53 protein-coding genes (2 of these 53 only partly in view) are annotated in these 55,595 nt (G+C 67.2%); 26 read left to right on the top strand and 27 right to left on the bottom strand.

Features of this window, described 5'->3' with window-relative positions; translation table 11 throughout:
* The 4 genes from RT97_RS29710 to RT97_RS29695 all read right to left on the bottom strand — a co-directional run.
* A protein-coding gene (locus RT97_RS29710; protein WP_013540151.1) for an ABC transporter permease crosses the window boundary here: on the bottom strand, positions 1-812 show its 5' portion. Its footprint begins 124 nt before the window's first position; only the first 812 of its 936 coding nucleotides appear in the window; it begins with the start codon at positions 810-812; its stop codon lies beyond the left edge, outside the window.
* Positions 813-836: 24 nt separating this feature from the next.
* Positions 837-2,417, bottom strand: coding sequence for an ABC transporter substrate-binding protein (locus RT97_RS29705; RefSeq protein ID WP_042582456.1), 1,581 nt, complete (start codon positions 2,415-2,417; stop codon positions 837-839).
* 61 nt (positions 2,418-2,478) lie between these two features.
* On the bottom strand, positions 2,479-3,930 hold the full coding sequence (locus RT97_RS29700) for a M81 family metallopeptidase (RefSeq protein WP_042582455.1): 1,452 nt from the start codon (positions 3,928-3,930) through the stop codon (positions 2,479-2,481).
* Positions 3,931-3,968: 38 nt separating this feature from the next.
* The gene (locus RT97_RS29695; protein WP_042582454.1) at positions 3,969-5,129 is read right to left on the bottom strand and encodes an NAD(P)/FAD-dependent oxidoreductase; all 1,161 of its coding nucleotides are present in this window, start codon (positions 5,127-5,129) and stop codon (positions 3,969-3,971) included.
* Positions 5,130-5,333: 204 nt separating this feature from the next.
* Here RT97_RS29695 and RT97_RS29690 point away from each other — a divergent pair, with 204 nt between their 5' ends.
* Positions 5,334-6,041 carry a helix-turn-helix domain-containing protein gene (locus RT97_RS29690; RefSeq protein WP_042582453.1) on the top strand — a complete coding sequence of 236 codons (708 nt, stop codon included), beginning with the start codon at positions 5,334-5,336 and terminating at the stop codon, positions 6,039-6,041.
* 22 nt (positions 6,042-6,063) lie between these two features.
* Here the strand turns inward: RT97_RS29690 and RT97_RS29685 are convergent, their stop codons facing one another.
* Positions 6,064-7,029, bottom strand: coding sequence for a GlxA family transcriptional regulator (locus RT97_RS29685; RefSeq protein ID WP_042582452.1), 966 nt, complete (start codon positions 7,027-7,029; stop codon positions 6,064-6,066).
* Between the two features lie 190 nt (positions 7,030-7,219).
* On the opposite strand from RT97_RS29685, the gene RT97_RS29680 reads away from it, so the two are divergent.
* From RT97_RS29680 to RT97_RS29670, 3 genes are all read left to right on the top strand, one after another.
* A complete protein-coding gene (locus tag RT97_RS29680) occupies positions 7,220-7,513 on the top strand; it encodes a hypothetical protein (protein WP_042582451.1) in 294 nt (97 codons plus the stop codon).
* Positions 7,514-7,615: 102 nt separating this feature from the next.
* Positions 7,616-8,023, top strand: coding sequence for a hypothetical protein (locus RT97_RS29675; RefSeq protein WP_080898479.1), 408 nt, complete (start codon positions 7,616-7,618; stop codon positions 8,021-8,023).
* 298 nt (positions 8,024-8,321) lie between these two features.
* Positions 8,322-9,521 carry an MFS transporter gene (locus RT97_RS29670; protein ID WP_042582450.1) on the top strand — a complete coding sequence of 400 codons (1,200 nt, stop codon included), beginning with the start codon at positions 8,322-8,324 and terminating at the stop codon, positions 9,519-9,521.
* Positions 9,522-9,594: 73 nt separating this feature from the next.
* Here RT97_RS29670 and RT97_RS29665 read toward each other — a convergent pair whose 3' ends face one another.
* The 3 genes from RT97_RS29665 to RT97_RS29655 form a co-directional block, all read right to left on the bottom strand.
* Positions 9,595-10,722, bottom strand: coding sequence for a sensor histidine kinase (locus RT97_RS29665; protein WP_042582449.1), 1,128 nt, complete (start codon positions 10,720-10,722; stop codon positions 9,595-9,597).
* A 143-nt stretch (positions 10,723-10,865) separates the two neighbouring features.
* Positions 10,866-11,276 (bottom strand): immunity 70 family protein, encoded by a 411-nt coding sequence (locus RT97_RS29660; protein WP_042582448.1) that lies wholly within the window; start codon positions 11,274-11,276, stop codon positions 10,866-10,868.
* Between the two features lie 100 nt (positions 11,277-11,376).
* Positions 11,377-11,727 (bottom strand): hypothetical protein, encoded by a 351-nt coding sequence (locus RT97_RS29655; protein ID WP_042582447.1) that lies wholly within the window; start codon positions 11,725-11,727, stop codon positions 11,377-11,379.
* Positions 11,728-12,092: 365 nt separating this feature from the next.
* On the opposite strand from RT97_RS29655, the gene RT97_RS29650 reads away from it, so the two are divergent.
* Positions 12,093-13,361 carry a glutamate carboxypeptidase gene (locus tag RT97_RS29650; protein ID WP_042582446.1) on the top strand — a complete coding sequence of 423 codons (1,269 nt, stop codon included), beginning with the start codon at positions 12,093-12,095 and terminating at the stop codon, positions 13,359-13,361.
* Between the two features lie 21 nt (positions 13,362-13,382).
* On the opposite strand, the gene RT97_RS29645 is transcribed toward RT97_RS29650, so the two are convergent.
* The 9 genes from RT97_RS29645 to RT97_RS29605 form a co-directional block, all read right to left on the bottom strand.
* On the bottom strand, positions 13,383-15,413 hold the full coding sequence (locus RT97_RS29645) for a DUF3300 domain-containing protein (protein ID WP_042582445.1): 2,031 nt from the start codon (positions 15,411-15,413) through the stop codon (positions 13,383-13,385).
* Between the two features lie 157 nt (positions 15,414-15,570).
* On the bottom strand, positions 15,571-16,092 hold the full coding sequence (locus RT97_RS29640) for a CHAP domain-containing protein (protein WP_042582444.1): 522 nt from the start codon (positions 16,090-16,092) through the stop codon (positions 15,571-15,573).
* A 212-nt stretch (positions 16,093-16,304) separates the two neighbouring features.
* On the bottom strand, positions 16,305-16,943 hold the full coding sequence (locus RT97_RS29635; RefSeq protein ID WP_042582443.1) for a DUF3299 domain-containing protein: 639 nt from the start codon (positions 16,941-16,943) through the stop codon (positions 16,305-16,307).
* Between the two features lie 3 nt (positions 16,944-16,946).
* The gene (locus RT97_RS29630; RefSeq protein WP_042582442.1) at positions 16,947-18,209 is read right to left on the bottom strand and encodes an ABC transporter permease; all 1,263 of its coding nucleotides are present in this window, start codon (positions 18,207-18,209) and stop codon (positions 16,947-16,949) included.
* A complete protein-coding gene (locus tag RT97_RS29625) occupies positions 18,206-18,952 on the bottom strand; it encodes an ABC transporter ATP-binding protein (protein ID WP_042582441.1) in 747 nt (248 codons plus the stop codon). Before RT97_RS29625 ends, RT97_RS29630 begins: the two co-directional genes overlap by 4 nt.
* 4 nt (positions 18,953-18,956) lie before the next feature.
* Positions 18,957-19,535 (bottom strand): DUF2796 domain-containing protein, encoded by a 579-nt coding sequence (locus RT97_RS29620; RefSeq protein WP_042582440.1) that lies wholly within the window; start codon positions 19,533-19,535, stop codon positions 18,957-18,959.
* The gene (locus tag RT97_RS29615) at positions 19,532-20,440 is read right to left on the bottom strand and encodes a sulfurtransferase (RefSeq protein ID WP_042582439.1); all 909 of its coding nucleotides are present in this window, start codon (positions 20,438-20,440) and stop codon (positions 19,532-19,534) included. Before RT97_RS29615 ends, RT97_RS29620 begins: the two co-directional genes overlap by 4 nt.
* A gap of 29 nt (positions 20,441-20,469) precedes the next feature.
* Positions 20,470-21,387 (bottom strand): DMT family transporter, encoded by a 918-nt coding sequence (locus RT97_RS29610; RefSeq protein WP_042582567.1) that lies wholly within the window; start codon positions 21,385-21,387, stop codon positions 20,470-20,472.
* A 147-nt stretch (positions 21,388-21,534) separates the two neighbouring features.
* Positions 21,535-22,674, bottom strand: a complete 1,140-nt coding sequence (locus RT97_RS29605) for an aromatic ring-hydroxylating oxygenase subunit alpha (RefSeq protein WP_042582438.1) — start codon at positions 22,672-22,674, stop codon at positions 21,535-21,537.
* 180 nt (positions 22,675-22,854) lie between these two features.
* Here RT97_RS29605 and xseB point away from each other — a divergent pair, with 180 nt between their 5' ends.
* The 4 genes from xseB to RT97_RS29585 all read left to right on the top strand — a co-directional run bounded on the left by xseB (position 22,855) and on the right by RT97_RS29585 (position 27,261).
* Entirely contained in the window at positions 22,855-23,121 is a 267-nt protein-coding gene (gene xseB, locus RT97_RS29600) for an exodeoxyribonuclease VII small subunit (protein ID WP_042582437.1), read from the top strand.
* Positions 23,118-24,032: a polyprenyl synthetase family protein gene (locus RT97_RS29595; RefSeq protein WP_042582436.1), complete on the top strand. Its 915-nt coding sequence runs from the start codon at positions 23,118-23,120 to the stop codon at positions 24,030-24,032. The genes xseB and RT97_RS29595 overlap by 4 nt, the downstream gene beginning before the upstream one ends.
* 179 nt (positions 24,033-24,211) lie before the next feature.
* Positions 24,212-26,068 (top strand): 1-deoxy-D-xylulose-5-phosphate synthase, encoded by a 1,857-nt coding sequence (gene dxs / locus RT97_RS29590; protein WP_042582435.1) that lies wholly within the window; start codon positions 24,212-24,214, stop codon positions 26,066-26,068.
* Positions 26,069-26,181: 113 nt separating this feature from the next.
* Positions 26,182-27,261 carry a TRAP transporter substrate-binding protein gene (locus tag RT97_RS29585; protein WP_042582434.1) on the top strand — a complete coding sequence of 360 codons (1,080 nt, stop codon included), beginning with the start codon at positions 26,182-26,184 and terminating at the stop codon, positions 27,259-27,261.
* Between the two features lie 63 nt (positions 27,262-27,324).
* On the opposite strand, the gene RT97_RS29580 is transcribed toward RT97_RS29585, so the two are convergent.
* The 4 genes from RT97_RS29580 to RT97_RS29565 all read right to left on the bottom strand — a co-directional run bounded on the left by RT97_RS29580 (position 27,325) and on the right by RT97_RS29565 (position 31,095).
* Positions 27,325-28,392, bottom strand: a complete 1,068-nt coding sequence (locus RT97_RS29580) for a hypothetical protein (RefSeq protein ID WP_042582566.1) — start codon at positions 28,390-28,392, stop codon at positions 27,325-27,327.
* A gap of 56 nt (positions 28,393-28,448) precedes the next feature.
* On the bottom strand, positions 28,449-28,937 hold the full coding sequence (locus RT97_RS29575; RefSeq protein ID WP_042582433.1) for a hypothetical protein: 489 nt from the start codon (positions 28,935-28,937) through the stop codon (positions 28,449-28,451).
* Entirely contained in the window at positions 28,934-30,490 is a 1,557-nt protein-coding gene (locus RT97_RS29570; protein ID WP_042582432.1) for a TRAP transporter large permease, read from the bottom strand. Before RT97_RS29570 ends, RT97_RS29575 begins: the two co-directional genes overlap by 4 nt.
* 65 nt (positions 30,491-30,555) lie before the next feature.
* Complete coding sequence (locus RT97_RS29565) at positions 30,556-31,095, bottom strand: TRAP transporter small permease subunit (RefSeq protein ID WP_042582565.1); 540 nt, start codon at positions 31,093-31,095, stop codon at positions 30,556-30,558.
* Positions 31,096-31,270: 175 nt separating this feature from the next.
* Between RT97_RS29565 and RT97_RS29560 the strand changes: the two genes are divergently transcribed.
* The gene (locus RT97_RS29560) at positions 31,271-32,572 is read left to right on the top strand and encodes an SUMF1/EgtB/PvdO family nonheme iron enzyme (protein WP_042582431.1); all 1,302 of its coding nucleotides are present in this window, start codon (positions 31,271-31,273) and stop codon (positions 32,570-32,572) included.
* Between the two features lie 19 nt (positions 32,573-32,591).
* Here the strand turns inward: RT97_RS29560 and RT97_RS29555 are convergent, their stop codons facing one another.
* From RT97_RS29555 to RT97_RS29540, 4 genes are all read right to left on the bottom strand, one after another.
* Positions 32,592-33,722 (bottom strand): 2-aminoethylphosphonate--pyruvate transaminase, encoded by a 1,131-nt coding sequence (locus tag RT97_RS29555; protein WP_042582430.1) that lies wholly within the window; start codon positions 33,720-33,722, stop codon positions 32,592-32,594.
* Positions 33,723-33,783: 61 nt separating this feature from the next.
* Positions 33,784-35,517 (bottom strand): putative 2-aminoethylphosphonate ABC transporter permease subunit, encoded by a 1,734-nt coding sequence (locus tag RT97_RS29550; RefSeq protein WP_042582429.1) that lies wholly within the window; start codon positions 35,515-35,517, stop codon positions 33,784-33,786.
* The gene (locus RT97_RS29545; protein ID WP_042582428.1) at positions 35,514-36,653 is read right to left on the bottom strand and encodes a putative 2-aminoethylphosphonate ABC transporter ATP-binding protein; all 1,140 of its coding nucleotides are present in this window, start codon (positions 36,651-36,653) and stop codon (positions 35,514-35,516) included. The genes RT97_RS29550 and RT97_RS29545 overlap by 4 nt, the downstream gene beginning before the upstream one ends.
* A 75-nt stretch (positions 36,654-36,728) precedes the next feature.
* Positions 36,729-37,766, bottom strand: a complete 1,038-nt coding sequence (locus tag RT97_RS29540) for a putative 2-aminoethylphosphonate ABC transporter substrate-binding protein (protein ID WP_042582427.1) — start codon at positions 37,764-37,766, stop codon at positions 36,729-36,731.
* A gap of 155 nt (positions 37,767-37,921) precedes the next feature.
* Between RT97_RS29540 and RT97_RS29535 the strand changes: the two genes are divergently transcribed.
* From RT97_RS29535 to RT97_RS29510, 6 genes are read left to right on the top strand one after another with little or no spacing between them, the layout of a single operon-like run.
* Complete coding sequence (locus tag RT97_RS29535) at positions 37,922-38,650, top strand: phosphonate utilization associated transcriptional regulator (protein ID WP_042582426.1); 729 nt, start codon at positions 37,922-37,924, stop codon at positions 38,648-38,650.
* Position 38,651: 1 nt separating this feature from the next.
* Positions 38,652-39,878: a phosphonoacetate hydrolase gene (gene phnA / locus RT97_RS29530; RefSeq protein WP_042582425.1), complete on the top strand. Its 1,227-nt coding sequence runs from the start codon at positions 38,652-38,654 to the stop codon at positions 39,876-39,878.
* Between the two features lie 34 nt (positions 39,879-39,912).
* On the top strand, positions 39,913-41,370 hold the full coding sequence (gene phnY / locus RT97_RS29525; protein WP_042582424.1) for a phosphonoacetaldehyde dehydrogenase: 1,458 nt from the start codon (positions 39,913-39,915) through the stop codon (positions 41,368-41,370).
* Positions 41,371-41,381: 11 nt separating this feature from the next.
* The gene (locus tag RT97_RS29520; protein ID WP_042582423.1) at positions 41,382-41,948 is read left to right on the top strand and encodes a phosphonate degradation HD-domain oxygenase; all 567 of its coding nucleotides are present in this window, start codon (positions 41,382-41,384) and stop codon (positions 41,946-41,948) included.
* Entirely contained in the window at positions 41,945-42,394 is a 450-nt protein-coding gene (locus RT97_RS29515; protein ID WP_253278340.1) for a GNAT family N-acetyltransferase, read from the top strand. Before RT97_RS29520 ends, RT97_RS29515 begins: the two co-directional genes overlap by 4 nt.
* 17 nt (positions 42,395-42,411) lie before the next feature.
* Positions 42,412-43,800 carry an FAD-dependent oxidoreductase gene (locus tag RT97_RS29510; RefSeq protein ID WP_042582421.1) on the top strand — a complete coding sequence of 463 codons (1,389 nt, stop codon included), beginning with the start codon at positions 42,412-42,414 and terminating at the stop codon, positions 43,798-43,800.
* Positions 43,801-43,822: 22 nt separating this feature from the next.
* Here the strand turns inward: RT97_RS29510 and RT97_RS29505 are convergent, their stop codons facing one another.
* The gene (locus RT97_RS29505; RefSeq protein ID WP_042582420.1) at positions 43,823-45,178 is read right to left on the bottom strand and encodes an aspartate aminotransferase family protein; all 1,356 of its coding nucleotides are present in this window, start codon (positions 45,176-45,178) and stop codon (positions 43,823-43,825) included.
* A gap of 107 nt (positions 45,179-45,285) precedes the next feature.
* On the opposite strand from RT97_RS29505, the gene RT97_RS29500 reads away from it, so the two are divergent.
* On the top strand, positions 45,286-46,245 hold the full coding sequence (locus RT97_RS29500; RefSeq protein WP_042582419.1) for a LysR family transcriptional regulator: 960 nt from the start codon (positions 45,286-45,288) through the stop codon (positions 46,243-46,245).
* Between the two features lie 9 nt (positions 46,246-46,254).
* Here RT97_RS29500 and RT97_RS29495 read toward each other — a convergent pair whose 3' ends face one another.
* Positions 46,255-47,019: a FadR/GntR family transcriptional regulator gene (locus tag RT97_RS29495; RefSeq protein WP_042582418.1), complete on the bottom strand. Its 765-nt coding sequence runs from the start codon at positions 47,017-47,019 to the stop codon at positions 46,255-46,257.
* A gap of 259 nt (positions 47,020-47,278) precedes the next feature.
* On the opposite strand from RT97_RS29495, the gene RT97_RS29490 reads away from it, so the two are divergent.
* The 9 genes from RT97_RS29490 to RT97_RS29450 form a co-directional block, all read left to right on the top strand.
* Positions 47,279-48,484, top strand: a complete 1,206-nt coding sequence (locus RT97_RS29490) for an ABC transporter substrate-binding protein (protein WP_042582417.1) — start codon at positions 47,279-47,281, stop codon at positions 48,482-48,484.
* 169 nt (positions 48,485-48,653) lie between these two features.
* A complete protein-coding gene (locus RT97_RS29485) occupies positions 48,654-49,514 on the top strand; it encodes a branched-chain amino acid ABC transporter permease (protein WP_042582416.1) in 861 nt (286 codons plus the stop codon).
* Between the two features lie 5 nt (positions 49,515-49,519).
* A complete protein-coding gene (locus RT97_RS29480) occupies positions 49,520-50,479 on the top strand; it encodes a branched-chain amino acid ABC transporter permease (protein ID WP_042582564.1) in 960 nt (319 codons plus the stop codon).
* Positions 50,476-51,246: an ABC transporter ATP-binding protein gene (locus RT97_RS29475; RefSeq protein WP_042582415.1), complete on the top strand. Its 771-nt coding sequence runs from the start codon at positions 50,476-50,478 to the stop codon at positions 51,244-51,246. Before RT97_RS29480 ends, RT97_RS29475 begins: the two co-directional genes overlap by 4 nt.
* Positions 51,247-51,307: 61 nt before the next feature.
* Positions 51,308-52,021 (top strand): ABC transporter ATP-binding protein, encoded by a 714-nt coding sequence (locus tag RT97_RS29470; protein ID WP_042582414.1) that lies wholly within the window; start codon positions 51,308-51,310, stop codon positions 52,019-52,021.
* 36 nt (positions 52,022-52,057) lie between these two features.
* Complete coding sequence (locus tag RT97_RS29465; RefSeq protein ID WP_042582413.1) at positions 52,058-53,338, top strand: Zn-dependent hydrolase; 1,281 nt, start codon at positions 52,058-52,060, stop codon at positions 53,336-53,338.
* Entirely contained in the window at positions 53,335-54,807 is a 1,473-nt protein-coding gene (locus RT97_RS29460) for a M81 family metallopeptidase (protein ID WP_042582412.1), read from the top strand. Before RT97_RS29465 ends, RT97_RS29460 begins: the two co-directional genes overlap by 4 nt.
* A 57-nt stretch (positions 54,808-54,864) precedes the next feature.
* Complete coding sequence (locus RT97_RS29455; protein ID WP_042582411.1) at positions 54,865-55,236, top strand: DUF2845 domain-containing protein; 372 nt, start codon at positions 54,865-54,867, stop codon at positions 55,234-55,236.
* 92 nt (positions 55,237-55,328) lie between these two features.
* Positions 55,329-55,595 carry the 5' portion of a nuclear transport factor 2 family protein gene (locus tag RT97_RS29450; protein ID WP_042582410.1) on the top strand. It continues 111 nt past the right edge of the window, so the window shows 267 of its 378 coding nt (coding positions 1-267); the start codon lies at positions 55,329-55,331; its stop codon lies off the right edge, out of view.

The raw sequence follows: 55,595 nt of genomic DNA, 5'->3' as shown, positions 1-55,595 counted from the left end.
GAATCGATCACCAGCCGGCCCACGCCCGGAATGGCGAACACAGTCTCGGTGACCACCACGCCGCCGATCAGGAGCGCAATGCCCACGCCGATGGTCGTTGCGATCGGAATGGCCGCATTGCGCAGCGCATGCCCCAGCACCGGCAGCACGCCCAGGCCCTTGGCGCGCGCGGTGCGGATGTAGTCTTCATGCAGCACTTCGAGCACGGTGGCGCGCGTCATGCGCGTGACGAGCGCGATGTACACCAGCGCGAGGTTCACGCACGGCAGCACCAGCGAGCGCAGCCATTCGCCCGGCCCTTCTGCAAATCGCACATAGCCCTGCACCGGAAACCACGGCAACTGGATCGCGAACGCGTAGATCAGCAGGTAACCCACGAGGAACACGGGCACCGAGAACGCGAGCACCGCGAACACCATCACCAGCCGGTCGACCCAGCTGCCCGCGCGGTAGGCCGCGAGCGTGCCCAGCGGCACCGCCACCACCAGCGTGATCAGCATGGTGAGCGCCGCGATCGACACCGTGGGCTCCAGCCGCTGGCCGAGCAGCTGCGACACCGGCACCTGCGTGAAGATCGAGGTGCCCAGGTCGCCGGTGAAGAGCTTGCCCAGCCACACCGCGAACTGCTGCCACAGCGGCAGGTTCAGCCCGAGCGCGGCGCGCAGCTTCTCGATGTCTTCCACGCTCGCGAGGTCGCCCGCGATGAGCGCGGCCGGATCGCCCGGCGACAGGTGGATCAGGAGGAACACCACCACGGCCACCACCGCCATGACGGGAAGCGTCGAGAGAAAGCGTCGAACGATGTAGCCCATGGCAGTGCGCGTGTCGCGAAGCGGTCAGCGGTCCAGCGCCCAGACCATCGGCATGCCGGCCCAGAGCTTGTCCAGCCCCTTGAGGTTGGCGCGCGCGGCGAAGGCGGCCGAGTACTGGCCCGCGTTGATGTACGGCACGGCTTCATAAGCACGGGCCTGGAAGGCGTCGAGCAGCTCCTTGCGCTTGGCGGGCACGGTCTCCTTCAGCCATGCGGTGCGCAGGTCGTCCAACTGCTTGTCGCAAGGCCAGCCCGGCAGGGTGTTGCCGCAGGCTGCGCCCAGGTAGGCGTTACTGATCGGTGAGTTCGCGTCGAATTCCCCAGCCACCGTCACGTACATGTTCCAGCCGCCGGCCTCGGGCGCATCGCGCTTGGCGCGGCGCGCGCCGATGGAGGCCCAGTCCAGGTTCTGCGCATCGACGTTGATGCCGATGCTCTTCATGGTCTGCGCGGCCATCAGCGCCTCGGCATTGAGGTAGGGCACGTCGCTGGGCACCAGCAGCACCACCTTCTCGCCCTTGTAGCCCGCGTCGGCCAGCATCTTCTTGGCCTTGGCCACGTCGGCCTTGCGGTAAGGCTCGGCGCCGGCCGAGGTTTCGTTGGGGCTGCCGCAGATGAAGAACGTGGGGCAGTAGGCCATGCGCATGTCCAGCGGATAGCCCATGGCCGCGACGAAGCGCTCCTGGTTCACCGCCTGCAGGAGGGCCTGGCGCACCTTCGGGTTGTTGAATGGCGGATGCAGCTGATTCATGACCAGGAATCCCTGGTAGGCGCCGCCCGAGCCGATCTTCACGCTCGTGTCGGCGCGCAGCGGCGCGATGTAGTCGGGCTGAAGCTGCTCGACGATGTCGACCTCGCCGCGCTTGAGGGCCGCGATGGCGCTGTTCGAATCGGGCAGGTAGAGCCACTCGACGCGCTCGAAGTTGCTCTTCTTGCTGCCAGCCAAGCCGTTCGGCGGCTCGCTGCGCGCCACATAGTTGGGGTTGCGCACGAACACCGCCTTGTTGCCCGGCACCCATTCGTCGCGCTTGAAGATGAAGGGCCCCGAGCCCAGCACCTCGGTGAGCGGCGCGGTGGCCGGCAGCTTGGCAATGCGCTCGGGCAGCACCACCGGCGGAAAGCCCGAGGGCTTGGCGAGCGCATCGAGCACCATGCCGAAGGGCTCGGTGAGCGTGAGGGTGAACGTGCGCGCATCGACCTGCTTCCACTCCGCGCCGCTTGCAGTCATGGCGCGGCCCAGGCTGTCGCGCGCAGCCCAGCGCTGCAGCGAGGCGACCGCGTCGGCCGAGGTGACGGCGCTGCCGTCCGAGAACTTCAGGCCCGGGCGCAGCGTGAAGCTCCACTGCTTGCCGTCTTTCGATGCGGTGTATTTCTCGACCATCTGCGGCTGCGGCTTGCCCGTCGAGTCCTGCGCGAACAGGGTGTCGTAGACCATGTAGCCGAAGTTGCGCGAGATGTAGGCGGTGGTGAAGGTGGGGTCGAGGATCTTCAGGTCCGCATGCGCCACCACCTTGAGCGTCTTGGGCGCGGGTGTCTGGGCGAGCGCCGGGAGGCACGCGGCGGAAAGCGCCAGGGCGGCAAGAGCTGCAAGCGTTCGTCGTTTCATCGTTGGTACTCCGGTGGGGCGAAAGAAGGAATAAAGAAGGAAGAGGGAGCAGAAAAGGAAATCAGGCGGCAACGCCGATCGGCCACTTGGGAAGGCGCGCCTTCTTGTAGGGCAGGGTGTTGAGGTCGAGCGTCACGGCGCCCGGTGCGCCGGCGTAGATCACGTGCCTGGCCACCTTCGAGTACGACGCATAGAAGTGCTGCGACGACTTGACGACGATGATCTTCTTGGCGGCCAGGTCGCAGCCCAGTTGCGTGAACAGGTCAGTGCCCATCGCCTGGTTGCGCAGCGTGATCAGCACGATTTCGATGCCGTTGGTTTCGATGAGCGCGCAGTCGCCCATCGGGGTGGGCGTGCCCGCAAGACCGGTCATCACCAAGTCGTGCTTGAGCGCCTTCACGGTGCATTCCACATCGAGCGGATCGCCCGAGAGCGGGCTGATCTTGCCGCCGATGCGCATCGCGAGCTTGGCGCCCACGCCGGCATCGAAGGCGATGCGCACGGCAATCGGGTCCCACAGCGGGCCGAGCGCCGCGTTGGCGATGTCGCGCTCGACCATGCGGCGCAGGATGAAGGTGGAGTCGCTCGCCGCGCCGCCGCCGGGGTTGTCGGCGCCATCGGAGATCACCACGGGTCCGCCGTCGAAGGCCAGCGCCTCGTCGAGCGATGCGTCGATGCTCGGGTAGTTCACGGTGAGGCCGTCGCGCATCGCGATCACTTCGTCGGCGAGCTGGCGGGCCAGCGCGTCGGCCTTGGCCTGGTCGCCATCGGTGTAGACCAGCACCTTGGTGCCCATCTCGGGCACGTCGCCCCACGAGAAGCCGTGCGTGAGCGAGACCGAGAGCACGCCGTCCTTGCCCTCGAGCGACTGCATGCGCTTGACGAAGCCGAGCGCAGGTTCGCGCGAGGTGTGCACCGTGACGATCATGTCGCAGTCGACCACCGCGGCCACGGGCTTGACCTTGCCCTCGACCGTCGCGGCGCAGATGTCCACCAGTTCGAGCCCGCGCTCCAGCACGTCGGTGTGCGGGTACTCCTTGAACGAGATCATCACGTCGGCGTTGGCGACCATCTCGGGCGTGAGGTGGTTGTGCGGATCGAGCTCCGCGCCGATCACCACCTTCGGCCCCACGATCTGCCGCACGCGCGCCAGCAGGTCGCCCTCGCAGTCGTCGTAGCCGTCGGCCACCATCGCGCCATGCAGGCCGAGCAGCACCATGTCCACCGGCAGCACCGCGCGCAGGTCGTCGAGCAGCTCGTCGCGCAGCGTTTCATACGCGTGGCGCGTGGTCGTGCCGCTGGGCTGCGCGCCGGCCACCATGCCTTCGAAGAGCTGCCATCCCGTGTCCGCGCCGCGCATGCGTGCCGCCCACAGCGGGCCCGAGAACAGCGTCATCGCATCGGGGTGCTTGCCGGCGGGGAAGTGGCCGCGGTCCTTGAAGGAGGCCAGGCCCGTGGGCATCGGGCCGAAGGTGTTGGTTTCGGTGGCGAGGGAGGCACTGAAGACACGCATGGGGATGGTCTCTCGGGTTGTTGTGGGGAGTGCTCTTGTCAGGCGGCCGCGGTCACGCGCAGCCGTTGCGGCCCGAGCATTTCTGCCGTGAGTCCGAAGCCTGCGATGCGCTCGGGCAGCGGCAGGCCGCGTGCCAGCGCGGCGCAGGCTTCGCCCATCGCCGCCGAGGTCTGGATGCCGTAGCCGCCCTGCGCCGCGACCCAGAAGAAGCCGGGCGCATCGGGCTCGAAGCCGCCGACCAAGTCGCCATCGGCCACGAAGGAGCGCAGGCCCGCCCAGGTGCGCGTGGGGCGGCGGATGGCGAGCGTGGTCGCCTCCTCGATGCGGTGGATGGCGATGGCGATGTCCAGCTCTTCGGGCTGCACGTCCTGCGGATCGACCGGATCGGCATTGGCCGGCGAGCCGAGCAGCATGCCGGCGTCGGGCTTGATGTACCAGCCTTCGTCGGCGCCGAAGACCATCGGCCAGTGCGCGACGCTCTGGCCTTCCGGCGGCGCGAAGATGAAGGCCGAGCGGCGGCGCGGCTCGATGCCCAGGGGCTGCACGCCCGCGAGCTTCGCGATGGCATCGACCCATGCGCCCGCCGCGTTGAGCACCACCGGCGCTTCGTAGACATTGCCGCCGGCCGTCACGCGCCAGCGCTCGCCGATGCGCTCCATGGCCGTCACGCCCGCATCGCACACCAACTGGCCGCCCGCACGGCGCATGCCGCGCAGGTAGCCCTGGTGGATGGCGTGCACGTCCATGTCGGCCGCGTCGGGCTCGTACACCCCGCCGGCCACCTGTTCGGGCCGCAGGGCGGGCACCATCGCGAGCGCTTCTTCGCTGCTCAGGCGCCTGGCGCCCGTGTCCATGGCGCGCAGCACATCCCAGTGGGCATCGAGCTCCCCGAGTTGCGCCGTGCCGCCGACCATCAGCGCGCCGCGCGGCGTGAGCAGCGGGTGCTCCGAAAAGCCTTCGGGCGGGTGTTGAAGAAACGCGCGGCTCGCCATGGTGAGGGCGCGCACCTGCGGCGTGCCGTAGCTTTCCATGAAGAGTGCGGCCGAGCGGCCGGTGGAGTGATAGCCCGGCTGGGCTTCGCGTTCGAGCAGGATCACGCGGGCATGCGGCGCGAGCCAGTGGGCCACCGAAGCCCCGGCAATGCCGCCGCCGATCACGAGGTAGTCGGCCACTGTGGGCGCTTTAGTACTGGATGTCATCGCCGAAAAGTGTAGGAAGAAATTTGCGGATACGCAAATTATTTGAAGCGCACCAAGGGGAAACCATGGTGCACCTCATCGGTGAAATTTGCGTCAATGCAATTTGCGTATACGCAACTTCCGCGCCTGCGTCATCCGGGTTGCCATGGATGGCGTGCTGCCCCGCTGGCAGAATCGCCATGCACCACAAAGAGAAAGCCAAGCGTGAATCCACACACAGGGACCAAGCCCGGGACGAAGCCGAAGGACGAGGCGCCCACGCTGGACCGCACCACTTTCGGTCATCGCCTGCGCACCGCGCGCAAGCGCTTCGGCTGGACGCTGGCGCAGCTGGCCGAGCGTTCGGGCGTGTCGATCACCACCATCTCGCGCGCCGAGCGCGGCCAGCTTGCGCTGGGCTACGAAAACTTCGCCGCGCTGGGCCGTGCGCTCGAGATGGACATGAACGCGATGTTCGCGGGCGCCGGCGTCAAGCCCGCGCAGTTCGACGGGCCCGTGGTCACGCGCTCGGGCAAGGGCGTGGTCTACCGAGGCCTGTCGTTCGCCTACGAGTTCCTCGGCACCACGGCCGCCGGAAAGCAGATGAGCCCCGTCGTCGGCACGGTGCATGCGCGCCGCATCAACGGCCCGGAAGACTTCGCGCGGCATCCGGGCGAAGAGTTCGCCTATGTGCTCTCGGGCGAGATCGAGGTGCATTTCGACACCGGCGAAGTGGTGCACCTGGCGCGCGGCGATTCGCTCTACTACGACAGCAGCATCGGCCATGCGTATGTGAGCGTGAGCCGGCAACTCGCGAAGATCGTCGGGGTGACCTCGGGGGAGAGCGGGCACATGAAGTCGGCGCGCGAGGCGCCTGTGTTCAAGCCGGCGCGCAAGGCGGCGGCGAAGAAAACGGGGCACAGCAAGGGCTGAAGGCGCGCTGCCGAGCCATTCCTCAGCGCAGGTCTGCGCGCAGCTCGCGAACGCCGCGCCCCAGGCGGTCGCGCAACAGGGTTCCCAATGTGGACCCGTCGACGTAGCCGACCTCGGCGGCGATCGCATCGAGGTCCATGTCGCTGCCGTGGACAAGCGATCTCGCGCGTTCGACGCGCAAATCCTGGAAGTAGGCGAGCGGCGATTTGCCCAGCACCGCCTGGCAACGGCGTTGCAACGTGCGCGGGCTCGTCGCCAGCGCGCTCGCCGCTTCATCGAGCGAGAAGCCTTCCTTCAGGTGGTCTCGCGCCCATCGCTCGAAGCGTTGGATGGCGGGGTCCGCCTGTGCGAGGTGGCTCGGAACGATGTACGGCGCCTGCGAAGACCGCAGGTCCGCCAGCAAGTAGCGCGAAACCATGGCCGCCAGCTCCGGGCTCGCCTTGTGGATCAGCCAGAGCGCCAGATCGAGGTGCCCCATGGCCGCGCCCGCCGTGACGATCCGGCCCGAGGGCACGAGCATGCGCGACTCGTCGAGCGCCACCTTCGGATAGCGCTGGCGGAACAGCGGGCCGAGCCACCACGTGGTGGTCGCTTCCCCGCCATCGAGCAGCCCGGTCTCGGCCAGCAGGAAGGTGCCGATGCACGACGCGGCGATGTGCGCGCCTTGCGCATGCCAGATGCGAAGCTGCTGCTTGGCCTCGTTCACGTCGCGCCGGCCGAGCGCCGGGACGAGCAGCTCCGGCGTGGAGGTGTTCAGCGCCGGAACAACGACCCAGTCGGGCTTCACGTTCGATGCGATCGCCTGCACGGGAATTGCCAGCCCTTGCCCGGAGCGGACCTTCTTTCGCATGCCCACGATCGACACGTCGAAAGTGAGCGCGCCGCCCGTCTGCATGGCCGCGAATCTGTTGGCGAGCTTGAGCGCATCGAGCATTACGGTGAGGCCCGTGTCGAACACGCTGTCGAGGGCAAGGACAAGGATTTTCATGGCACTGCGCTGGGAGCAAACGACCACCGACTATGCCAGTTCGGGATTGAAATCGGGTACGAATTCCCCGTTTTCCGGTTTGGCGGGAATGACGGCAAAGTTGTCGTTTGCGACCGTTCCTGTTTTCGGACGGCGCGCCTAATCTCGGGGCCTCTCAACAACGCAACGACATTGCACAAGGGGTTCAGTCATGAAAGTTCTCGCCATCGGTTCCATCGTCAAGCAGCTCTCGCCGGAAGAGCGCCAGCAGGTCATGTCCAGGGAAGTTCCCGACACGCTTCAGCTCTATCTGGACGGCAGGATCGAACAGTTCTGGTACCGCAAGGACAAGCCCGGCGTGATCTTTCTGATGAACGTCGATTCCGTGGAGCAAGCCCAGGCAACTGTGGATGCGCTGCCGCTCACCAGCGGCGGCTTCGCGCAGTACGAGCTGATGTCTGTCGGCCCGCTTGCGCCGCTGGGGCTCCTTCTTCAGGGAAAGTAGCCGGACGAGCAAGCATGAGAGGCCGCCCATGATGAAGCTCACGCCCGACCTGCACGTCCTGCGTATCGTCGCCACGGCGTTGCCCGATCGAGGAGGCCTGAAATGAAAGCTGCGCTCGCCGCACTCCTTCATGTGCTCGCTCTCTTTTTCGGCCTGGGCTTCGTGGCCGACGGGCATGCGCAGCCCGCCTATCCACCGGTGCCCACCACACGCATCCTCGCGATCGGGACCGTGCAGGCCGGTTCAGACCCGACGGTGCTTCGCGCGATCCTTCCGTCCGAGGTTCGCGAGACGGTCGCGCTTTACCTGGACGGCAGGATCGATCAGTGGTTCTCGCTGCAAGACCGCACCGGCGTCGCGTTCATCCTGAACATGACGTCCATTGACGCCGCGCGCGAGATGCTCGAGAACCTGCCGCTCGGCCGGGCCCGTCTCATGCGCTTCGAGTTGATTCCGCTCGGGCCTCTGAATCCGCTTCGTCAGTTGCAGGGCATGCAGCAGGGGCAGTGAACCTGCTCGCCATTGGCAGGCGGAATCGAGCGGGCACATCGATGCCGAGGTCTTCGAAGCACGCGCTGCTGAAAGCCAAGCAACGACAACCGCCCATGCATCGTTGCCTGCAAAGGTGAAGCCACACGGACAGACGCCCGGCATTGCAAAAGGGTATTGACCGCCTCGAATCGACGAAGTTATAGTCGCCGCCGCAGCGCCCCCGCGGCTCTGTCGTAGGCGTTACCGTCATCCAACGCGTCCTTTGTCGAGAGGATCCCAGCAGGGAATATCTCGATCCATAAAGACGCGTATTGGCATGACATCACTCTTCTCATCTGCTTCCGTTCGCCCGCTCGAAACCGCATCCGTTTTCACGGGGCTCGCCCCGGTGGTGCTGGCGGTCTTCCTCGGATTCCTTGCAATCAGCGCGCCCCTGGCGGCGCTCGCCCTCGAGGTGCGCGACCACCTGGGGTTCGGCGCGGCCGCCGTGGGCTGGACCATCGGCCTGCAGTCGCTGGCCACCTTGCTCACCCGCCATCGGGCGGGCACGCTCTGCGACCAGCGCGGGCCCCGCGCCGCCGTGCTGCTCGGGCTTCCGCTCACCGCCTGCTCGGGGCTGGCCTATGGCCTGTCGAGCGTGCTGCCCATTGATCCCGCCGCAAAGCTCGCCGTGCTGGTGCTCGGCCGGCTGGTGGCGGGCCTTGGCGAGAGCCTGTTCCTCACCGGCCTCATGAGCTGGGGCATCGCCCGCGTGGGCCCCGCGCGCACCGGCAAGGTCATGTCGTGGACGGGCATTGCGATCTACGCGGCGCTCGGGCTCGGTGCATCGCTCGGGCTGGCCGTGCAGGCGGCGCATGGCTTCGTCGGCGTCGGCGCGGTGACGGTGCTCACGCCGATGCTCGCCTGGGCCATCGCGCTGCGCCTGCCGGGCGTTCCCGGTGCCAATGGGCAGCGCGTGGCGTTCCACCGCGTGCTCGGGCTGATCTGGCGGCCAGGCCTCGTGCTCGCGCTGGCGACCGTGCCCTATGCTGCGATGGCCGCATTCCTCACGCTCGACTACGCCGCGCACGGCTGGCCGCATGCCGGCACGGCGCTGATCGGCTTCGGCACCGCCTACGTGCTCGTGCGCCTGGTCGGCTCGGGCCTGCCGGACCGCTTCGGCGCCACGCGCGTTGCCATCGGCTCATTGGTCTTCGAGGCCATCGGGCAACTGCTCATCTGGTGCGCTCCCGCGCCGGGCATGGCCATGCTGGGCGCGACGCTCACCGGCCTGGGCTTCTCGCTGGTGTTCCCTGCGATGGGCGTGCTCGCGACCCGCTCCGTTCCGCCGGAGCAGCGCGGCCGCGCGGTGGGCAACTTCATCGCCTTCGCCGATATCGCGATGGGCGTGACCGGGCCTGTGGTCGGCTTCGCGATCCAGTGGTTCGGCATCACTGCGGCCTTTCTGGTGGGGGCCGGTGCGACCTGCGCGGCCCTGTGCCTGCTGCCTTCCTTGCGGCTCGGTCGCAGCGAATAGCGGCACGGCCTGTCTGCGTCGGAGGAGCGCATCCGCGCTTCTTCCACTGCCCGGCGCCTCGTGGCCGTAGAGGCTAATCGGGCGCCGATTGCGGCAGCACCAGCGTGAAGACGGTGGTGCCGCTCGAAGAAGTCACCGTGATCTCGCCGGCGTGCGCCCTGGCGATCTCCTTCACGATGAACAGCCCGAGGCCGAGGTTGGCCGTCTCTGCAAGTTCGTCCGACGGGCGTCCTCTTCGCAACGGCTCGAACAGCGCCTGCATGTTCTCCGTGGGGATGGACTCCCCGGCGTTCGACACCGACAGCCGCACCTGGCGATCGTCGCCGACGAGCGCCACGTCGATCGCCGTTTGCTTCGTCCCGTAGCGCGCGGCGTTGCTGACCAGGTTGCCCAGCGCCTCGCGCACGCGAGACCCGTCGAAGCTGCCGGTGGTTTCTCCCTCCGAGCGGAAACCGATCTCGGCGTCGGGCAGGGCGGTGCGAAGCAGCTCGACCTCTTCGATGCAGACGCTCGTAAGGTCGATCGTGGTGCGGTGGATGCCCAGGCCCAGGCCGAGCGAAGCGCGGCTGAAGTCGAGCAGATCGTCCAGCAGCGTCTTCATTCGCTTTCCGCTCTGGATCAGGCGCACGGTGTGCCGCTCCAGTGGCGCTTCGGTCGTCATCTTCGAGAGCAGTTCGGCGGTGAGAAGGATGGAGTTGAGCGGGCCGCGCAGGTCGTGTCCGAGCACGCCAAGGAAGACGTGACGCCACCGGTCCATCTCGGCAGTGAAGTAGGCCACCGACTCCGCGACGGCCTGGTCGATGGCCTCGTTGAAGCGGATCAGGTCTTCCTGCGTGTCCGCATCGCCCGCCTTGCCGCCCTCGAACCACAGGCTGAGGACGGACGCCCGCAGCGCCCGGTATTCGGCCACGAGCTGCGAAATGTCGAACCCTGCCTTGGCCCTCAGCAGCGCGTGGATCTGCGCGGCAGTTTCCGGCGCGCCGTGGATGCGCGGCTGCTGGCCGAGCGATTTCGCCAGTCGCTCACTGCGTGTCTGTGCGGAGCGCAGGTCCTTCGCCACCGCCGTGAGGATCATGGGCATGTGATCGCGCAGCGCGACCGCATCCAGGTGCGATGCAGCGGGCAGCATGGTCGCGGCAAATGCCTCGGCGGCCGAAAGAATGGGTTCGACGTTCGCGTCGATGAAGTCCGCCAGGCGCATGGAAATGGTCCTTGCATGTCCGGGGTGGACCGCAACCCATCGTACGCCAGGGCCATCGCGACGCCCTTTAACTGGTCCGAGATCGGCGAAATTCAGGGGGCTCGATGTCGGGGCGGGCAAGCGTCATGCGGAGATGACGGCTGTCACTGCAGGACGGCATCTCGCCGCTCTTCGGCAGAAGCTGCAAGCGCCCGTTCCAGAACATCGAACACGTCGCGCCCGCTGCTCGTCACGAAGTAGTTGCCCAGGCTCGTGATGTGCGATGCGATGTTGTTGCCCCACGGAGGCCTGACCTCGCGGTTCTCGATGTCCCACACCACGGCCGAAGGAGGCAGTTTGCTCAGCGTGGCTTTGGCCAGCCGCAGTTCGCCCAGCGCGAGCAGGGCGTTTCCATGAGGCAGGCGTCCCTGGTAGAGCTCGTTCATCAGGTGCGGGAATTGGCTGCCCCAACCGTCGGGCTCGCAGTGCGCGCTGATGGTCGAGAAGAACGAGTGAACGAACGACGGCGCACCGAGTTCGTTCGTGATCGAACCTACCGTCAATCCCACTGCCATCGGCGCTCCTGGTGAATGGGCGCCGCCCGGTGCGTCGCCTTGCATGACTGCTGTTGCAGCGGATTCTGCCTTGGAGCCGGATGGCCAATAGACAGCCGAACTACGGCGTCAATGCATCGCACTGCGCTTCTATCTGCGCGTGCAGCAGGCCCAGCGATACCGCAAGAAGCCGCTGCAATGCCTCGCGCTGGCAGGCGTCCAGGAGCGGGGGCGGGCCCGCGTCGCTGGAAGTGGCATCGCGCCGGTCTTCATCCCAACTGAGCAACTGGGCCAGCGTCTGCGTGCCTTGCACCACGTCGCGTGCGTCGTTCAGGAACGAGGCGTGGCGTTGCCGCGAAACGTCGAGTCCTTCGCGCTGAACCCATTCGAAGGGCTTGAACTGGACCGTGGGAAGAGAAGAAGACGCGCAAGAGCAACGGGTGTCGGTGCTCGCATTTGAAGATTTGGCCATGGGCCTCCAAGGGTGTCGATTTGCGATGACTGACGCCCACGCTGCTAAACGAAGGCGGCGGCCCGAACGGGTTAGCAGACCGGGACACCCTTGCGGACACCGGCAGGGCTCGCGCCCTCCCATTCGAGCCGCCTAAAAAGGAGCACGAACGAAAAAGCCGCAGACCCTGTGCGGTGTAACTGCGGCTTTCGTCGCAGGGTGTCGGCGGGCTGCTAAACCCGGCCTCGCTCTTCACGAGGCGAGGGCAATGTACGCGTTCCGGACAACGCCCGTCAAGTCATCGCGCTGTCGCCGATTTGCGCTGCGCAATTCCATCCCCTCGCTATGCTGTCGCCCGCCATTCACTTCGAGAAAAGAGAACCATCATGACCAAGCGCTCCTCGTCCTTCTTCGCCCTGCGCTCTGTCGCACTGGCCTGCGGCCTCGCACTTGGCGCCGCCGCCGCGCAGGCCGCGCCCGACGCGAAGCTGCTCGCTGCCGCAGAGAAGGCGCAGCCCGCCGTGATCGACAACCTGAAGGAGATGGTGCAGATCGAATCGGGCAGCCTCAACGTCGAGGGCCTCCTCAAGATGGCCGATGTGATCGAGCGTCGCCTGAAGGCCGCGGGCTTCAAGACGGAGCGCCGCAAGGCCACGGCCGGCGCGGGCGCCGACATCGTGATCGGCACGCTCAAGGGCACGGGCAAGCGCAAGATCATGCTGCAGGGCCACATGGACACGGTGTATGCGGCCGGCATCCTCGGCAGCCAGCCCTACAAGGTGGACGGCAACCGCATCTACGGCCCCGGCATCGCCGACGACAAGGGCGGCATCGCGGTGATGCTGGCGTCGCTCAAGATCCTGGCCGATGCGGGCTGGCGCGACTACGACACGCTCACCGTGCTCGTGAACCCCGACGAAGAAGTGGGCTCGGTGGGCTCGGGCGAACTCATCGCCACCACCGCCGACCTGCACGACACGGTGCTGTCGTTCGAACCGACGGCGGCCAAGTCGGTGGCCAAGGGCGAGTCGCTGCTGCTGGGTGCGGCAGGCATCGCGCAGGCCACGATGGAGGTAAAGGGCCGCGCGGCCCACGCGGGTGCCGCACCCGAGCTGGGCCGCAACGCGCTGTACGAGTTGTCGTACCAGATGCTGCAGACCAAGGACCTCGCCAAGGACATCCCGGGCGTAACGCTCAACTGGACCGTGGCGCGGGCCACCGGCCCGATTAACCAGATCACCGAGAAGGCGCAGGCGCTGGGCGACATTCGCATCACGCAGCCGGGCGCCGAGAAGAAGCTCAACGAAGTGCTGCAGGCGAAGATCGCGAGCGGCAAGCTGATTCCCGACACGGAGACGACGGTGAAGGTCGAGGTTGGCCGCCCGGCGTTCGTGGCGGGCGCGAAGGGCCGTGCATTGGCCGAGCAGGCGCAAGCGATCTACAAGGAAATCGACCGCGAGCTCGCGCTCACGCCGATGACCGGCGGCGGCACCGACGCGGGCTTTGCGGGCCGCTCGGGCAAGGCAACAGTGGTCGAGAGCTTCGGCCTCGCGGGCTTCGGCTACCACGCACGCGACGAGTACATAGAGGTCGACTCGATCGTGCCGCGCATCTACCTCGTCACGCGCCTGCTGACCGAGATCGGCAAGCAGTAAACGGCGCCAGCGCCGCCGGCCTCAGGGCTGCTGGCGTGGATCGCCGGGTCGACCGCCCGGCCGGCCACCCGGCTGTTGGCGGGCTGCGGCCGCAGCAGCTTGCTGCTGCGCCTGTTGTTGCTGTTGCTGCTGGCGCATCTGGGCTTGCTGCGCCTGGTGGGCTTGCTGCTGTTGCTGCATCTGCTGCTGGCGTTGCTGCTGCTGTTGTTGCATCGCCTGTTGCTGTTGCGCGCGGGCGGCCTGGGCCTGCTGCTGCATCTGCTGTTGTTGCTGGCGGCGCGCCTGCTCCTGCTGTTGCCGGGCCTCGTTCTGGGCCTGCTGCTGGCGTTGCTGCTGCTGCGCCTGCTGCCGCTGTATCTGCTGTTGCTGGGCCTGTTGCTGCTGGGCCGCGCGGGCTTGCTGCTGCGCCTGTTGTTGCTGTTGCTGCTGCATCTGCTGGCGCCGTGACTGGTCCTGCTGGGCTTGTTGAGCCTGTTGCGATTGCTGCTGCTGGCGCTGCCGGTCCTGCAGCGCGCGCTGCTGCTGTTGCTGGGCCTGCTGGCTCGCGGTGCGTGCCTGCTGTTGCTGTTCCATCTGCTGGCGCCGCAGCTGCTCCTGCTGTTGTTGCTGCTGGAGCCGGGCCTGCTGCTGCTGCTGCGGTTGCGGTTGCTGGTTGGCGGCGCGCGCCTGCTGCTGGGCCTGTTGCTGTGCCTGCTGTGCTTGCTGTGCCTGCTGTGCTTGCTGTGCTTGCTGTGCTTGCTGTGCTTGCTGGCGCCGGGCCTGGTCCTGCTGGCGCTGCTGCAACTGCTCCTGCCGTGCCTGTTGCTGCTGCTGGGCTTGCTGGGCCTGCAACTGCTGCGCTTGTTGTTGCTGTTGCTGCTGTTGAGCCTGCTGCTGCGCACGTTGCTGTTGCGCGAACTGCGCTTGCTGCTGCGCAAAGTTGGGCGGCGGCGCGCCGGGCGGCAAGCCACGCGGCCCGCCGTTGCGGTCGCCACGATCGTTGTTGTAGACGTTCCGCACGTTGTTGTTGACCACCGTGGTCGAGCGCGAGATGTACGTGCTGTTGTTGTAGATCACCGCGGGCCGCGCGAAGGCCGGCTGCGCGACGCGGTCGCGATCCCGATCGCGGGCATTCCTGCGGTCGCGCGGCGCGCCCCAGTTCATGTTCCACGAGTTCCAGCCCCAGCCGTGGCGCTCCAGCGCTGCACCGACGATCACGCCCGTGCCGAACGCCAGCGCGCCGGCTGCGGCGACCTGCCCGCGGCTGTAGCCGGGCGCGACTTCCACGGGTGGTGGCGCATAGGCATAGCCGGGATACACGGCCACGGGCTCGCCGTAGATCGCCTGCGGGTCGTAGCTGGGCACGTACACCACGTCGGGCTGCACGGGCTCGATGGTGATCAGCTGCTGCGGCGGCTCGATGATGGCGGGGCCGCCGTACACCGGCTGCATGTCCGGCGCGGGCACGTAGTCGCGCGGCGCGGCGGCGCTCGCGACCCGCAGCCGGTTGTTGTTCTTCAAGCGGCCCGCGGCCGATGCGCGCTGCCGCATGACCTGGATCGCGTTCATCACGTCGGCCGGGTCGTTGTAGTAGGCCTTGCCGAGCGATTCGGTCCACGCGATGTTGCGCGCGAGCTGGTCGAGCACGGGGCGGAATGCGGTGAGCGACTTCACGCTCGGGTCCCACGGCTGCTGGTTGGCTGCATCGGCGAGCGGGCCGGCCTTGAGCGACCTGTTCTGGCCGAGCCAGTCGTGCGCGGCGGTGATCTGCTCGGGGTAGGTCGCGCCCGCGAGGATCTGCGCGACCAGCTTGTCGGGGTAGAGCGCAATGGGAGCGACCAGCTGGTAGAGCTGCTCGGCCGAGGGCGGCGTGTACGCGACCGGCACCGGTGCTGCGGGCGCAGCCGCAGGTGCTTGCGGCACCGTGGGCGGCGGGATCGAGATGGCCGGGTCGGCGGCCGCAGCGGGGCTCGGCGGCGCGGCCTTGTCGCAACCGGCGAGCGCGAGGGCGCCGACGCACAGCGACACTGCGAGCAATCGGGGCAGGGTGCGGGGGGGACGTTGGGTATTCATCTGGGAGTTCCATCAAGGCGCCGACGTCACGCCCGACTCTCTCAACGGTCCCTGACGGTCTGCGATGACCTACCCTGCGCCGGTGATGCAACCGTCTGTGTCGTCCGCGCGCTGCTGCCCGTGTCGGGCATGGCCCACAACAGGCGAGGGAGCCCGGTCAGTTGAAGATGCGGATGTAGCTCTTGGCCAGGGTCGGCACGCGTTCTTTCACCCACACGCCATCGCCCGTCACGCTGTCGCGTTCGCCCTTGCCGTTGGTGTTGCCCTCGATGGTGGCGAGCTTGCGGCTTGCGAGCGGCTGGTCGTCGGTGACGATGCCGATGTGCGAGAAGTCGAACACCACGAAGTCGCCCGCGCGGGCCTTCTGTGTTTCGTCGAGCACCTGCAGGTTGCGCTGGCGCGCCCATTTCTCCCAGCCGAATGCGCTGGCATCGCGGCAGCGCCACTTGTCGGCGAGCGAGAACGAATCCAGGTGCAGCGCCTCGCGCACGGCCTCGTTCTCCAGCCACTCGCGCATGACCCATGCGGTGAAGGCCGCGCACCATGGCCACGCGCCGGGCGCGAGCCAGGTGGCGCCCTGGTATTCGACGATGCGCGCGCCCGTGTTGTTGACGGCCGCTTCGCGCGTGCCGATTTCGGTGCGCGCGATTTCCAGCATCTGGTCGATGAGTTCCTTCATGGCTGTTCCTCCGGCAGTGATTGCGGTGCCTGTGGAGGTGGCGGCGCCATCTCCATCCAGGACGACGCTTGCCAATCTAGGCGCGGAGGGCGCGCCGCGCATCCATCGAACGCGGGATGCGGCGCCGCCGTGCGTTGTAGGCACGGCCGGCGGCTAAGCCATCCGGCCTGTGCCGGTGGCGGGGGCGAGGTCTTGCGACCTGCAGAAAAGGGCTACTTGGCGCCGCCCGAGTACTTGGTGACGCTGCTGGCGCTCACGTGGTAGCCGCTCACGCCCATCATCGAATCGTTGCGCTGGGTCTGCAGCTTGCCGGTGACCCACACGGTGTCCATTGCGCGGAACTTGGCGCCCTTCTGCGGAATGACGTGAAGGATCTGGTTGGCCGGCGGCGGCGGCGTGTGGATGCAGGCGCCGAAGTAGGGCACGAGCAGGAACTCGGTGACCTCGCCCTTGGCCTCTTCGAGCGGCACGATGAAGCCGGGGATCTTGATCTCGGCGCCGTTCATCGCGGGGTTGGTGGGGGCGTTGTTGGACACCTCCTGCATCTTCATGAGCATCTCGTTGGCGCGCGGGTCGCCGTCGTCCAGCGCGCTCAGGTCCATGCCCTTGAAGTCCTTGGCCGGGTCCCAGTCCTTGGGCACCAGCTCTTCCCAGGTGATCTGGCGCGGCTGGCCCGGCGTGCCCTTGGCAACGGCGGGCGCAGCGGCCTTGCCGCCGAGCGGGTTCGATGCCGTGGTGTCCTTGGGCGCGGGCTCTGCAGCCCATGCCATGGCTGCGAGGCCGGCGCCGGCCAGCAGCAACGAAAGGCGGTGGAAAGCGTTGATCGTGAAAGTCTTCTTTGCGATGCGCATGGTTCAAATCCTCGGTGAGAGGCCGTCTGCGAGGGACAGTCTGTAGGCACGGATGCCCGGCAAGAGGCTTGCCAGCCAACCTGCCACCAGCAGGCTCGCCATCAGCAGCCATTCGTTGAGTGTAGGTTCCGAGAGGCTCAGTGTCAGCCCGAACTGCGACTGCAGCCACGGCGACAGGAGGGCGATGCCCAGCACCGCCATCACCACGCCGAAGGCCACGCCCAGCACGGTGACCATCGCGCCTTCGAGCGCGAGCAGCGCCAGCACGTGGCGCAGGCCCGCGCCCACGGCGCGCAGCACGGCCAGTTCGCGGCGCCGTTCGTTCAGGCCCGCCATCACCACCGAGACCAGGCCCGCGAGGCTCACCAGCGCAACCAGCGCCGACATCAGCAAGAGCGCGTTCTCGCCGATGCCGATCACGCTCCACAGTTCGTCGAGCGCCACGCCGGGGAGGATGGCCATCAGCGGCTCGCCGTTGTAGGTGGAAATCCAGCGCTGCACGCCGAACACTGCGGCGCGGTTCTTCAGGCCCACGAGCGCGGCCGTCACGTTCTTGGGCGTGAGGTCGAACTTGCGCACCTGCTCGGCGGGAATCTTCACACCCGGCATCGGCGCCCCGCCCACCCATTCGAGGTGGATGGCCTCCATTGCCGCAAGGCCGATGTGCACCGTGCGGTCCACCGGCGTGCCGGTGCGCGCGAGCACGCCGACCACGGTGAAGGGCTTGTCGGCATGCTCGGCCACGTTTAGCTCGCCGCTGCCGTGCGCGAGCGTGATCTTCTGGCCCACGTGGTAGCCGAGCTTGTCGGCCACCTCGGCGCCCACCACCGCATCGAAGAGTTCGCTGAAGGGCTTGCCCTCGCGCAGCTTCAGCGACTGGCGGTCGCCGTAGTGGAAGTGGGTGAAGTACTCGGGCGAGGTGGCCAGCACCGCGAAGCCGCGGTGCGAATCGCCCAGCGACAGCGGCACGACCCAGTCGACGCCCTGGTGCGCGGCCAGCGCCTGAACGCTCTTCCACGAGATGTTGTTGGTGGCCGCGCCGATGCGGAACACCGAGTACAGCAGGAGCTGCGTGGACCCGGTGCGCGCGCCGACGATGAGGTCGGTGCCCGAGACCGACGAAGCGAAGTTCTCGCGCAGTTCGGTGCGGATGCGTTCGACGCCGAGCAAAAGGAAGGTCGAGAGCGCGATCGAGAACACCGTGAGCGCGAGCGTGAAGCGGCGGTTCCACGCGCTGCGCCATGCGATCGAAAAGAGCGCCTTCATGCGTCCACCGCCATGGCCGTCAATGCGGCGCGGTTGATCTCGGGCAAGAGCACATGCCGCGCAAAGCGCTGCGCGATGCGTTGGTCGTGGCTCACGAACACGAGCGCGCTGCGGTTCACGGCGCAGGCCGTCAGCAGCACGTCGAGAAAGGCTTCGCGCCGGTCTTCGTCGAGCGCCGAGGTGGGCTCGTCGGCGATCACCACCTCCGGCTGGCCGATGAGCGCGCGCGCGGCGGCCACGCGCTGCTGCTGGCCCACCGAGAGCTGCAGCGCTTGGCGCTTCCAGAGGTTGCGGTCCAGGCCCATCTGGTCGAGCAGGTGCTCGGCTTCCTCACGCGAGCTGCCATTGCGCGCGGCCTGCGCCTCGCGCCGGGCCGAGAAGCGGCAGGGCAGCAGCACGTTGTCGAGCACGCTCAGGTAGGGCAGCAGGTTGAACTGCTGGAAGATGTAGCCCACGTGGGCCACGCGGCAGCGGTCGCGCGCCGCGGCCGAGAGCTGCGACCAGTCGTGCCCCAGCAGCATGACGCGGCCTTCGTCGGCCACCAGCACGCCGGCCAGCAGCGACAGCAGCGTGCTCTTGCCGCAGCCGCTCGGGCCGTGCAGGAACACCGATTCGCCGGCGGTGATGCGGAAGGCCTCGATGTCGATGCAGGGCGTCTTCACGCCGGGCCATGCGAAGCGGAGTGACTCGGCTGCGAGCACGACGCGCAGCGGCGTCGGGTCGGCCTGCGAAGCGGCGCTCACAGTGCTACTTGCCCCAGCCAAGGCGTGCGGGCTGGGCCGCCTGTGCGCCGGCGGGACGCTTGATCTGCCGCTTGAACTGGCCTTGCGCCGAGGCGATCTGCGAATCGATCTGCCGCAGGCCCTTGAACACACTGAAAAGGTTCAGGTCGATGAACTTCGCGGCCGCCGCGTTGGTGCAGTTGAAGGAGAAGGTGGCGTCCAGGTCCGCATGGCCCACGGGTTCGCTCGGGTCGGGGTTGCCCAGACCGAGGGCACCGGAGCGCAGGTCGACCGGGCCGAGCTTGCAGTTGGCCGCGGGGTCGATGGCGAAGAGCTTGTCGGCCGCGCGCAGCTGCGCGACGGCGGCTTCGACGGTGGCCTTCTCGGCATCGGTCTTCGGGGCGCGTTCGAAGCCGACGATGTTGTCGAGCGGCGATTCCATGTCGATCACCACGGTGGGGCCGTCGATGGCCACGTCCAGCTTCATCTGGCCGTGCACGTGGGCGTGCTGCTGCTGGGCTTGCGCGGAGAGGAAAGGGGCTGCAGCGAACAGCGCTGCAGCGATGGCGAGACCGGAGATGCGTCGGAGTCGGATGTGTTTCATGGTTCTGCGCCTTGCCGGGTCGGCAGCCCCGGCGTGTTGCTCCACTCGCTCCAGCTGCCGGCATAGAGCGCGGTCGTCCCGAGCCCGGCGATCTGCATCGCAAGCAGGTTGGGCACCGCGCTCACGCCGCTGCCGCATTGGTGGACGACCGTCGCCGCATCGCGGCCCCCGAGCAGCGCTTCGAACTCGGCACGCAATTGCGATGCCGGCTTGAACTTGCCGTCGGGGCCGAGGTTGTCGGCGAAGGGCCGGTTCAGGGCCCCGGGGATGTGACCGGCAATCGGGTCCAGAGGTTCCACCTCGCCGCGATATCGTGCACCGGCGCGTGCGTCGATCAGCTGCTGGTCAGGTTGGCCGAGCCGATGCAACACGGTGTCGGTAGTCACAAGCTTTGCAAGCGGCTCGCCCTGTACGAAATTCGACTGAAATCGCGCGGGCTCCTCGCGGTCGGTCACCTCGCCGCCAGCCGCTTGCCAGGCCTGCAGGCCGCCGTCGAGCACGGCGACCGCGTCGTGGCCCATCCACTTGAGCATCCACCAGAGGCGCCCGCAATAGTTGGCGCCGTTGCGGTCGTACACCACCGCCTGCATGTCGTTGGAGAAACCGATGCCCGAGAGCCACGCCGCGAACTTCTCGCGGCTGGGCAGCGGGTGGCGCCCACCGGAGGCGGGAACGCCGTCTTCCTGCGCGACCACCACGTCGCCATGGGCGCCGGGCACGCCATGCCTGGCGCTCAGGTCGGTGTCGAGGTTGGCATACAGCGCGCCTGGAATGTGCGCGGCGGCATAGAGCTGCGGGCCGGCCTCGGGTTTCATGAGGTCGAAGCTGCAGTCGAACACCATGTGGGGCGTCTCGCTGTTCTGCAGTTGCTGGAGTTGTTCGACGCTGATGAGGGTGGTGTACATGGCGTGTTCTCCTTCGGTGAGATGCTTGTTCAGTGTTCTTCGGCCGGCGCCTTGGGCACCGCCCGCTGGCGCAGCACGGTGGCCGCGATGCCGCTCACCACGATGAGCGCCATGCCGCCCCAGCCCGCGGCGTCGATGCGGTCGTCGAACAGCACCACGCTGTAGAACGCCGCAAAGATGATGCCCGAGTACTGCAGGTTGGCCACCACGAGCGTACCGGCCTCGGTCTTGGCGGTGGCGTAGGCGCGGGTCATGCAGAGCTGTCCGAGGGCGGCCAGGAGGCCGATGGGCAGCAGCCACAGCGCATGCTGCCAGGTCCACGCGCTGCCGCCGGAGAACCCCGTGGCGGCAGTCGCGAAGGCGCCGGCCACGGCCGAGCCGACCGCGAAATAGAACACCGTGCGCAGCTCGGGTTCGCCGATGCGCGAGAGCGCGACCACCTGCATGTAGGCGAAGGCGGCCGTCAGGCCCGACAACAGGCCCAGCATGCCCGCGAAACCTTCGTTGCCGCTGACCGTGGGCTTGAGCATCAGCACCACGCCGATGAACCCCGCGAGCACCGTCATCGCCAGTGCGCCCTGCAGCGGCGGGCGTGCCACGCGGCCGTCGCGCCCGGGCACCGGCACCCACGCGAGCAGCGCGCCGCCGATGAGGAAGGCCGCGACCCACACGCTGCTCATGTAGTTGAGCGTGACGGCGGTGGCCAGCGGCATGTGCGCGATGGCGTAGAACCATGCGCCCAGCGAGATCACGCCGATGGTGCTGCGCCAGGCGTGCATGCCGGGGTATTTGGTGGCGAGCGAGACGCCGCGGTTGCGTGCGAGCAGCCAGAGAAAAACGATGCCGATGAGGCCGCGGCCCAGCACCATCTCACCGCTGTTGAACCATTGCGAGGCCACCTTCACCACGACGCTCATCGTGGCGAACAAAAAGGCGCCGAGCACCATCCAGAGCGCTTGCACTATTGACTCTCCCCCATGCTTCGCGCACTTCGTGTCGCTACTCCAACCCCCTCACCGGGGGCAACACCAGCGCCCCGGCAAAGCCGGTTCCGCGGTGTTCCCAGAACACACGTCGATGCAGCAGTCATCGACTCAGGTGCTATGCATCGCGGCCTTGTACCACTCGTGGAACTGCTGCATGCCGTCTTCCATCGGGCTCTGGTACGGGCCGGTCTCGTTGTCGCCGCGCAGCATCAACGCGCGGCGGCCAGCGTCCATGCGCTCGGCGATCTCGTCGTCTTCCACGCATGTTTCCATGTAGGCGGCCTGCTGGGCCTCGACGAACTCGCGCTCGAAGGCGACGATTTCCTCGGGGTAGAAGAACTCGACCATGTTCAGCGTCTTGGTCGGGCTCACCGGGTGCAGCGTCGAGACGGTCAGCACGTGCGGATACCACTCGACCATCACGTGCGGGTAGTAGGTCAGCCAGATGGCGCCGTACTTGGGCGGCTTGCCGTCGCGGTACTTGAGCAACTGCTCCTGCCACTTCTGGTAGACCGGGCTGCCCGCGCGGCCGAGGCGGTTGGCCACGCCGACGGTCTGCACCGAATAGTTGGGGTTGAACTCCCAGCGCAGGTCGTCGCAGGTGACGAAGCTCCCGAGGCCCGGGTGGAACGGGCCGACGTGGTAGTCCTCCAGATAGACCTCGATGAAGGTCTTCCAGTTGTAGTTGCACTCGTGCAGCTCGACGCGGTCGAGCGCGTAGCCCGAGAAGTCGAGGTCGGCCTGCGGACCCAGGCCCCGCATGTCGGCGGCCACGTCGCGGCCCGTGCCGTCGGCGTTCTTTTCGAACAGGAGCCCGTTCCACTCGGTGAGCGGGTAGTTGTGCAGGTTCAGGCACGGGTCCTGGTCGAAATGCGGGGCGCCGATCAGCGTGCCGGTGGTGCGTGGGTCGCTCGCGGCGTAGGTCCAGCGGTGCAGCGGGCAGACGATGTTGCCGCCGGCCTGGTTGTCCAGCTGGCCGCGGCCCTGCAGGATCAGCGCCTGGCGGTGGCGGCACACGTTGGAGATCAGCTCCACGCCCTTGGGCGTGTGGACCAGCGCGCGGCCCTGGTGCTCCTGCGGCAGGGTGTGGAAGTTGCCCATTTCGGGCACGGCGAGGCGATGGCCGACATAGCGGGGCCCTCGCGAGAAAAGGTTCTGCATTTCGCGGGCGTACAGGGCCTCGTCGAAATACGCGGAAACTGGAAGTTGGCTCGCGGCCTGCTGCAGTTGAAGACTTAAATCAGACATGGAGGACCTGACCAAGCTCCCCACAGGGAGAAAAAAAGGAAATAACGGAAGGCGCCGTCTGGAAGGTTCGACGGCCCGAGAAGTGTGTTGGTTTGCCAACAAGAAGAGTTCGCATTGTACCCATGGGGCCCCGTTTCGCCCCCCGTCCTAAAATGCCCTGTTTCACCCACGTTCCGTTGCATGCCCAAGGTGCCTTCCCCTTCTTCTCCCAGCCCGGCGGCCGCGCCCGATACGGGGCCGTTGCCCGTCAGTTACGAAGCCGGGCTCCAGGAGCTGGAGCAACTGGTTGCAGAACTCGAATCGGGCCAGTTGCCGCTCGACCAGCTGCTCGGCAGCTACCAGCGCGGCGCCGCATTGCTCGCCTTTTGCCGCGACAAGCTGCAGGCGGTCGAAGACCAGATCAAGGTGCTCGACGCGGGCAGCCTCAAGGTCTGGACGGCCGAATGAGCGCGGCCACGATGACCGATTGGACGATGGCCCGGCTCGCCGATTGGAGCGGGCCTCACCTGGCGAATGTCGAAGCGGCGCTGTCGCGCTGGGTCGGCGTCGATGCGCCGGTGCTGCTGGGCGATGCGATGCGCTATGCGGTGCTCGACGGCGGCAAGCGGCTGCGGCCGCTCCTGGTGCTCGCGGCCAGCGAGGCGGTCGGCGGCAATGAAGCCGCTGCGCTGCGCGCGGCCTGCGCCACCGAACTGATCCACGCCTATTCCCTAGTGCACGATGACCTGCCCTGCATGGACAACGACGTGCTGCGCCGCGGCAAGCCCACGGTGCATGTGAAGTTCGGCGAGGCCGATGCGCTGCTCGCGGGCGATGCGCTCCAGGCGCTGGCCTTCGAGCTGCTGACGCCCGAGGGCGACGAGATTCCCGCGGCCACGCAGGCCACGCTGTGCCGCCTGCTCGCGCGCGCCGCCGGCAGCCAGGGCATGGCGGGCGGCCAGGCGATCGATCTCGCCAGCGTCGGCATCGCATTGAACGAAACCCAGCTGCGCGAAATGCATCGCCTGAAGACGGGCGCGCTGCTGCAGGGCAGCGTCGAGATGGGTGCCGCCTGCGGCAACGTGTCCGCCGCCGCGCTGAAGGCGCTGTGCGACTACGGCGCGGCCATCGGCCTCGCATTCCAGGTGGTGGACGACATCCTCGACGTCACCGCCGATTCGCAAACCCTGGGCAAGACCGCCGGCAAGGATGCTGCGGCCGACAAGCCCACCTACGTGTCGCTGCTCGGCCTGGATGGCGCGCGTGCGCAGGCCCGGCAACTGCTGGCCGATGCACTCGCCGCCCTGGCGCGCAGTGGCCTGGCCGACACCGCCGCTTTGCGCGCTCTCGCCCACATGGTGGTCGACCGCGACCGCTAGGATGACTTACCCCCAGTCTTCGCGCACTTCGTGTCGCTTCGCCAACCCCCTTTCAGGGGGCGACACCGGCGGCCCGGCAAAGCCGGTTCCGCGGTGTCTCCCGACTGAATCGCGGCAGTTTCATGCGTCGCGCGTCACGCGAAACGTGATGGAAAACTGAGAAAAGAAAATACCTCCCCATGGCTCCGCTGCTTCCTACTCTCCACGACCCCTCGCCGATCCGCCAGTACGACCGCGCACAGCTGCGGCAGCTGTCCGACGAGGTGCGCGCCTGCGTGCTCGACAACGTCTCGCGCACTGGCGGCCACCTGAGCTCCAACCTCGGCACGGTCGAGTTGACGGTCGCGCTGCACCACGTGTTCAACACGCCGCACGACCGGCTGGTGTGGGACGTGGGCCACCAGACCTATCCGCACAAGATCCTCACCGGCCGGCGCGAGCGCATGCCCACGCTCAGGCAGATCGGCGGCATCTCGGGCTTTCCGCAGCGCAGCGAGAGCGAGTACGACACCTTCGGCACCGCGCACTCGTCCACCAGCATCTCGGCCGCACTCGGCATGGCGATGGCTGCAAAGCAGAAAGGCGAAGACCGCTACACCGTGGCCATCATCGGCGACGGCGCATTGACGGCGGGCATGGCCTTCGAGGCGCTCAACAACGCGGGCGTGTGCGACTGCAAGCTGCTGGTGATCCTGAACGACAACGACATGTCGATCAGCCCGCCTGTGGGCGCACTCAACCGCTACCTCGCGCAGCTGATGAGCGGCAATTTCTACGCCGCCGCCAAGAACGTGGGCAAGAGCGTGCTGCGCGCCGCACCGCCCCTGTTCGAGCTGGCCAAGCGTTTCGAGCAGCACGCCAAGGGCATGGTGGTGCCTGCCACGCTTTTCGAGCAGTTCGGCTTCAACTACGTCGGCCCGATCGACGGCCACGACCTCGATTCGCTGGTGCCCACGCTGGAGAACCTCAAGCACCTCGACGGTCCGCAGTTCCTGCATGTGGTCACGAAAAAAGGACAGGGCTACAAGCTGGCCGAAGCGGACCCCGTGGCCTATCACGGTCCCGGCAAGTTCGACCCGCAAGTGGGGCTCGTCAAATCGACCGCGGTGGCCAAGCAGACCTTTACGCAGGTCTTCGGCCAGTGGCTGTGCGACACGGCGGCGCACGACGGCCGGCTCGTGGGCATCACGCCCGCGATGCGCGAAGGCTCGGGGCTCGTCGAATTCGAGCAGCGCTTTCCCGATCGCTACTACGACGTCGGCATCGCCGAGCAGCACGCCGTGACCTTCGCGGCAGGCCTCGCATGCGAAGGCCTCAAGCCGGTGGTCGCGATCTACTCGACCTTCCTGCAGCGCGCGTACGACCAGCTGATCCACGACGTGGCGATCCAGAACCTGCCGGTGGTGTTCGCGCTCGATCGCGCGGGCCTCGTGGGTGCCGATGGCGCCACGCACGCGGGCGCCTACGACATCCCGTTCCTGCGCTGCATTCCCAACATGAGCATCGCCTGCCCGGCCGACGAGCGCGAGCTGCGCCAGCTGCTCACGAGCGCCTACGAGCAGAACCATCCGGTGGCTGTGCGCTATCCGCGCGGTGCAGGTGCAGGCGTTGCGCCGCACCTCACGCTCGACGCGCTGCCGTTCGGCAAGGGTGAAGTGCGCCGCGAAGGCAAGCGCATCGCGATCCTCGCGTTCGGCTCGCTGCTGTATCCCGCGCTCACCGCGGCCGAGTCGCTCGATGCGACGGTGGTCAACATGCGCTGGGCCAAGCCGCTGGACGTCGAACTGCTGCTGAAGGTGGCGGGCACGCACGATGCCATCGTCACGCTCGAAGAGGGCGCCACCATGGGCGGCGCAGGCAGTGCGGTGCTCGAGGCATTGCAGGCGGGCGGCGTGCAGAAGCCGGTGCTGCAACTGGGCCTGCCCGATCGCTTCATCGAGCACGGCGATCCGGTCAAGCTGCTTGCATCGATCGGACTCGATGCCGCAGGCATTACTGCGTCGATCACGCAACGCTTCGGCGCTGTCGCAGGGTAAACCCCCGCCGGACGCCTGTAAGCCGGTTTTTACAATCAAGAAGACTTATACAAAAGTCCCCAACGCGGTCACAAGCCGCGTTTCGTTTTTTTCAAAGAACCCGGAGTGAATCAATGGATCGTCGTTCCCTCATCAAAAACGCTGGCATCGCCGGCGTTCTGGCCGCCGGCATTGCGCCCGCGGTCCACGCGCAGGCCACCGTTCGCTGGCGCCTGGCGTCGAGCTTCCCCAAGTCGCTGGACACCATCTTCGGCACCGCCGAGGTGTTCGCCAAGAGCGTCAGTGACATGACCGGCGGCAAGTTCCAGATTTCCGTGCATGCAGGCGGCGAGCTGATGCCCGCCTTCGGCGTGGTCGACGGCGTGCAGAACGCGTCGGTCGAAATGGCCCACACGGCCCCCTACTATTTCTACGGCAAGGACCCCACCTTCTGCCTGGGTTGCGCAGTGCCCTTCGGCATGAACACCCGCCAGCAGAACGCATGGATGTACGAAGGCAACGGCCTGAAGCTGATGCGCGCGTTCTACGCCAAGTACAACATCATCAACCTGCCGGGCGGCAACACGGGCGCGCAGATGGGCGGCTGGTTCCGCAAGGAAATCAAGTCGGTCGCCGACCTGAAGGGCCTGAAGTTCCGCACCAACCCGTTCGCGGGCAAGGTGCTCGAACCCTTCGGCGTGATCCCGCAATCGATCCCCGGTGCCGACCTGTACCCGGCGCTCGAAAAGGGCACGCTGGACGGCCTGGAGTGGGTCGGCCCGTACGACGACCAGAAGCTGGGCTTCAACAAGATCGCCCCGTTCTACTACTACCCCGGCTGGTGGGAAGGTGGCCCCGAGCTGGACTTCTACATCAACACCAAGGCGTGGGAAGGCCTGTCGGCCGACTACAAGGCCATCGTCGAAGCGGCTGCCGCGCACGCCAACATCACGATGACCGCCAAGTACGACGCCAAGAACCCGATCGCGCTCAAGCAACTCGTGGGCTCGGGCACCAAGCTGCGCCCGTTCTCGCAGGACGTGATGAACGCGGCCTTCAAGTCGGCCCAGCAGATCTACTCGGACCTGAACAACAGCAACCCCGAGTGGAAGAAGATCTACGGCGACTGGTCCAAGTTCCTGGCCGACCAGAACGCCTGGTTCCGCTACACCGAAGGCACGTTCGACCGCTTCATGCAACAGCAGAAGCTGTAAGCGCTGCGGCGACGAACGCTTCGCCACAGACAAGAAGCCCCGCCCGAAACGGCGGGGCTTTTTTCATTTGCGTGGCGCGCCCAGCAACGCGGCGCGCGCGGCCTCGGAAGGAAACACGCAGGCAACGTCGTGCGCGCAGCCGGGGACCACGGTGACTTCGCGGCGCTTGTCCGGCGCGAGCATCGTGCGGTCGTACTGCGCGTAGGCCAGGCCGCGCTGCAGCCGGTAGGGGCCTTGCGCGGCGGCTGCGCACGACTTGTCGAGCACCTTGTAGGCGGTGCCTTTTCCCTCGCCGGTATCGAGCTCGCCCTGGAGGTAGTGGATGTCGGCGGCGGCATAGCGCTGGCGGGCCTCGCCGGCGCTGCGGCCAAGGTGTGCGGGCAAGCCCTCGGTGCCGTACTTCCAACGATTCACCGTGGGGCAGGTGCCGCCATCGGAGCCGATGGCTTGCTGCGGCCGAAACGCATCGAAGTAGAGCCAGGTGCCCGGGTCCGAGACCACGTAGCGCAGCGAGACCGATGCGGCAGGTGCATCGGCCGCGAAGCCGATGTAGTGCTGCACCATCTGCGCGCCGGCCGAGAAGCCCGCGACGGTGACCGTGCGCAGGCTCGGCCAGCGCCGCACCAGCTCCGCGACAACCGAATCCATGGCGGCGAACGACGACATGCCGCTGCCGTTGGAAGCGCGGCCGCCTTCGAGCCAGGAGCCGCAGGTCCACAGCAGGTCGCCGTCTTGCGGCGCCGGCACGCCGCTGGTGCTGCATTTGCCGGCCTTGTCGGCCGCGACCTGGAAGAGGGGCGCGACGACCAGGGTGCGGTCGAGCGCGCCGGCCTTGCGCACGGCCAGCAGCGCCGCATCGAAGGTCTTGTTCGCGTCGCGCGGATGGCCGTGCATGGCGATGAGCGCCTGCGTGGGGCCGGTGGCCGATGGCGCTGCGTCAGGAGCGAGCGATGCGTAGTAGTGCAGGGCGCCGCCGGCTTGCGGCGGCTCGAAGGTGCGGTAGCACTCGGGGGCGGCCGACGTCGTGCAGTCGGCAGGCGCGGCAATGGCGCATGTGGCCATCGCTGCCAGGCACAGCGCGGCCGCGATGGCGTGCGCGCGTTGGAAGGAGGAAAGGGACGTGCGGCTCATGCGGCATATCTTCGCCGCCTCGAACACCGCCAACCTGACTCAGCGGACGTTGCGGATTACCGCGCGTTTGCTTCGGGCGCCGGTGGCGGCGGTGCCGCCGGCATGGCGCGCTGCGCCACCTGCTGCCCGAACGCGACGAGCACCTGCGGGTCGTACGCATGGAACCAGGTGATGCCGCCGAAGCGCCGGCGCACCAGCAGCCGCGGTGCGATCACGCGTTCGAGCATGCGGATGTGCACCAGCTTGAGCTGCGCCACGTCTTCCGCGCGCACGCGCTTGTTCCAGAGCCAGGTCTGCGTGAGCACGTCGCCTTCCAGGCGCGTGCGGCTGTAGACGATCCAGTAGCCGACCCATGCCACGCACAGGCCCGCCACGCCGAACACGAAGAGGCTCGTGGCCGACCAGCTGGTGGTGCGCAGCGAAGGCAGGCTCCAGAGCGCGAACGCGAAGAGGTCCACCACGATCACGACCGCCAGCGTGCGCAAGAGCGGCGGGAAGGCGGCGCTCTCGAGCGGGTCGGCGTTGCCTTCGCTCTCGCCGGTCACTGCTTGGGGGCGTCGCCGGAGGCCGGCGGCGTTTCCTGCGACGGTGCGGGCGCAGGCGTTTCTTCAGACTTCTTCTCGTTGCCGAACGGGTCTTCCATGTTCACGCCGTTGCTGTCGGGCGCGGGCGGCGGCTCGGCATCGGCGGGCATGTCGAGATTGACCTTCTCGATGTCCACGACCTTTTCCTTGTCCAGGAACACGGTGACGGTCTGCGGGAAGAAGATCACGATGGCCACCAGCAGGAGCTGCATCGCCACCCACGGCACGGCGCCCAGGTAGATGTCGCGCGACTCCACCTTTCGGGGTAACGCCCCGTTCTTGAAGAGGGTGTCGGCAATGCCCCGTAAATAGAACAGCGCGAAGCCGAACGGCGGATGCATGAACGAGGTCTGCATGTTCACGCAGAGCAGCACGCCGAACCACACCATGTCGATGCCGAGCTTGTGCGCCACGGGGCCCAGGAGCGGCAGGATGATGAACGCGATCTCGAAGAAGTCGAGGAAGAACGCCAGGAAGAACACGAAGATGTTCACCGCGATCAGGAAGCCGACCTGGCCGCCCGGCAGGCCCGAGAGCATGTGCTCGATCCACTTGGCGCCATCGACGCCCTGGAACACCAGCGAGAACACGCGCGAGCCGATCAGGATGAACACCACCATGGCCGTCAGGCGCATCGTGCCTTCCATGGCGTCCTTCATGAGCTGCCAGTTCAGGCGGCGATGGATGAGCGCGAGGATCAAGGCACCGACCGCGCCCATGGCGCCGGCTTCCGTCGGCGTGGCGATGGCGCGGTCCATGAAGGGCAGGCCGCCCATCGAGCCGAGCACCGCGAAGATCAGGATGGCCGAGGGGATGATGCCGCGCAGGCATTTGCCCCACAGCGCCCAGCCGTGCAGCGTGCGTGCGCTCACAGGCAGGCCCGGCACGTAGTGCGGGCGGATGCGCGAGACCAGGAAGGTGTAGATCGCGAAGATCACCACCTGCAGGATCGACGGGCCCCAGGCGCCCTTGTACATCTGGCCCACGTCGGTGCCCAGCTGGTCGGCCATGACGATGAGCACCAGCGAAGGCGGCACCAGCTGCGTGATGGTTCCCGAGGCGGCGAGCACGCCGGTCGAGTAGCGCATGTTGTAGCCGTAGCGCATCATGATCGGCAGCGAGATCATCGCCATCGCGATGACCTGGCCAGCCACCGTGCCGGTGATGGCGCCCAGGATGAAGCCCACGATGATCACCGAGTAGCCCAGGCCCCCGCGGATCGGGCCGAAGAGCTGGCCCATGGAGTCGAGCATGTCCTCGGCCAGGCCGCACTTCTCCAGCACGGCGCCCATGAGCGTGAAGAACGGAATGGCCAGCAGCGTCTCGTTCGACAGGATGCCGAACACGTTCAGCGGCAGGTTAGCCATGAAGCCGGCGGGGAACCAGCCCATCTCGATGGCGACGAAGCCCGACAGGAGGCCGAGGGCGGAGAGCGAGAACGCGACCGGAAAACCGATCAGCATGATCACCACGAGCCCCGCGAACATGATCGGGGCGAAATTTTCCATGTGCATTGCGACTTACCTGCGGTGCGTGCGGGAGGGGGCGGGGTGGGGTGAAGGAGCGCGACGGGCGCCCATCACTGCACCGGCTTCTCGTAGTGCGTGTCCATCTGGATCAGGCCGCGCAGGTAGGCGATGCGCTTGATGATTTCCGAGACGCCCTGCAGGAACATCGCGCCGAAGCCCACGGGCATCAGGAGCGCCGCGGGCCAGCGGACCAGGCCGCCGATGTTGCCGGACATCTCGCCGGTGACCCAGGTGTTCCAGAAATACGGCCAGGTGAGGTAGGTGAAGAGCGCCATCACCGGCAGCAGGAAGAAGACAAGGCCGAAGAGGTCGACATATACCGGCCCGTAGCCCTTCAGCTTGCCGTAGATGATGTCCACGCGCACATGCTCGTTGAAGCGAAGCACCACGGGGGCGCCCAGCATCACCGTGGCGGCGAACAGGTACCACTGGATCTCGAGGAAGGCGTTGTTGCTGAAGTCCAGGCCGTACCGGACGATGGCATTGGCCGCGGAAATGAGCGAGGCGGCCAGCACGGCATAGCCGGCGAACTTGCCGAGTTTTTCGCTGATCCAGTCCATGCCGGTCGCGAATTTGAGGAATGCAGACAAGGGGGTGTCTCCCACGAAGCCCAGGTGAAACGCCGGCCCCTGGTGGGGGCTGCGCAAAGCCCGCAATGGTATCCCGGCGAACCTTCGTATTGCTTTGCCTGGAACCCGGGTTTACCCCAAAGCCGCGCTGTGCAGGCGGACTGCGGGGTGGGCCGGCCGGTCGCCATAATTGCCCATGTCTTCGAGTCCGTCGCCCTCGGCGCCCTTCGGCGCGGCGAACCTGCCGCATTCCATCGATTCGCCCGACATGTGCCGCGCTGGCCGCGACCTGCTCTCGCTGGCCCTGATCGACGCGCGCAACCACACGCTCCATCTGCTGACCCTGTACGAGGAGGCGCTGGGCTCCGAGGCCCTCGCGGTGCCGCCGGTCCCCGAGGACGAGGGCGTGGTGCCCCCGGTGTGGCTGGCCGGGCACATCGGCTGGTTCGCCGAGTGGTGGATCGGCCGCAACACGCAGCGCGCCTTCGGTGCCGATTGCCCGGTGCGCCCGACGCGCCTTGCGGCCATCGAGCCGAGTGCCGACGACTGGTGGAACCCGGCGCAGAGCTCGCCCGGGCGCCGCTGGTCGACCGATTTGCCATATCTCGGCCAGACCAAGGCCTACCTCCTCGAAACGCTGGAGAGCACGCTCGAGCTGCTCGAGCACGCCGCCGAGACCGACGCGGGCCTCTACTTCTACCGCCTCGCGCTGTTCCACGAAGACCTGCGCGGCGAGCAGTTCGTGGTGATGGCGCAGACGCTCGGGCTGCCCCTGGGCATCGAGCAGGCGCCCATCGCCGTCACGCGCGAGCCGCTGCTGGTGCCCGCCACGCGCTGGGAACTGGGCCTGCCCGAGAGCGGATTCGCCTTCGCGCAGGAGCGCGCCGCGCACCGGGTCGACGTGCCCGAGTTCGAGATCGATGCGCAGCCCGTCACCTGGAACCAGTACATCGAATTCGTCGACGACGGCGGCTACGACCGCGAGGAGCTGTGGCACGCCGACGGCTGGCGCTGGCTGGCCGCGCAGGTCGAGGGGCGGCGCGGGCCGCGCCATGTGGAGCAGATCGGCGCCGCGCGCAACGGCACCGGCGGCTCGGTGCTGCAGCACCGCTTCGGCGTCACCGTGCGTGCGGCGGGCCACCACAGCGCCGTGCACCTGAACTGGTGGGAGGCCGACGCCTGGGCGCGCTGGGCGGGGCGCCGCATCGCCACCGAGGTCGAGTGGGAGATCGCGGCGCACACGGCATCGCGGCGCGGGTTCCGTTGGGCCGACGTGCACGAGTGGACCGCGGGCACGCTGCAGCCATGGCCCGGATTCCGGGCCGACCCGTGGAGCGCGGGCGGCGAGTTCGATCCGGTGGCCGCCTTCGGCCGTGCGCGCGTGCTGCGCGGTGCGTCGTTCGCCACGCGTGCGCGGCTGCGTTCCCCGCGCCGCCGCAGCTTCGCGCTGCCCGGGCGCGACGACGGCTTCTTCGGCTTCAGGACCTGCGCGCTGTAGCGCAGTCTGCGTCCGCCGCTCAGGCTGCGGCGGTTGCCGATACCTGCCGGATGTCCATGGCCTTGAGCGTGTCCGCAATCGCCGCGACCGCGCCCGGAATCCCCGCATCGCCGAAATGCCCCATGCAGCCGACGCGGAAGGTTTCCACCTGCGTGAGCTTGCCGGGATAGAGGATGTAGCCGCGCTTCTTCACCTCCTGGTAGAAGGTCTTGAAGTCGTAGTTCGCATCGTCGGGCGCGTGGAAGGTGACGATGATCGGCGCCTGGATCTCCGGGTCGAGAAAGCTCCTGAAGCCGAGCGTGGCCAGCCCGTCGATGAGTGCCTTGCAGTTGCGCGCATAGCGCCCGCCGCGCGCGGCCAGGCCGCCTTCCTCGATGTATTGCGCGATGGCCGTGTCGAGCGCGGCGACCACGTGCGTGGGCGGCGTGAAGCGCCACTGCGTGGTTTTCTCCATGTAGACCCACTGGTCGTACAGGTCCATACTCAGCGAGTGGCAGTTGCCTTCGCACTTCTCGAGCGTGCTGCGCTTGATGACGACGAAGCCCATGCCCGGCACGCCTTCGAGGCACTTGCCCGAGGCGGCGACCACCGCGTCGAAGGGCGTCTTGCGCGCGTCGATCTCCAGCGCGCCGAAGGAGCTCATGGCATCGATGATCAGCCCGCGTCCGTGCTTCGCGACGACCACGGCGATCTCGTGCAGCGGGTTGAGCACGCCGGCGCCGGTTTCGCAATGCACCAGCGCCACGTGCGTGATGCCGGGGTCGGCGGCCAGCGCGCGGTCGACGTCGGCGGGCGAGACCTGTTTTTCTTCCGTGTAGTCGATGGTGGTGAGCTTGCGGCCCAGCACCTTGCAGATCTTGGCCAGGCGCTGGCAGTACGCGCCGTTGCTCGGCACCAGCACGTGGCCGTTGCGCGGCACGACGGTGCCGATGGCCGCCTCCACCGAGAAGGTGCCGCTGCCCTGCAGCGGAACGCATTCGTGCGTGCCGGTGCCGTGCACGATGTCCAGCACGTTCTTGCGGATGCGCGCGGTGATCTGGTTGAAGTCGGCGTCCCACGATCCCCAGTCGCGCAGCATCGCCTGGCGTGTGCGGTCCGAGGTGGTGAGGGGGCCGGGGGTGAGCAGGATGGGGTGGGGGGCTTGACTCATGGTGTCTCCAGGCGGGGAAGGGGATGAGGGCGAGGGAAGGGATGTATGGGGCCGGCCTGCGTCAGCCGCGGCCGAGGTTGCGCCAGGCTTGGGTGCGTGCGAGCAGCACCCGCGTGAGCAGCGAATAGGCGATGCACACGAGCGTCGAGGTGACCACGATCAGGCTCGCGAGCGCCGCGGCGGGGCCGATGTCGCCGGCGTCGTCCAGGTGCATGATCGCCACCGAGGCGAGGATGGTCTCTGGCGTGTAGAGGAAGATGGCGCACGACAGGCTCGCCATCGACACCACGAAGAAATAGCGCCCGATGTCCAGGATGGCGGGCAGGCACACCGGCACCGTCACGCGCAGGAAGGTCTTGAAGAATGGCACCTTGAGCGAAGCCGAGACGGCCTCGAACTCGTTGTCGATCTGCTTGAGCGCCGTCACCGCCGTGAGGTGGCTGGAGGTGTAGTAGTGCACCACCATCGAGATGACGAGGATCGCCATCGTCTGGTACAGGAAGTTCAGCGGGTTGGCCGGATGGTTGAAAAACATCACGTAGCCCAGCCCGAGCACCAGGCCAGGCACCGCCATCGAGAGCACTGCCATCAGGTGCATGCCCTTGCGCATGAGGCCCAGGTTGCGCGTCTTCTCGATCAGGTAGGCGCCGACGAAGACGATCAGCGAACCGGCCACCGCGGTGACCATCGCCACGATCAGGCTGTTGCCGTAGGCCGCGGCCATGTCGCTCTCCACCAGCACGAAGTGGTAGTGCTTGAGCGTGAGCGAGAGGTCGTAGGGCCAGAGCGAAATGAGCGAGGTGTAGATCGCCATGCCGATGGTGGCCAGCAGCAGGCCGCACACCACCGTGCAGAACAGCGTGAGCAGCGTGTCGGCCACCTTGCGGCGCTTGGGGCTGTAGGGCACCGAGCGTGCGGTGAGCTGCGCCTTCAGCTTGCGCCGCACCACGTAGTCGATCACGAACGAGACGATCGATGGCAGCAGCAGGAGCATGCCGACCACCGCGCCGATCGAGAAATTGTGCTGCCCGACCACTTGCTTGAACACGTCGACCGACAGCACGTTGAAGTTGCCGCCGATCACCTTGGGCGCGCCGAAGTCGCTCACCACGTATGTGAAGACCACCGTGGCCGCGCTGATGAGGCCGTACTTGCACGAGGGCAGCGTGATGGTCATGAACTGGCGAAACGGCCGCGTGCGCAGCGCGGTGGCCGCCTCGTACAGCCGGCCGTCGGCCAGCGACAGCGAGGTGACCAGGATCATGAGCGCATGCGGAAAGGTGTTGTAGACCTCGGCCAGGATGATCCCCGGCGCGCCGTAGATCGACATGCCGCCCAGGAGGAACTTGAGCGCCCCCTGGTTGCCGAACCACTGCACGAACGAGATGGCCGACAGCAGCGAAGGCGCGAGCAGCGGGATCAGCGCGATGAGCCGGAACACCGCCTTCAGCGCGACCGGCATGCGGCTGCGCGTGAGCGCGTAGGCGAAGACGAAGGCCGTGGGCACCGAGATCATCACCACCGCTGCCGAGACCCAGACCGAGTTCCACGCCGCGCGCAGCAGGCTCGGCGTCTGGAAGTAGGTGATGAAGTGCGCGAGGCCCACGAAGCGGCCGTCCTTGTCCTGCACCGCGTGCGCGAGGATGGTGACGAGCGGCGCGATGAGGAACACGAACAGCATCGCCATCACCACGAACAGGATGGCGCGCGCGATGGTTTCGTCGCGGCTCCAGCGCATCGCCGGTTGCGCGGCGAATGAGGCCTTGACGGCGGAAGGATGGGCCAGCGTGTTCATGGCTTGGGCGTGCGTGCGGCGGAAAAAGCGCGGATGCGGTTGGCGCGCAGCGCGATGTCGATGGTGTTGCCCTCGCGGATGTCCAGGTCGTGCAGCTGGTTGAGCGAGAAGTGCAGGCCCAGCACCTGCCCGTGCAGCGCATCGGCGGTCACCTCGGCGATGCACAGGCCCCCGAGGAATTCGACCTTCGTCACCTTGGCCTGCAAGCGGTTGGGCGTGTCGTCATGCAGGTGCTCGACCGCGCGGTCTTCAGGGCGCAGGTACAGGTTGACGGCTTCGCCGGGCTCGAACGCGCCGTCGCAGGCGTCGCATTCGAGTTCCATGTCGCCGACCTGGAAGCGGTGGTCGCCCAGCGCCACTGAGCGCAGCACGTTGACCTTGCCCACGAAGTCCGCGACGAAAGGGGTGGCCGGCTGTTCGTACACCTCCATGGGCGTGCCGACCTGCTCGATCACGCCGTGGTTCATGACCACGATGCGGTCGGCCATCGACAGCGCCTCTTCCTGGTCGTGCGTGACCATGATGGTCGTGATGCCGACCTGCTTCTGCAGCCGGCGGATCTCGCCGCGCAGGCGGATGCGTTCCAGCGCGTCGAGCGCCGAGAGCGGCTCGTCGAGCAGCAGCAAGCCGGGGCGGGTGGCCAGCGCGCGGGCGAGGGCCACGCGCTGCTGCTGGCCGCCGGAAAGCTGGCTCGGGTATTTGTTGCCCGAGGTCGGCAGGCCGACGAGCTTCAGGAGTTCTTCGACCCGCGCCTTGATCTCGCCGCGTCGGGCGCGGCTGTTGACCAGGCCATAGCCGATGTTCTCGGCGATCGAAAGGTTGGGAAAGAGCGCATACGACTGGAACACGATGCCGTAGTCGCGCTTGTCCGGCGAGAGCCAGGAGACGTCCTTGCCGTTCTGCAGGATCTGCCCGGCGGTCTGCGTTTCGAGCCCCGCGATGATCCGCAGGAGCGTGGTCTTGCCGCAGCCCGAGGGGCCGAGAAAGCACAGCATCTCGCCCGGGTTCACGCGCAGATGCACGTCGCGCAGTGCGCTGAAGGTCTCGAAGTCCTTGCGCACGCCGATGATCTCCAGCGCTGCGGGAGCGCTCGTGGGCAGCGGGCTGGCAATGAACTTGGTGTCGGTCATATCCATTTTTCGCACTCGTCGTTGGCGGGCATCACCATCGAGGCGGCACCCGCGGATTGAAAGTCGGGAATGCCGCGAGGCCTACTTGGGTTCGGCCTTGCCTTCGTAGCGCTTGCTCCACTCGGCCAGGATGCGTTCGCGATTTTTCGCCGCCCAGTTGATGTCGTTCTTGGCGAGCAGCTTCTCGTAGTTGTCGGGAATGCCCTCGAGCTTCGATGCCACGCCGGGATAGGCCACCACCGCCCACCAGGTGGAGGTGATCTGGTTGGCCTCCTTGCTGGCCATCCAGTCGGCGAAGCGCTTGGCCTGCTCCGTCTTCTTGCTCGTCTTCATGATGCTGGTGGCTTCGATGTCCCAGCCCAGGCCCTCCTTCGGAAAGATCAGGTCGACCGGCGCGCCCGACTTCTTGACCTGGTGCGCGCGGAACTCGAACGAGATGCCGATCGGGAACTCGCCCGCGCCCGCCTGCTTGCAGGGCTTGGAGCCCGAGTGCACGTACTGGGCGATGTTCTGGTGCAGCGCGTCCATGTACTTCCAGCCTTCGGCGTCGCCCATGTTTTGCAGCCACGACGACACGTCCAGGTAGCCCGTGCCGCTGGAGGCCGGGTGGGGCATCGAGATGGCGCCCTTGTAGACCGGCTTGGCCAGGTCCTTCCAGGTCTCGGGCTTCGGAAGGCCGAGCTTCTGGGCTTCGACGCGGTTGAAGCAGATGGTCGCGGCCCAGACGTCCATGCCGACCCACGCGGGTGGGCGGGCGCTGTCGGAATAGGCGGGGTTGAGCTCCTTGAAGCCCTTGGGCTCATAGGGAAGGAGCATGCCTTCCTGCTGCAGGAGCGCGAGGCTGCTGGCGGCCAGGCCGGCCACCACGTCGGCCTGCGGGTTGGCTTTTTCGGCGAGCAGCTTGGCGGTGACGATGCCGGTGGAGTCGCGCACCCACTTCACTTCGATGTCGGGGTTGGCCTTCTCGAAGGCGTCCTTGTAGAGCTTCATGGCATCGGTCTCGAGCGCCGTGTAGACCAGCAGCGGGGTCTTCTGCGCCCATGCACTACCGGAAATGAGGCCGAAGGCCGCGACACACAGGGCGGCCGTGAGACGGCGCGTGCTTTGTTTCATCGTCATCTGTTTCTCCTGAGAGGGCTTGCTGTCACTGAAGGGGTGAGTGGCGGGCGCCGGCAATGGGCGTGCCAAGGTCGGTGAACGCAATGTAGATTGATGATTGATGACTGTCAATAAAAGATTGTTGACAGTTTTCAATTATTCGGGAAAATACGCCCATGGTCACCAGCAATCACTCCGCCGCCCTCGCGTTTCTCCAATCCAGCTCACTGCCGATGCTGATGCAGGAAGAAATCGAGCGTTTGATCATGACCGGCGAGCTCCCCGTGGGCAGCCGCATCAACGAGAGCGAGCTCTCGCAGCGCTTCAACACCAGCCGGGGCCCGATCCGCGAGGCACTGCGCGCACTCGAGGAGGCCGGCCTCGTGCGCAACGAAAAGAACCGGGGCGTCTTCGTGCGGGAAATCGCCTTCGAGGAAGCCGACGAAATCTATGAGCTGCGCGAGGCACTCGAAGAAATCATCGGCCGCCGGGTGGCGGTGGCCATCGCGCCCGACGCGATCGAGCGGCTGCGCGCCATGGTCGATGCCATGCGTTCCGCGGCCCAGGCACAAGACGTGGAGCAATACGCGCAGCTCAACCTGCAGTTCCACGAAGTCCTGCTCGACACGGCCGGCAGCAAGAAGCTCACCGAGACCTACAAGCGCCTCGTGAAGGAACTGCACCTCTTCAGAATGCGCGCGCTCGACAGCGGCGGCGGTCTCCGGGTCTCGGCTGACGAGCACAGCCACATCGTCGAAGCCATCGCCAGCGGCAATCCCGAGACGGCCGGTCACGCACTGCGCGAGCACGTCGCCGGCAGCCGCGCACGCATGCACAAGGCCTTCGGCCGCGCCGATTCGGACGCGGCCGCCGCATCGAACAACCCACCCCAAAAGGAAGTCTGAAATGACAACGGAGACACTCGAAGTCAATGCCAGGAGCTATCGCTGGATGGCACGCCCCGTCGTGGTCGTGTGCGTGGACGGCAGCGAGCCGGCCTACCTGGATGCGGCCATCGCGGCCGGCGTCGCCCCGTATTTCGATCGGATGATCAAGTCGGGCGCCAACCTGCTGGGCGATTGCGTGGTGCCCTCGTTCACCAACCCGAACAACCTGTCGATCGTGACCGGCGTGCCGCCCGCGGTACACGGCATCTGCGGCAACTACTTCTTCGACCGCGAGCTGGGTCAGGAAGTGATGATGAACGACCCCAAGTACCTGCGCGCCGGCACCGTGCTGGCCGCGTTCGCCGATGCGGGTGCCAAGGTGGCGGTGGTCACGGCCAAGGACAAGCTGCGCAAGCTCCTGGGCCACCGCATGAAGGGCATCTGCTTCTCGTCGGAGAAGTCGGACCAGGTGACGATGGAAGAAAACGGCATCGACGACGTGCTCGGCATGGTCGGCATGCCGGTGCCTTCGGTCTACAGCGCGGAGCTCTCGGAGTTCGTGTTCGCGTCGGGCGTGAAGCTGATGGAGCGGCAGCGGCCCGACCTGATGTATCTCTCGACCACCGACTACGTGCAGCACAAGGCCGCGCCGGGCAGCCCCGCGGCCAACGCCTTCTACGCAATGATGGACGGCTACCTCGCGCAGCTCGATGCGCTGGGCGCCACCATCGTGGTCACCGCCGACCACGGCATGAACGACAAGCACGGCGCCGACGGCTCGCCCAACGTCATCTACCTGCAGGACGTGCTCGACGGCTGGTACGGCGCCGGCACGGCCCGCGTGATCCTGCCGATCACCGACCCCTACGTGGTGCACCACGGCGCGCTCGGCTCGTTCGCCACCGTCTATGCGCCCGACGAGGCGAGTGCGCCCGGCTGGATCGAGCGCATCAGGCAGGTGCCGGGCATGGAACTCGTGCTCTCGCGCAAGGACGCCGCCCAGCGCTTCGAGCTGCCGCCCGACCGCATCGGCGACATCGTGGTGGTGAGCGAGCGCAACACGGTGATCGGCACCGCGGCGAGCCGCCACGACCTCTCGGCGCTCGAAGTGCCGCTGCGCTCGCACGGCGGTGTGTCCGAGCAGCGCGTGCCGCTGATCTGCAATCGCCCGGTGACGGGCATCGCCCCCGGGCGGCGCCTGCGCAACTTCGATGCGCTGGACATCGCGCTGAACCACGCCCAATAACGGCACCCACGACAAAGCCTTCCGGAGCATCCCCATGAGCCAAGCGAGCCAAGCCACCCTGAAGCCAGGCACCGTCCACCGCGAGGCCCTGCGCATCGCCGGCGAACGCGTCCACCGCGACCGCACGATCGAGGTCACCTATCCCTACACCGGCGAAGTGATCGCCACCGTGCCCAAGGCCACGCTGGACGACGTGCGCAATGCCCTGCGCATCGCACGCGACTACAAGCCCACGCTCACCCGCTACGAGCGCTACAAGATCCTGATGCGCGCGGGCGAGATCATCGCCTCGCGCCTGGACGAGATATCGCGCACCATCACGCTGGAGTCGGGGCTCTCCCGAAAGGATTCGCTGTACGAAGTGGGCCGCGCCTCCGACGTGCTGCTGTTCGCGGCCAACCAGGCGCTGGTGGACGACGGCCAGGTGTTCTCGTGCGACCTCACGCACCACGGCAAGAGCCGCAAGGTCTACACGATGCGCGAGCCCCTGCTGGGCGCCATCACCGCCATCACGCCGTTCAACCATCCGCTGAACCAGGTGATCCACAAGGTGGCGCCGGCCATTGCGACCAACAACCGCATCGTGCTCAAGCCCAGCGAGAAGACGCCGCTCACCGCGTTCCTCTTGGCCGACATCCTGTACGAAGCGGGCCTGCCGCCGCAGATGCTGTCGGTGCTCACCGGCGACCCGAAAGAGATCGCCGACGAGCTGCTCACCAACGCCGACGTCGACCTCGTCACCTTCACCGGCGGTGTGCCCATCGGCAAGTACATCGCGGGCAAGGCTGTCTACAAGCGCCAGATCCTGGAGCTCGGGGGCAACGACCCGATCATCGTGATGGAAGACGCCGACGTCGAGGAGGCCGCCACGCTCGCCGCCAACGGCTCGTACAAGAACTCGGGCCAGCGCTGCACGGCAGTCAAGCGCATGCTGGTGCACGAGTCGGTGGCCGACCAGTTCGTCGAGCTGCTGGTTGCCAAGACACGCGCGCTCAAATACGGCGACCCGATGGACCCCGACACCGACATGGGCACAGTGATCGACGAGGCGGCAGCGAAGCAATTCGAGGCCGTGGTCAACGAAGCCATTGCCGCCGGCGCGAAGCTGCGCTACGGCAACGAGCGCCGCGGTGCGCTCTATTCGCCGACGGTGCTCGACCACGTCGACCCGGAAATGACGGTCGCCAAGCACGAGACCTTCGGGCCCGTGTCGCCGGTGATCCGCTTCAAGAACATCGACGAGGCGATCCGCATCTCCAACGGCACGGCCTACGGCCTCTCGTCGGCGGTGTGCACCAATCGCCTCGACTACATCACGCGCTTCATCCGCGAGCTGAACGTGGGCAGCGTCAACGTGCGCGAAGTGCCGGGCTACCGGCTGGAACTCACGCCCTTCGGCGGCATCAAGGACTCGGGCCTGGGCTACAAGGAAGGCGTGCTCGAGGCGATGAAGAGCTTCACCAACACCAAGACCTATTCGCTGCCCTGGTAATCGCAAGCATCATGAGCCTGAGCCTTGACGACATCGTCGGCCTCTTCGAGACGAAGGGCCATGCGCAATACGACGGCGAGCCCGTCACGCAACTCGAGCACGCCCTGCAGTCGGCGCACCTGGCCGAGCAGGAGGGCGCCGGCAGCGCGTTGATCGCGGCCTCGCTGCTGCACGACCTGGGGCACCTGCTGCACGACTTCGGCGGCACGCCGACGCAGCAGGGCCTGGACGACCTGCACCAGTACCGCTGCCTGCCGTTTCTTCGCGCGCTGTTCGGGCCGGCCACGCTGGAGCCGATCCGCCTCCATGTGGATGCCAAGCGATTCCTGTGCGCGCGCGAGCCGGGCTATCTGGAGGCGCTGTCGGCAGACTCCAAGCGCAGCCTGCAGCTGCAGGGCGGCGTGTTCGACTCCGCGCAGGCCAGCGCTTTCGAGGCGCTGCCGTACGCCATGGATGCGGTGCGCCTGCGGCGTTGGGACGACACCGCCAAGCTGGCCGATGCGAAGACGCCCGACCTCGCGCACTACGCGCGACACCTGGCGCTCGCCGCGAAGCCCTTGGCCACGGCACAGCCGTGAGCGCAGGGCAAGCATCGGCCATGCAGCGCCGCCAGGCGACGCCGGAAGACATCCCCTTCCTGCTCGACCTGCGTCAGCGAACGATGAACGTCCACGTGCTGGCCTCCGGTGGCCAGGTCAGCGACGCGCATCACATGGCGCGGCTGATGCATCGCTTCGAGTGCGCCGAGATCCTGCTGCACGAAGGCGCGCCGGTGGGCCTGCTCAAGGTGTCGCGCGATCCGCACGAGTGGGTGGTCATCCAGATCCAGCTGGTCCCCGGCCACCAGGGCGGCGGCATCGGCACCGGCCTGTTGGCCGAAGTCATCGACGAGGCCGCGCGCGCCGGCGTCGACCTCACGCTCAGCGTGCTGAAGGCGAATCCGGCCAAGGCGCTGTATGAGCGCTTCGGGTTCGTCGTGGAGCGCGAGTCCGAGTTTTCCTTCGACATGCGGCGCAAGCCCTGAAAACCTGCGAGCCCGACATGCGTCCTTTCTGGATCGAACAGGCCCTCTTCAACGACGGCGACCTCGCGCCCGCTCTGCAGGGCGAACACAGCGCCGATGTCTGCATCGTCGGCGGCGGTTTCACCGGCTTGTGGACGGCCATTCAAGCCAAGCTGCAAGCGCCTGCGCTCGATATCGTCATTCTCGAAAGCGATCTTTGCGGCGCCGGTGCGAGCGGCCGCAACGGTGGTTGCCTGCTGACGTGGTCGGCCAAGTTCCTCACGCTGCGCCGGCTGTTCGGCGAAGACGAGGCGGTGCGCCTCGTCAAGGCCTCGGAGGCCGCGGTGCAGCACATCGCCGACTTCTGCGCGGCGCACGGCATCGATGCCGAACTGCGGCTGGACGGCACGCTCTACACCGCGACTTCGCAGGCGCAGATCGGCACGCTCGATCCGATGATGCAGGCGCTGGAGGCGCGCGGCATCCATTCGTACCGCACGCTGCCACCCGACGAAGTAGCTCGGCGCTCAGGCTCCGCGCGCAACCTGGCGGGCGTGTATTCGCCCATTGCTGCGACCGTGCACCCGGGCAAGCTGGTGCGGGGCCTGCGGCGCGTGGCGCTGGCCATGGGCATCCGCATCCACGAGCGCACGCCGATGCTCGACTTCGGCACCGGCCACCCGGTCGTCTTGCGAACGCCGGCCGGCAGCGTGCGCGCGAAGAAGCTGGTGCTCGCGATGAATGCATGGATGGCCAGCACCTTCCCGCAGTTCGAGCGGACCATCGCCATCGTGTCGAGCGACATGATCATCACCGAGCGATGCCCGCAGTTGCTGCAGCAGATCGGCCTGACCGACGGCGTCTCGGTGCTCGATTCGCGCACCTTCGTCTATTACTACCGCAGCACGGTCGACGGCCGCATCATGCTCGGCAAGGGCGGCAACACCTTCGCCTGGGGTGGGCGCATGGCCAAGGTGTTCGACGAGCGCTCGCCCTACGAAGCCGAGCTCACGCAGGCCCTGCATTCCTTCTTTCCGGCACTGATCAATACGCCGATCACCGCGAGCTGGAACGGTCCGTCGGACCGGTCGGTCACGGGCTTTCCGTTCTTCGGCAAGCTCGATGGCGCGCCGCACATCTACTACGGCTTCGGCTATTCGGGCAACGGCGTCGGCCCGACCTACATGGGCGGGCAGATCCTGTCGTCGCTGGTGCTCGACCAGGACAATGCGTGGACGCGCAGCCCCATCACGAACGGCCCGCTCGGCCAGTTTCCGCCGGAGCCGATGCGCTACGTGGGCTCGATCGTCGTGCGCAACGCGATCCGCCGCAAGGAGCTTGCCGAGGACCAGGACCGCCAGCCGTGGCTGGTGGACCGCATGCTGAGCAAGCTTGCGAACGCCGCGGGCAAGGCCGACAAGGCCTGACCCGCGGCGACCAGGGGATCGATCAGGCGGTTTCCGCGAGCGCGTCGGCCAGCGCGTTGACCATGCGGTCGATCTCGGCCTTCTCGGCGATGAAGGGCGGCGCGAGCTGGATCGTGTCGCCGCCGTAGCGCACGTAGAAGCCCTTCTTCCAGCAGTTCATCGCGATCTCGTACGGACGGCGTGCGGGCTCGCCCGGCAGCGCGGCGATCGTGAGGCCGGCGGCGAGGCCGAAGTTGCGGATGTCGGTGACGTGCTTGCTGCCCTTCAAGCTGTGCACCGCGTTCTCGAAGTGCGGGGCGAGCGTCTGCACGCGGCCGATCATGTCTTCCTTCTGCAGCACGTCGAGCGCGGCGATGCCCGCGGCGCAGGCCACCGGGTGCGCGCCGTAGGTGTAGCCGTGCGGGAATTCGAGCATGTAGTCGGGGCCGCCGGCTGCCATGAACGTGTCGTAGATCTCCTTGCTGGCGACCACGGCGCCCATCGGCTGCGCGCCGTTGGTGACCTGCTTGGCGATGTTCATGATGTCGGGCGTCACGCCGAAGGCTTCCGCGCCGGTGAGCGCGCCGCAGCGGCCGAAGCCGGTGATGACTTCGTCGAAGATCAGGAGGATGTTGTTGGCGGTGCAGATGTCGCGCAGGCGTTTGAGGTAGCCCTTGGGCGGGATCACCACGCCGGCCGAACCCGCGAACGGCTCCACGATCACGGCCGCGATGTTCGAGGCATCGTGCAGCGCGATCAGGTCGAGCAGGCGATCGGCCAGTTCGGCGCCGTTCTCGGCCATGCCGCGCGTGAAGGCGTTGCTCGCGAGCTGCGTGTGCGGCAGGTGGTCGGCCTCGACGCCCTGGCCGAAGAGCTTGCGGTTGGCCGCGATGCCGCCGACCGAGATGCCGCCGTAGTTGACGCCGTGATAGCCCTTTTCGCGGCCGATCAGGCGCGTCTTGCTCGCCTGGCCCTTGGTGCGCCAGTAGGCGCGCGCCATCTTGAGCGACGTGTCGGCGGCCTCGGAGCCCGAGCCGGTGAAGAACACGTAGTCCAGCCCCGCGGGCGTCAGTTCCTTGATCTTGTTGGCCAGCTCGAACGAGAGCGGGTGGCCGAACTGGAAGGCGGGCGAGTAGTCGAGCTTGGCGATCTGGCGGCTCACCGCCTCGGTGATCTCGGGGCGGCCATGGCCCAGGCCCGAGCACCACAGGCCCGAGAGGCCGTCGAAGATCTTGCGGCCGTCGTTGTCGGTGAAGTAGGCGCCCTTGCCCTCCACGATGATCCGCGGATCGGCCTTGAAGTTGCGGTTGCCGGTGTAGGGCATCCAGTGCGCTTCGAGCCAGGCGGCGTCGGTGCGCGCCGTGGGCTTCGGTTCGATGGCGGGCGTGGCGAGTGTCATGGCGCTTCCCGCATGCAAGCGGGCTCCGGGGGTGAAGGAATGCCCCGATTGTTCGCAGCGCCTTCAGTGTGGAGAATGGCGCAATATCAATGTTCACTTGACGATTCATGCAAGTAAAGGCCGAGGCCCAAAACAGTGCCCAGGGCACCCGCAACCGCGCCGTTCTGGGGCAGCTCAGCGACATGGACCTGCGCCTGCTCAAGGTGTTCAAGAGCGTGGTCGATTGCGGCGGCATGGCGGCCGCGGAGCTGGAGCTGAACATCGGCACGTCGACCGTGAGCCGCCATGTGAAAGACCTGGAGACGCGGCTGGGCCTCGTGCTGTGCCGGCGCGGCCGGGCCGGCTTTGCGCTCACTGCGGAGGGGCAGCGGGTGTACGACGAGACCTTGCGCCTGCTGGCTTCGGTCGATGCCTTTCGCGGCAGCATCGACGACATCCACAACCGCATGGGCGGGCAACTGGAGGTGGCGCTGTTCGACAAGACGGCGACCAACCCGAAGGCGCGCATCGGCGAGGCCATCGCGCGCTTCACCGCGATCGCGCCGGAGGTGGACCTCGCGGTGCACGTGGGGTCGATCAACGCGATCGAGCAGGGCGTGCTGGAGGGCAACTTCCAGATCGGCATCATCCCGGCGCACCGCAGCTCCAAGAGCCTCGTGTATGCGGATCTCTTCGACGAGACGATGCTGCTGTATTGCGGCAAGGGCCATCCGCTGTTCGACAGCGCGCACGCGAAGCTCACCTGGTCCAAGCTGGGCGAGCATCACTTCGCGGGGCTGGGCTACCACTCGCCCAACATGGAGCTGAGCCATCGCGCGCGGCTCTCGCGCAAGGCGACGGGCTTCGACCAGGAAGCGATCGCAACGCTGATTCTTTCGGGGCGCTTCCTGGGCTTTCTGCCCGACCACTACGCGCAGGTGTTCGAGCAGCGCGGGCTCATGAAGGCGGTGCTGCCGGCCCGCTTCAACTACGCGTGCCGGTTCGTGAGCCTGCTGCGGCGCTCGCCCAAGCCGTCACGGGCGGTGCTGGCGTTCCAGGCGTGCCTGGAGAAGGCGCACGCGCGCTAGTCGCCTCGTTCAGCGCTGCCCGCTCGGCAGCAGCAGGTGCCTGGCGCCGATGTGCGCCTCCATCTCGTGCATGTGCGCCTCGGCATCGACCATGTGCTCGGCCATGAGGCGGCGCACTTCCTCTGCATCTTCCTTGCGATAGGCCGCGAGCAACTGCGTGTGGTAGTCGACGTTGGTCTCGCCGAAGTGGTGATGGTCCAGCGCCTTCTTGTAGACGACGAGGTCGCGCAGCAGGTCGTTGAGGAAGCGGCACATGAACGAGAGCACCGGATTGGGGCAGCTCTCGGCCAGCATCGTGTGGAAGGCCAGTTCGGCCTCGCGCTGCATGCGCAGCTCGTCCTCGTTGGTCGGCGCGATGGTGCAGAGGCGCACGTTTTCCTCGAGCCGGTCGAACTGTTCGGGTGTGAGCCGGCCGACCACGCTCACGGCCAGCTCGGGCTCCAGGGCCTTGCGCAGCTGGTAGATGTGGTGCCCGTCCAGATGATGGAAGTGCAGGAAGTTGCGCAGCGGCTCGGAGGCGTGGTCCACCGACACCTGCTGCAGGTATGCCCCGCCGCCCGGGCCGGTGCGGATCGAGATGAGCCCGCGCACTTCCAGCGCCTTCAAGGCCTCGCGCACCGTGCTCTTCGAATAGCCGAAGAGCTCGATCAGTTCCTTCTCGTTCGGCAGGCGGTCGCCGGGCTGCTTGCGCTCGGCAACGATCCATCGCTTGACGTCTTCGACGATGACGTCCGAGAGCTTTTGCCGCTTGGGGCGGTTTTCTCCCACTTTCATTGAAACGCTCCATGCGGCAACCGCGGTGCCCTGGGGTTCATTTCACGATCGGATGGAGACGAATTCATGCGTTCAGAGCAAGGGAAAAGCAGACAGCCGCCTGTATGCAGGTATTGGACCTCGGGAAGTGCGCTGGATTTTGGCACGGTGGTTGCTAGCGGGTTTTTACCAACATATTAATCCTATTTATCCGCTTAAATTCGCCCGCAATCGCAGGCACCCCCTTCACCCACTTCCACACCACGACCGGAGAACCCCCATGCAACGCAGACAACTTCTTCAGCTGGCCGCCCTGTCGGCCGCCCCGGCTTCGCTCCTGGCGGGCCGCTCGGTCTTCGCGCAATCGGCGGACGCCATCCGCTTCGGATGTCCGGTCCCGATGTCGGGCGCCTTCGCGGCCAACGGCAAGTTCGCCGACCTGGGCATGAAACTGGCGATCGAGCAATACGGCAGCGTCCTGAAGCGCCCGCTGGCCTACACGGTGCTCGACACCGAAGGCAAGCCCGCCACCGCCGTGCGCAAGGTGCAGGAAGCCTCGCAGCAGCAGGGCGCGAAGTTCTTCGCCGGCGGCATCCTGTCGTCCGAAGCGCTTGCCATGGGCAAGGAAGCGGAGAAGGCCGGCGGCCTCTTCATCACCACCGCCGGCGCCGACGAGATCACCGGCAAGGACTGCAACCCCGCCACCTTCCGCTGGTCGGTGCCCACCTTCGGTGCGATCGAGCAGACGGTGCGCCCGCTGATCGCCTCCATGCCCAAGGCCAAGCGCTGGTACACGATCACGCCGCAGTACGTGTTCGGCGACGGCCTCCTGAGTGCCGCCAAGAACATCTTCCAGGAGAAGGGCGTCGAGCACGTGGGCAACAGCTACCACTCGCTCAACGAGAAGGAGTTCAGCGGCTACCTCACCAATGCCATGGCCGCCAAGCCCGACGTGCTGCTGCTCCTGAACTTCGGCGCGCAGTCGTCGGCCGCGTTGCGCCAGGCGGTGAGCTTCGGCATGCACAAGAACATGACGATCCTCATGGCCTGGGCCTCGGGCCTGGAGCAGTTCGATGAACTGGGCGCGGACCTGTGCGACGGCGTCTACTTCGGCGCGCAGTACTGGCACACCGCCGACACCGCGCTCAACAAGGACCTGGTCAAGCGCACGGCGGACAAGCTCAAGATCGTGCCCAACTACAGCCTCGCAGGCTCGTACATCTGCACCAAGATCCTGATCGACGGCATCGTCAAGGCCGGGACGGTCGACCAGAAGGCCGTCATCGCCGCGCTCGAAGGCATGAAGTTCGACGGGCTCACGGGCACCGAGGAAATCCGCAAGGCCGACCACCAGGTCATCAAGGACTACTACCTGCTCAAGGGCAAGGCGAAGTCGAAGATGAAAGACGCGGCGGACTACGTAGATGTCGTGAGTTCCGGCAAGTCGTTCCTGCCCATCGACAAGACCGGCTGCAAGCTGGCCTGACCCAAGTGCACCCGCACCGCCTGGGCACTGCCTACCCACCGTTCGGGCTGAGCTTGTCGAAGCCTTTCACGCCGCGCCCGGCCCTTCGACAGGCTCAGGGCGAACGGGGTGGGGGATGCGCTTGCCCGTACTCCGGCCTTTTTGCGGTCCGCCCATCCACTGAATCTCCATGACCGTCTACCTGCTCCAGACCATCAACGGAATCGGCATCGGCATGCTGTATTTCCTGCTGGCCGTTGGCCTGTCCATCGTGTTCGGCCTGCTGCGCTTCGTGAATTTCGCGCACGGCGCGTTCTACCTGCTGGGCGCGTACCTCTGCTACCAGGCGATGCAGTGGGGCCTGAACTTCTGGGCCGCGCTGGTGCTGGTGCCGCTGTTCGTCGGGGCGCTCGGCTGGCTCGCCGAGAAACTGCTGCTGCGCCGCGTGTACGCCAAGCCGCACGAGTTCCACATCCTCGTGACCGTGGGCCTCGCGCTCGCGGTGCAGGAGATCGTCATCGTGTTCTGGGGCCCGCTGGGCAACAGCGTGGCCACACCCGACCTGCTGCAGGGCGTGGTGATGTGGGGCGACTTCGTCTATCCGAAGTACCGGCTCTTCGTGATCGGCTTCACTGCCGTGCTCGCGGTGCTGCTGTGGTGGGTGCTAGAGGGCACGCGCCTCGGCAGCGCAGTGCGCGCGGGGAGCGAGTCGACCGAGATGGTCTCGCTGCTGGGCATCAACGTGTTCCGCGTGTTCAGCCTGGTGTTCGCACTGGGTGCGGCCACGGCGGCCATCGCCGGCGTGCTGGCCGCGCCGATCCGCGGCGCGGAGCCCTTCATGGGCGTGGAGGCGCTCGGCGTCGCCTTCGTGGTGGTGGTGATCGGGGGGCTCGGCAGCTTCGGCGGTGCATTGGTCGGGGGCCTCCTGATCGGCATCGTGCAGAGCCTCATGAGCACCATCTGGCCGCCCGGTGCGAGCCTGATGATCTACATCGCGATGGCGGCCGTGCTGCTCTTGCGCCCGCATGGCCTGCTCGGCCGCAAAGGATGATGGCCATGCCGAGAAAATACACATTCCTGCTGGCGCTGATCGTCACGCTCGCGCTGCCCCTGCTGATGCGCTCGGGCTCGCTCGCGAGCGAAGTGCTGATCTACGCGCTGGCCGCGCTGGGCTGCAACCTGCTGCTGGGCTACACGGGGCTCCTGTCGTTCGGGCAGGGGATCTTCTTCGGCCTCGGCAGCTACACCATCGCGATCCTGCTCACGCGGCTTTCGCTGCCGATGCCGCTCGCGCTGCTCGCCGCCGTCGCCATGGGCGCGCTGGGCGCGGCGGTGGTCGGCTGGGTCGCCATCCGCCAGCGCGGCACGTACTTCGTGATGCTCACGCTGGCCTTCGCGCAGATGTTCTATTTCGTGGCGTACACCGCCTCGGGCCTCACGGGCGGCGACAACGGCCTGCTCGACGTGCCGCGCCCGGCGTTCATGGACACGCCCTGGAAGTACTACGCGTTCGTCGCCGTCATGTTCCTCATCGCGTTCGCGCTGCTGCTCAAGGTGACCGATTCGGTATTCGGCCGCACGCTGCTGGCCATTCGCGACAACGAGGACCGCGCCGCCGCCGTGGGCTACGACCTCAAGCGCTTCAAGCTGCTGGCCTTCGTGATCTCGGGCGCCGTCACGGGTCTGGCAGGCGGGCTGCACGCGATGATGACCGGCATCGCGCCGCTGTCGAATGCCGAGTACCACACGAGCGAGATGATCCTGGTCATCACCGTGATCGGCGGCACCGGCAACCTCTTCGCCTCGGTGCTGGGCTCGGCCTTCTACGTGCTGCTGGCCGACTGGCTCTCCACGCTCTGGCCGCGATGGCTGCTGCTGCTCGGGCTCCTGCTGATCGGCGTGAGCATCGGCATGCAGCGCGGGCTCTGGGGGCTGGGCGAGGCCGCCTGGCGGCGCGTGTTCCGCAAGACGCCGTCGGGAGCCAAGGCGCCCGCGGCGCAGGGAGAAAAAGCATGACGCAACCCGTTCTCATCGAAGCCATCGGCGTCACCAAGCACTACGGCAAGTTCGCCGCGCTCGGCGGCGTGGACCTGAAGATCAAGCGCAACACGGTGCACTCGGTGATCGGCCCGAACGGCGCGGGCAAGACCACGCTGTTCCACATGCTCACGGGCACCGGCACCACCACGGGCGGGCGCATCCTGTTCGACGGCCACGACGTGACGCATGAGCCCGACCACAAGCGCGTGCAGCGCGGCATGGCGCGCTCGTTCCAGGTCACGAGCCTGTTCCCGAGCCTCTCGGTGCGCGAGAACCTGCGCGTTGCGGCGCAAGGCATCGCGCCGCGCCAGGCAATGAACTGTTGGCGCGCGCCGGTGGGCGACCGCGCATGTGCCGAGACCGTGGCCGAGGTGCTCGCGCGCGTCGGCCTCGAGCGGCTGGCCGACACGCCCGCGAGCGTGCTCTCGCACGGCCAGCAGCGCCGGCTCGAAGTGGGCATGGCGCTGGCCGCGAAGCCCAAGGCGATCTTTCTGGACGAGCCCACCTCGGGCATGGGCATCGACGACCTGGACGACATGAAGCACCTCATCCGCAGCCTGCGCGATGCGCACACGGTCGTGCTCATCGAACACAACATGAACATCGTGATGGACATCTCCGACACCGTGACCGTGATGCAGCTGGGCCGCGTGCTGGCCGAAGGGCTGCCGGGCGACATCCGCTCCGACGCGCGCGTGCGCTCGGCCTACCTGGGCAACATGATCACCGGGGGCAAGGCATGAGCGCCGCACCGGGCCGCCCCGGGCAAGCCCGCACCGCAGTGCGAAGCGCGGAGGTACATCCATGAGCGGGGCGAACATCCTCGAAGTCGAAGCGCTCCACGCGCATTACGGCAAGAGCCATGTGCTGCAGGGCGTGTCGATGACGGTGGGCGAGGCCGAACTCGTCACGCTGCTGGGCCGCAACGGTGCGGGCAAGTCGACCACGCTCAAGAGCATTGCCGGCGCGCTCACGCCGACGAAAGGACGCGTGCGTTTCCAGGGCGTGGACGTGGCGGGCCTGCCGGCCCACCGCATCGCGACGCGCGGCGTGTGCCTGGTCCCCGAGCACCGCGGCATCTTCAAGCTGCTGACGGTCGAGGAGAACCTGCTGCTCGGCCAGCGGCGCGATTCGCCCTGGCAGCTCGAAGACATCTACCGCATCTTTCCGCGCCTGAAGGAGCGGCGCCGCAACGGCGGCGGGCAGCTCTCGGGCGGCGAGCAGCAAATGCTGGCCATCGGCCGCGCACTCATGAACCACCCGCGCCTCCTGATACTGGACGAGCCCGTCGAAGGCCTCGCGCCGGTGATCGTCGAGGAAATCGTTGCGCAGCTCAAGACCATCAAGGCCGCGGGCGTCGCGATCCTGCTCGTCGAGCAGAACCTGGAGGTGTGCGTGCAGCTCGCCGACCGCCACTACATCGTGGAGCAGGGCGTGATCGTGCACGAGGCGGGCAACGCCGCCTTCATGGCCGACCACGAAGTGAAAGACCGCTACCTCGGCGTCGGCCTCGCCTGACCCGCGCGCGCCTTGAACACCTCAACTCGAAAAATCATGACAACAACCATCGACACCTCTTCTCCACCCGACGTGCGCGCCCTGCGCATCGACGGCCAGCGACTCTGGGATTCGCTGATGCAGCTGGCCCAGGTCGGCGCCACCGAGAAGGGCGGCGTGTGCCGCCTCGCATTGACCGACCTCGACCGCCAAGGCCGCGACCTCTTCTCGCGCTGGGCGCGCGAAGCCGGCTGCGAAGTGCGGGTGGACGCCATCGGCAACATCTTTGCGCGGCGTGCGGGCCGCAACAATGCGCTGCCGCCCGTCACCACCGGCAGCCACATCGACACGCAGCCCACCGGCGGCAAGTTCGACGGCAACTACGGCGTGCTCGCGGGGCTGGAAGTGATCCGTGCGCTCAACGACGCGAAGATCGTGACCGAGGCCCCGCTCGAAGTGGCGGTGTGGACCAACGAGGAAGGCTCGCGCTTCGTGCCGGTGATGATGGGCTCGGGCGTGTTCGTCGATGCCTTCACGCTGGAGCACGCGCTCAAGCAATGCGACACCGAGGGCGTGAGCGTGGCGCAGGCACTCGATGCGATCGGCTACGCCGGCAAGGTGCAGGCCTCGGCCGCGGCATCGCCCGTGGGTGCGTACTTCGAGGCCCACATCGAACAGGGCCCGGTGCTCGAAGCCAACGAACGCGTGATCGGCGTGGTCGAGGGCGCCCTCGGCCAGCGCTGGTACGACGTGGTGGTGCAGGGTATGGAAGCGCATGCCGGACCCACGCCCATGGAGCTGCGCAAGGACGCGCTGCTCGCGGCCTCCGAACTCGTGATCGAGGTGAACCGCATCGCGCTCGCGCATGCGCCGCATGCGCGCGGCACGGTCGGCTGGATCGACAACTACCCGAACTCGCGCAACGTGATTCCCGGCCGCGTGAAGCTCAGCGTCGACCTGCGCGCGGCGGACGACGTGGTGCTGCTGGCCATGGACGCGGCGCTGAAGGAAGCCGTGCATCGCCTGGCCGGCGGCGGCAAGGTCCAGGCGTCGGTGGAGCAGGTCGTCTACTTCCCGCCCCAGCCCTTCACGCCCACGCTGGTCTCGGCGGTTCGCGAGGCCGCAGAGGCGCAGGGCCTCACCTGGATGAACGTGATCAGCGGCGCGGGCCACGATGCGGTGTACCTCGCCCGCGTGTGCCCCACGGCGATGATCTTCGTGCCGTGCCTGGACGGCATCAGCCACAACGAGATCGAGGACGCCGAGCCCGCGCACCTGGAGGCCGGCTGCAACGTGCTGCTGCAGGCGATGGTGCAGAGCGCGGGAGTGGCCGCATGAAAGTTCTCGTCGCGCGTCTCAACCACGAGACCAACACCTTCTCGCCGGTGCCCACGCCGCTCGCGGCCTTCGGGCCCGACGGTCCGACCTTCGGCGAGGCGGCCTACAGGGACAACAAGGGCATGCGCACCGCCATGTCGGCCTTCATCGACCTGGCCGAAGCGGCCGGTGCGACGCTGATCACGCCGGTGTCGGCCTCGGCCAACCCGAGCGGGCCGGTCGATGCGGCCGCCTACACCACGCTCACGCAATGCATCGTCGATGCGGCGCCGGGCTGCGACGCGATCCTGCTCGACCTGCACGGCGCGATGGTGGCAGAGAACAGCGTCGACGGCGAAGGCGACCTGCTGGTGCGGCTGCGTGCAGCGGCGCCCGGCGTGCCCATCGGCGTCGCGCTCGACCTGCATGCGAACGTGACGCCCGCGATGGTCGGCAATGCCGATGTGATCGTCGGCTTCAAGACCTATCCGCACATCGACATGTACGAGACCGGCGAGCATGCGGGCCGCCTCCTGTTCGACCTGCTCGCGGGCCGCAGCAAGCCCGCGCTGCGCTGGCACCCGCTGCCGCTGATGGCGCACACGCTGCGCAGCGCCTCGTTCACCGGCGCGATGCAGCGGGCGATCGACGCGGCGCGCGCGGCCGAGGCATCGGAGTCGCTCGCGGTGTCGATCTTCGCGGGCTTCTCGCTGTCGGACATCGAGGCGCCCTGCATGAGCGTGGTGGTGATCGATGCGGAGTCGCCCGAGCGCGCGCAGGCCACGGCCGACCGCATCGGCGCGCAGATGTGGGCCGAGCGCGAAGCCTTCATCTACCGCAGCGAGCCGCTGGCCGAATCGGTGGCGCGCGCCAAGGCGATTGCCGAGGGTGCGACACGCCCGGTGCTGCTGCTGGACCACGGCGACAACTGCATGTCGGGCGGCAGCTGCGACACGATGGACGTGCTTCAGGAAGCGCTCGCGCAGGGGTTGCACGGCATTGGCGTCGGCCCGCTGTGCGACCCCGAGGCGGTGGCCCAACTCATTGCAGCCGGCGAGGGCGCCGAAGTGACGGTCGCGCTCGGCAACAAGGTCTCGCTCGCAGGCATCGGCCTTGCGAAGACGCCGGTGCGCCTCACGGGCACGGTGCGCGTCGTCAGCAACGGCGAGTACGTGATCACCGGCCCCACCTACACCGGCCAGCGCAGCAGCATGGGCCGCACGGTGCTGTTCGACATCGGCGCGGCGCGCATCGTGGTGACCGAGCGCACGCAGGAGCCGTGGGACATCGGCGTCTTCGAATGCGCGGGGCTCGATCCGCGCAATGAACGCTTTCTTCTGCTCAAGTCGCGCATGTATTGCCGGCCGGTGTTCGAGCCGCTCTCCGCGGCGCTGGTGGAGTGCGACAGCCCCGGTGTCACCAGTTCGGATTACAGCCTGTTCCCTTTCGGCAAGGTGCGTCGCCCGGTCTTTCCGCTGGATGCGATATAGGGCGATCTCAAGGCGGAAATCTCACTACCATCGCTGCGCTGAAACAAGGAAATTCACGTGAAGCGATCCCTTCTGATTCCCGCCGCACTGCTGGCCCTGGCGTCCGTCGTGCCGGCCGAGGCGCAGACCCTGAACTGCAACCGCGACTTCGCGCAGAAGGGGGACTCCAAGTTCACCATCCTGCAGAAGTGCGGCGAGCCGGTGTTCAAGGACAGCTTCTGCGCCAAGCCCGACGGCAACCGGCCCGAGGTGATCGTGAACCCGCCGTCGTCGTCCTCGGGCGGCGGGCAGACCGTGATCGTCAACAACAACCGCTGCGACCAGGCCGAGGAGTGGACCTACCGCCCCGGCTCGGGACAGTTCGAGACGATGCTGCTGTTTCGTGACGGCGCGCTCGCGAGCATCCGCTACGGCAGCCGCATCCCATGACCTCCCACGTCATCGACGCCTGACAAGCGCGGCGCGACCATTCCTTCACCCCGCGATGTTGCGGGTCGAACCCTCGAAAAGGAATGGTCATCATGAACACCGCCGCACACGACGCCGCCACGATCGCCCAACGCTACATCGCCGTCTGGAACGAAACCGACGACGCGCGCCGCGCCGCGCTCATCGAGGCCGGCTGGACCGCCGATGCGCACTATGTCGATCCCATCGCCCAGGCCAATGGCCACGCGCAGATCAGCGCGCTGGTCGGTGCGGTCCATCAGCGCTACCCGGGCTTTCGCTTCAACCTGTTCGGCAAGGCCGAGGCGCACGGCGACAACCTGCGCTTTTCTTGGACGCTC

Source organism: Variovorax paradoxus, assembly GCF_000834655.1.
In the GTDB taxonomy this organism is placed as follows: domain Bacteria; phylum Pseudomonadota; class Gammaproteobacteria; order Burkholderiales; family Burkholderiaceae_C; genus Variovorax; species Variovorax paradoxus_F.
The sequence above is the reverse complement of the archived record's forward strand: the minus strand, read 5'-3'. Positions and strand labels throughout refer to the sequence as shown.

Bases quoted from the DNA above. Each gene is read 5' to 3' on its own strand.
- RT97_RS29485 (WP_042582416.1), top strand. From the start codon at position 48,654: ATGACCGTCTACCTGCTCCAGACCATCAACGGAATCGGCATCGGCATG.
- RT97_RS29700 (WP_042582455.1), bottom strand. From the start codon at position 3,930: ATGCGTGTCTTCAGTGCCTCCCTCGCCACCGAAACCAACACCTTCGGC.
- RT97_RS29460 (WP_042582412.1), top strand. From the start codon at position 53,335: ATGAAAGTTCTCGTCGCGCGTCTCAACCACGAGACCAACACCTTCTCG.
- RT97_RS29705 (WP_042582456.1), bottom strand. From the start codon at position 2,417: ATGAAACGACGAACGCTTGCAGCTCTTGCCGCCCTGGCGCTTTCCGCC.
- RT97_RS29520 (WP_042582423.1), top strand. From the start codon at position 41,382: ATGAGCCTGAGCCTTGACGACATCGTCGGCCTCTTCGAGACGAAGGGC.
- RT97_RS29500 (WP_042582419.1), top strand. From the start codon at position 45,286: ATGCAAGTAAAGGCCGAGGCCCAAAACAGTGCCCAGGGCACCCGCAAC.
- RT97_RS29620 (WP_042582440.1), bottom strand. From the start codon at position 19,535: ATGAAACACATCCGACTCCGACGCATCTCCGGTCTCGCCATCGCTGCA.
- RT97_RS29480 (WP_042582564.1), top strand. From the start codon at position 49,520: ATGCCGAGAAAATACACATTCCTGCTGGCGCTGATCGTCACGCTCGCG.
- RT97_RS29645 (WP_042582445.1), bottom strand. From the start codon at position 15,413: ATGAATACCCAACGTCCCCCCCGCACCCTGCCCCGATTGCTCGCAGTG.
- xseB (WP_042582437.1), top strand. From the start codon at position 22,855: ATGCCCAAGGTGCCTTCCCCTTCTTCTCCCAGCCCGGCGGCCGCGCCC.
- RT97_RS29685 (WP_042582452.1), bottom strand. From the start codon at position 7,029: ATGAAAATCCTTGTCCTTGCCCTCGACAGCGTGTTCGACACGGGCCTC.
- RT97_RS29695 (WP_042582454.1), bottom strand. From the start codon at position 5,129: ATGACATCCAGTACTAAAGCGCCCACAGTGGCCGACTACCTCGTGATC.
- RT97_RS29490 (WP_042582417.1), top strand. From the start codon at position 47,279: ATGCAACGCAGACAACTTCTTCAGCTGGCCGCCCTGTCGGCCGCCCCG.
- dxs (WP_042582435.1), top strand. From the start codon at position 24,212: ATGGCTCCGCTGCTTCCTACTCTCCACGACCCCTCGCCGATCCGCCAG.
- RT97_RS29595 (WP_042582436.1), top strand. From the start codon at position 23,118: ATGAGCGCGGCCACGATGACCGATTGGACGATGGCCCGGCTCGCCGAT.
- RT97_RS29580 (WP_042582566.1), bottom strand. From the start codon at position 28,392: ATGAGCCGCACGTCCCTTTCCTCCTTCCAACGCGCGCACGCCATCGCG.
- phnY (WP_042582424.1), top strand. From the start codon at position 39,913: ATGAGCCAAGCGAGCCAAGCCACCCTGAAGCCAGGCACCGTCCACCGC.
- RT97_RS29555 (WP_042582430.1), bottom strand. From the start codon at position 33,722: ATGAGTCAAGCCCCCCACCCCATCCTGCTCACCCCCGGCCCCCTCACC.
- RT97_RS29505 (WP_042582420.1), bottom strand. From the start codon at position 45,178: ATGACACTCGCCACGCCCGCCATCGAACCGAAGCCCACGGCGCGCACC.
- RT97_RS29465 (WP_042582413.1), top strand. From the start codon at position 52,058: ATGACAACAACCATCGACACCTCTTCTCCACCCGACGTGCGCGCCCTG.
- RT97_RS29675 (WP_080898479.1), top strand. From the start codon at position 7,616: ATGAAAGCTGCGCTCGCCGCACTCCTTCATGTGCTCGCTCTCTTTTTC.
- RT97_RS29540 (WP_042582427.1), bottom strand. From the start codon at position 37,766: ATGACGATGAAACAAAGCACGCGCCGTCTCACGGCCGCCCTGTGTGTC.
- RT97_RS29680 (WP_042582451.1), top strand. From the start codon at position 7,220: ATGAAAGTTCTCGCCATCGGTTCCATCGTCAAGCAGCTCTCGCCGGAA.
- RT97_RS29470 (WP_042582414.1), top strand. From the start codon at position 51,308: ATGAGCGGGGCGAACATCCTCGAAGTCGAAGCGCTCCACGCGCATTAC.
- RT97_RS29560 (WP_042582431.1), top strand. From the start codon at position 31,271: ATGTCTTCGAGTCCGTCGCCCTCGGCGCCCTTCGGCGCGGCGAACCTG.
- RT97_RS29495 (WP_042582418.1), bottom strand. From the start codon at position 47,019: ATGAAAGTGGGAGAAAACCGCCCCAAGCGGCAAAAGCTCTCGGACGTC.
- RT97_RS29535 (WP_042582426.1), top strand. From the start codon at position 37,922: ATGGTCACCAGCAATCACTCCGCCGCCCTCGCGTTTCTCCAATCCAGC.
- RT97_RS29650 (WP_042582446.1), top strand. From the start codon at position 12,093: ATGACCAAGCGCTCCTCGTCCTTCTTCGCCCTGCGCTCTGTCGCACTG.
- RT97_RS29545 (WP_042582428.1), bottom strand. From the start codon at position 36,653: ATGGATATGACCGACACCAAGTTCATTGCCAGCCCGCTGCCCACGAGC.
- RT97_RS29635 (WP_042582443.1), bottom strand. From the start codon at position 16,943: ATGCGCATCGCAAAGAAGACTTTCACGATCAACGCTTTCCACCGCCTT.
- RT97_RS29510 (WP_042582421.1), top strand. From the start codon at position 42,412: ATGCGTCCTTTCTGGATCGAACAGGCCCTCTTCAACGACGGCGACCTC.
- RT97_RS29605 (WP_042582438.1), bottom strand. From the start codon at position 22,674: ATGTCTGATTTAAGTCTTCAACTGCAGCAGGCCGCGAGCCAACTTCCA.
- RT97_RS29610 (WP_042582567.1), bottom strand. From the start codon at position 21,387: ATGGTGCTCGGCGCCTTTTTGTTCGCCACGATGAGCGTCGTGGTGAAG.
- RT97_RS29550 (WP_042582429.1), bottom strand. From the start codon at position 35,517: ATGAACACGCTGGCCCATCCTTCCGCCGTCAAGGCCTCATTCGCCGCG.
- RT97_RS29630 (WP_042582442.1), bottom strand. From the start codon at position 18,209: ATGAAGGCGCTCTTTTCGATCGCATGGCGCAGCGCGTGGAACCGCCGC.
- RT97_RS29475 (WP_042582415.1), top strand. From the start codon at position 50,476: ATGACGCAACCCGTTCTCATCGAAGCCATCGGCGTCACCAAGCACTAC.
- RT97_RS29640 (WP_042582444.1), bottom strand. From the start codon at position 16,092: ATGAAGGAACTCATCGACCAGATGCTGGAAATCGCGCGCACCGAAATC.
- RT97_RS29655 (WP_042582447.1), bottom strand. From the start codon at position 11,727: ATGGCCAAATCTTCAAATGCGAGCACCGACACCCGTTGCTCTTGCGCG.
- RT97_RS29585 (WP_042582434.1), top strand. From the start codon at position 26,182: ATGGATCGTCGTTCCCTCATCAAAAACGCTGGCATCGCCGGCGTTCTG.
- phnA (WP_042582425.1), top strand. From the start codon at position 38,652: ATGACAACGGAGACACTCGAAGTCAATGCCAGGAGCTATCGCTGGATG.
- RT97_RS29670 (WP_042582450.1), top strand. From the start codon at position 8,322: ATGACATCACTCTTCTCATCTGCTTCCGTTCGCCCGCTCGAAACCGCA.
- RT97_RS29665 (WP_042582449.1), bottom strand. From the start codon at position 10,722: ATGCGCCTGGCGGACTTCATCGACGCGAACGTCGAACCCATTCTTTCG.
- RT97_RS29570 (WP_042582432.1), bottom strand. From the start codon at position 30,490: ATGCACATGGAAAATTTCGCCCCGATCATGTTCGCGGGGCTCGTGGTG.
- RT97_RS29660 (WP_042582448.1), bottom strand. From the start codon at position 11,276: ATGGCAGTGGGATTGACGGTAGGTTCGATCACGAACGAACTCGGTGCG.
- RT97_RS29615 (WP_042582439.1), bottom strand. From the start codon at position 20,440: ATGTACACCACCCTCATCAGCGTCGAACAACTCCAGCAACTGCAGAAC.